This is a genomic window from Phenylobacterium sp., from assembly GCF_041919955.1.
Lineage (GTDB): Bacteria > Pseudomonadota > Alphaproteobacteria > Caulobacterales > Caulobacteraceae > Phenylobacterium.
Map to the genome: position 1 here is coordinate 1 of NZ_JAYRSU010000027.1, position 49,597 is coordinate 49,597.

Annotated in this window: 46 protein-coding genes, 1 tRNA gene and 1 pseudogene; 27 read left to right on the forward strand and 21 right to left on the reverse strand. The window is 67.5% G+C overall.

Annotation, left to right across the window (positions count from 1 at the left end; translation table 11 throughout):
• The coding region (locus ACE3T2_RS18400; RefSeq protein WP_374660028.1) for a hypothetical protein at positions 1 to 941 on the reverse strand (941 nt) is incomplete at its 3' end.
• Positions 942 to 1,252: 311 nt separating this feature from the next.
• Between ACE3T2_RS18400 and ACE3T2_RS18405 the strand changes: the two genes are divergently transcribed.
• Positions 1,253 to 2,506: a Rid family hydrolase gene (locus ACE3T2_RS18405; RefSeq protein WP_374660030.1), complete on the forward strand. Its 1,254-nt coding sequence runs from the start codon at positions 1,253 to 1,255 to the stop codon at positions 2,504 to 2,506.
• A 43-nt stretch (positions 2,507 to 2,549) separates the two neighbouring features.
• Here ACE3T2_RS18405 and fabF read toward each other — a convergent pair whose 3' ends face one another.
• Both fabF and ACE3T2_RS18415 read right to left on the reverse strand, forming a co-directional pair.
• Positions 2,550 to 3,815, reverse strand: coding sequence for a beta-ketoacyl-ACP synthase II (fabF, locus tag ACE3T2_RS18410; protein ID WP_374660033.1), 1,266 nt, complete (start codon positions 3,813 to 3,815; stop codon positions 2,550 to 2,552).
• Between the two features lie 5 nt (positions 3,816 to 3,820).
• Entirely contained in the window at positions 3,821 to 4,252 is a 432-nt protein-coding gene (locus tag ACE3T2_RS18415; RefSeq protein ID WP_374660035.1) for a MarR family winged helix-turn-helix transcriptional regulator, read from the reverse strand.
• A gap of 121 nt (positions 4,253 to 4,373) precedes the next feature.
• On the opposite strand from ACE3T2_RS18415, the gene ACE3T2_RS18420 reads away from it, so the two are divergent.
• The gene (locus tag ACE3T2_RS18420) at positions 4,374 to 4,733 is read left to right on the forward strand and encodes an STAS/SEC14 domain-containing protein (RefSeq protein WP_374660037.1); all 360 of its coding nucleotides are present in this window, start codon (positions 4,374 to 4,376) and stop codon (positions 4,731 to 4,733) included.
• 148 nt (positions 4,734 to 4,881) lie between these two features.
• Here the strand turns inward: ACE3T2_RS18420 and ACE3T2_RS18425 are convergent, their stop codons facing one another.
• Positions 4,882 to 5,688 carry a LytTR family DNA-binding domain-containing protein gene (locus ACE3T2_RS18425; RefSeq protein ID WP_374660039.1) on the reverse strand — a complete coding sequence of 269 codons (807 nt, stop codon included), beginning with the start codon at positions 5,686 to 5,688 and terminating at the stop codon, positions 4,882 to 4,884.
• A gap of 110 nt (positions 5,689 to 5,798) precedes the next feature.
• On the opposite strand from ACE3T2_RS18425, the gene ACE3T2_RS18430 reads away from it, so the two are divergent.
• From ACE3T2_RS18430 to ACE3T2_RS18445, 4 genes are all read left to right on the forward strand, one after another.
• Positions 5,799 to 6,989, forward strand: a complete 1,191-nt coding sequence (locus ACE3T2_RS18430; protein WP_374660041.1) for an acyltransferase family protein — start codon at positions 5,799 to 5,801, stop codon at positions 6,987 to 6,989.
• Positions 6,990 to 7,092: 103 nt separating this feature from the next.
• Entirely contained in the window at positions 7,093 to 7,710 is a 618-nt protein-coding gene (locus tag ACE3T2_RS18435) for a LemA family protein (RefSeq protein ID WP_374660106.1), read from the forward strand.
• A complete protein-coding gene (locus tag ACE3T2_RS18440; protein WP_374660043.1) occupies positions 7,707 to 8,513 on the forward strand; it encodes a YgcG family protein in 807 nt (268 codons plus the stop codon). The genes ACE3T2_RS18435 and ACE3T2_RS18440 overlap by 4 nt, the downstream gene beginning before the upstream one ends.
• 1 nt (position 8,514) lies before the next feature.
• Positions 8,515 to 9,207 (forward strand): TPM domain-containing protein, encoded by a 693-nt coding sequence (locus tag ACE3T2_RS18445; RefSeq protein ID WP_374660045.1) that lies wholly within the window; start codon positions 8,515 to 8,517, stop codon positions 9,205 to 9,207.
• Here ACE3T2_RS18445 and ACE3T2_RS18450 read toward each other — a convergent pair.
• Positions 9,204 to 10,835, reverse strand: a complete 1,632-nt coding sequence (locus tag ACE3T2_RS18450; protein ID WP_374660047.1) for a Na+/H+ antiporter — start codon at positions 10,833 to 10,835, stop codon at positions 9,204 to 9,206. The genes ACE3T2_RS18445 and ACE3T2_RS18450 overlap by 4 nt on opposite strands.
• Before the next feature lie 35 nt (positions 10,836 to 10,870).
• Positions 10,871 to 11,635: a hydroxyacylglutathione hydrolase gene (gloB, locus tag ACE3T2_RS18455; protein WP_374660049.1), complete on the reverse strand. Its 765-nt coding sequence runs from the start codon at positions 11,633 to 11,635 to the stop codon at positions 10,871 to 10,873.
• A 65-nt stretch (positions 11,636 to 11,700) separates the two neighbouring features.
• On the opposite strand from gloB, the gene ACE3T2_RS18460 reads away from it, so the two are divergent.
• Both ACE3T2_RS18460 and ACE3T2_RS18465 read left to right on the forward strand, forming a co-directional pair.
• The gene (locus tag ACE3T2_RS18460; RefSeq protein WP_374660051.1) at positions 11,701 to 12,456 is read left to right on the forward strand and encodes a class I SAM-dependent methyltransferase; all 756 of its coding nucleotides are present in this window, start codon (positions 11,701 to 11,703) and stop codon (positions 12,454 to 12,456) included.
• A gap of 62 nt (positions 12,457 to 12,518) precedes the next feature.
• A complete protein-coding gene (locus ACE3T2_RS18465) occupies positions 12,519 to 12,863 on the forward strand; it encodes a P-II family nitrogen regulator (protein WP_374660053.1) in 345 nt (114 codons plus the stop codon).
• Here ACE3T2_RS18465 and ACE3T2_RS18470 read toward each other — a convergent pair.
• Together ACE3T2_RS18470 and ACE3T2_RS18475 are read right to left on the reverse strand one after the other, a co-directional pair.
• Positions 12,860 to 14,188, reverse strand: coding sequence for a hypothetical protein (locus tag ACE3T2_RS18470; protein WP_374660055.1), 1,329 nt, complete (start codon positions 14,186 to 14,188; stop codon positions 12,860 to 12,862). The two genes, ACE3T2_RS18465 and ACE3T2_RS18470, sit on opposite strands and share 4 nt — an antisense overlap.
• Positions 14,189 to 14,202: 14 nt before the next feature.
• Complete coding sequence (locus ACE3T2_RS18475; RefSeq protein ID WP_374660057.1) at positions 14,203 to 14,544, reverse strand: helix-turn-helix domain-containing protein; 342 nt, start codon at positions 14,542 to 14,544, stop codon at positions 14,203 to 14,205.
• 175 nt (positions 14,545 to 14,719) lie between these two features.
• Between ACE3T2_RS18475 and ACE3T2_RS18480 the strand changes: the two genes are divergently transcribed.
• Together ACE3T2_RS18480 and ACE3T2_RS18485 are read left to right on the forward strand one after the other, a co-directional pair.
• Positions 14,720 to 17,851: an autotransporter domain-containing protein gene (locus ACE3T2_RS18480; RefSeq protein ID WP_374660059.1), complete on the forward strand. Its 3,132-nt coding sequence runs from the start codon at positions 14,720 to 14,722 to the stop codon at positions 17,849 to 17,851.
• Between the two features lie 14 nt (positions 17,852 to 17,865).
• Positions 17,866 to 18,144: a hypothetical protein gene (locus ACE3T2_RS18485; protein ID WP_374660061.1), complete on the forward strand. Its 279-nt coding sequence runs from the start codon at positions 17,866 to 17,868 to the stop codon at positions 18,142 to 18,144.
• A gap of 44 nt (positions 18,145 to 18,188) precedes the next feature.
• Here the strand turns inward: ACE3T2_RS18485 and metW are convergent, their stop codons facing one another.
• Both metW and ACE3T2_RS18495 read right to left on the reverse strand, forming a co-directional pair.
• On the reverse strand, positions 18,189 to 18,842 hold the full coding sequence (gene metW / locus ACE3T2_RS18490; protein WP_374660063.1) for a methionine biosynthesis protein MetW: 654 nt from the start codon (positions 18,840 to 18,842) through the stop codon (positions 18,189 to 18,191).
• Positions 18,835 to 19,992: a homoserine O-acetyltransferase gene (locus ACE3T2_RS18495; RefSeq protein WP_374660065.1), complete on the reverse strand. Its 1,158-nt coding sequence runs from the start codon at positions 19,990 to 19,992 to the stop codon at positions 18,835 to 18,837. Before ACE3T2_RS18495 ends, metW begins: the two co-directional genes overlap by 8 nt.
• Positions 19,993 to 20,114: 122 nt before the next feature.
• Between ACE3T2_RS18495 and ACE3T2_RS18500 the strand changes: the two genes are divergently transcribed.
• The 4 genes from ACE3T2_RS18500 to ACE3T2_RS18515 all read left to right on the forward strand — a co-directional run bounded on the left by ACE3T2_RS18500 (position 20,115) and on the right by ACE3T2_RS18515 (position 23,560).
• A complete protein-coding gene (locus ACE3T2_RS18500) occupies positions 20,115 to 20,606 on the forward strand; it encodes a histidine phosphatase family protein (protein ID WP_374660067.1) in 492 nt (163 codons plus the stop codon).
• A 1-nt stretch (position 20,607) separates the two neighbouring features.
• Positions 20,608 to 20,949: a DUF952 domain-containing protein gene (locus tag ACE3T2_RS18505; RefSeq protein ID WP_374660069.1), complete on the forward strand. Its 342-nt coding sequence runs from the start codon at positions 20,608 to 20,610 to the stop codon at positions 20,947 to 20,949.
• Entirely contained in the window at positions 20,946 to 21,986 is a 1,041-nt protein-coding gene (locus tag ACE3T2_RS18510; RefSeq protein ID WP_374660071.1) for a quinone-dependent dihydroorotate dehydrogenase, read from the forward strand. Before ACE3T2_RS18505 ends, ACE3T2_RS18510 begins: the two co-directional genes overlap by 4 nt.
• An 80-nt stretch (positions 21,987 to 22,066) precedes the next feature.
• Positions 22,067 to 23,560, forward strand: a complete 1,494-nt coding sequence (locus tag ACE3T2_RS18515) for a sensor histidine kinase (protein WP_374660073.1) — start codon at positions 22,067 to 22,069, stop codon at positions 23,558 to 23,560.
• Here the strand turns inward: ACE3T2_RS18515 and ACE3T2_RS18520 are convergent.
• Complete coding sequence (locus tag ACE3T2_RS18520; protein ID WP_374660075.1) at positions 23,557 to 25,290, reverse strand: gamma-glutamyltransferase family protein; 1,734 nt, start codon at positions 25,288 to 25,290, stop codon at positions 23,557 to 23,559. The two genes, ACE3T2_RS18515 and ACE3T2_RS18520, sit on opposite strands and share 4 nt — an antisense overlap.
• 63 nt (positions 25,291 to 25,353) lie before the next feature.
• Between ACE3T2_RS18520 and ACE3T2_RS18525 the strand changes: the two genes are divergently transcribed.
• The 3 genes from ACE3T2_RS18525 (at position 25,354) to ACE3T2_RS18535 (ending at position 27,963) form a co-directional block, all read left to right on the forward strand.
• A complete protein-coding gene (locus tag ACE3T2_RS18525; protein ID WP_374660077.1) occupies positions 25,354 to 26,403 on the forward strand; it encodes a P1 family peptidase in 1,050 nt (349 codons plus the stop codon).
• Between the two features lie 105 nt (positions 26,404 to 26,508).
• Positions 26,509 to 27,789, forward strand: a complete 1,281-nt coding sequence (locus tag ACE3T2_RS18530) for a hypothetical protein (RefSeq protein ID WP_374660079.1) — start codon at positions 26,509 to 26,511, stop codon at positions 27,787 to 27,789.
• A 97-nt stretch (positions 27,790 to 27,886) separates the two neighbouring features.
• Positions 27,887 to 27,963: transfer RNA gene (locus ACE3T2_RS18535), tRNA-Arg, on the forward strand.
• A 27-nt stretch (positions 27,964 to 27,990) separates the two neighbouring features.
• On the opposite strand, the gene ACE3T2_RS18540 is transcribed toward ACE3T2_RS18535, so the two are convergent.
• Both ACE3T2_RS18540 and ACE3T2_RS18545 read right to left on the reverse strand, forming a co-directional pair.
• A complete protein-coding gene (locus ACE3T2_RS18540) occupies positions 27,991 to 29,109 on the reverse strand; it encodes a tyrosine-type recombinase/integrase (RefSeq protein WP_374660081.1) in 1,119 nt (372 codons plus the stop codon).
• Between the two features lie 243 nt (positions 29,110 to 29,352).
• The gene (locus ACE3T2_RS18545) at positions 29,353 to 29,997 is read right to left on the reverse strand and encodes a hypothetical protein (RefSeq protein WP_374660083.1); all 645 of its coding nucleotides are present in this window, start codon (positions 29,995 to 29,997) and stop codon (positions 29,353 to 29,355) included.
• Between the two features lie 195 nt (positions 29,998 to 30,192).
• Here ACE3T2_RS18545 and ACE3T2_RS18550 point away from each other — a divergent pair, with 195 nt between their 5' ends.
• The 6 genes and pseudogenes from ACE3T2_RS18550 (at position 30,193) to ACE3T2_RS18575 (ending at position 38,544) form a co-directional block, all read left to right on the forward strand.
• Entirely contained in the window at positions 30,193 to 30,819 is a 627-nt protein-coding gene (locus ACE3T2_RS18550; protein ID WP_374660085.1) for a hypothetical protein, read from the forward strand.
• Between the two features lie 875 nt (positions 30,820 to 31,694).
• Positions 31,695 to 33,530 carry an N-6 DNA methylase gene (locus tag ACE3T2_RS18555; protein ID WP_374660087.1) on the forward strand — a complete coding sequence of 612 codons (1,836 nt, stop codon included), beginning with the start codon at positions 31,695 to 31,697 and terminating at the stop codon, positions 33,528 to 33,530.
• On the forward strand, positions 33,527 to 34,825 hold the full coding sequence (locus tag ACE3T2_RS18560) for a restriction endonuclease subunit S (RefSeq protein WP_374660089.1): 1,299 nt from the start codon (positions 33,527 to 33,529) through the stop codon (positions 34,823 to 34,825). Before ACE3T2_RS18555 ends, ACE3T2_RS18560 begins: the two co-directional genes overlap by 4 nt.
• Entirely contained in the window at positions 34,822 to 35,865 is a 1,044-nt protein-coding gene (locus tag ACE3T2_RS18565) for a restriction endonuclease (RefSeq protein WP_374660091.1), read from the forward strand. The genes ACE3T2_RS18560 and ACE3T2_RS18565 overlap by 4 nt, the downstream gene beginning before the upstream one ends.
• 8 nt (positions 35,866 to 35,873) lie before the next feature.
• A pseudogene (locus tag ACE3T2_RS18570) lies at positions 35,874 to 38,285 on the forward strand (type I restriction endonuclease subunit R); the annotation flags it as partial.
• Positions 38,286 to 38,394: 109 nt separating this feature from the next.
• Entirely contained in the window at positions 38,395 to 38,544 is a 150-nt protein-coding gene (locus tag ACE3T2_RS18575) for a hypothetical protein (RefSeq protein ID WP_374660093.1), read from the forward strand.
• A gap of 37 nt (positions 38,545 to 38,581) precedes the next feature.
• Here the strand turns inward: ACE3T2_RS18575 and ACE3T2_RS18580 are convergent, their stop codons facing one another.
• The 8 genes from ACE3T2_RS18580 to ACE3T2_RS18615 all read right to left on the reverse strand — a co-directional run bounded on the left by ACE3T2_RS18580 (position 38,582) and on the right by ACE3T2_RS18615 (position 44,905).
• Positions 38,582 to 39,439, reverse strand: coding sequence for a hypothetical protein (locus ACE3T2_RS18580; RefSeq protein ID WP_374660095.1), 858 nt, complete (start codon positions 39,437 to 39,439; stop codon positions 38,582 to 38,584).
• Positions 39,440 to 39,452: 13 nt separating this feature from the next.
• A complete protein-coding gene (locus tag ACE3T2_RS18585) occupies positions 39,453 to 40,205 on the reverse strand; it encodes a hypothetical protein (protein ID WP_374660097.1) in 753 nt (250 codons plus the stop codon).
• The gene (locus tag ACE3T2_RS18590; RefSeq protein ID WP_374660108.1) at positions 40,202 to 41,011 is read right to left on the reverse strand and encodes a TIGR04255 family protein; all 810 of its coding nucleotides are present in this window, start codon (positions 41,009 to 41,011) and stop codon (positions 40,202 to 40,204) included. Before ACE3T2_RS18590 ends, ACE3T2_RS18585 begins: the two co-directional genes overlap by 4 nt.
• A 192-nt stretch (positions 41,012 to 41,203) precedes the next feature.
• Positions 41,204 to 42,055: a helix-turn-helix domain-containing protein gene (locus tag ACE3T2_RS18595; RefSeq protein ID WP_374660099.1), complete on the reverse strand. Its 852-nt coding sequence runs from the start codon at positions 42,053 to 42,055 to the stop codon at positions 41,204 to 41,206.
• Positions 42,056 to 42,190: 135 nt separating this feature from the next.
• Positions 42,191 to 43,891 (reverse strand): recombinase family protein, encoded by a 1,701-nt coding sequence (locus ACE3T2_RS18600; protein WP_374660101.1) that lies wholly within the window; start codon positions 43,889 to 43,891, stop codon positions 42,191 to 42,193.
• An 18-nt stretch (positions 43,892 to 43,909) separates the two neighbouring features.
• Complete coding sequence (locus ACE3T2_RS18605; RefSeq protein WP_292179642.1) at positions 43,910 to 44,155, reverse strand: hypothetical protein; 246 nt, start codon at positions 44,153 to 44,155, stop codon at positions 43,910 to 43,912.
• An 82-nt stretch (positions 44,156 to 44,237) separates the two neighbouring features.
• Positions 44,238 to 44,660 carry a type II toxin-antitoxin system VapC family toxin gene (locus tag ACE3T2_RS18610; protein WP_184723201.1) on the reverse strand — a complete coding sequence of 141 codons (423 nt, stop codon included), beginning with the start codon at positions 44,658 to 44,660 and terminating at the stop codon, positions 44,238 to 44,240.
• A complete protein-coding gene (locus ACE3T2_RS18615) occupies positions 44,657 to 44,905 on the reverse strand; it encodes a plasmid stabilization protein (RefSeq protein WP_184723198.1) in 249 nt (82 codons plus the stop codon). Before ACE3T2_RS18615 ends, ACE3T2_RS18610 begins: the two co-directional genes overlap by 4 nt.
• Positions 44,906 to 45,364: 459 nt before the next feature.
• Here ACE3T2_RS18615 and ACE3T2_RS18620 point away from each other — a divergent pair, with 459 nt between their 5' ends.
• The 4 genes from ACE3T2_RS18620 (at position 45,365) to ACE3T2_RS18635 (ending at position 49,533) form a co-directional block, all read left to right on the forward strand.
• Entirely contained in the window at positions 45,365 to 47,440 is a 2,076-nt protein-coding gene (locus ACE3T2_RS18620) for a ParB/RepB/Spo0J family partition protein (protein WP_184723196.1), read from the forward strand.
• Between the two features lie 157 nt (positions 47,441 to 47,597).
• Complete coding sequence (locus ACE3T2_RS18625; protein ID WP_184723194.1) at positions 47,598 to 47,909, forward strand: hypothetical protein; 312 nt, start codon at positions 47,598 to 47,600, stop codon at positions 47,907 to 47,909.
• Positions 47,910 to 48,101: 192 nt separating this feature from the next.
• On the forward strand, positions 48,102 to 48,401 hold the full coding sequence (locus ACE3T2_RS18630; RefSeq protein WP_184723192.1) for a DUF736 domain-containing protein: 300 nt from the start codon (positions 48,102 to 48,104) through the stop codon (positions 48,399 to 48,401).
• A gap of 289 nt (positions 48,402 to 48,690) precedes the next feature.
• Complete coding sequence (locus ACE3T2_RS18635; protein WP_312218574.1) at positions 48,691 to 49,533, forward strand: DUF932 domain-containing protein; 843 nt, start codon at positions 48,691 to 48,693, stop codon at positions 49,531 to 49,533.
• Positions 49,534 to 49,597 lie beyond the last annotated feature (64 nt).

Consider the following 49,597-nt stretch of genomic DNA (forward strand, 5'->3'; position numbering starts at 1 on the left):
TCGCGACGATCTCTTCCGGCTTGTGACGCTTCCTTGCCATCTCTCGTTCCATCCAAATGGTCCTCGGACCAACATAAGGGATGGATCACTTCCTGGGGCGCAGACCACAGCGGGCCGAGCTGGCCCAGCTTTGGCGGGGTGAAGGCGGCCAGCAGCGCGCCGACCACGCCGCAGAGGGTGGCGATGGAGAGGGTGCGGGCGATCGGGCCGGCGGCTATGCCGGCGGCGTCGCCGATCCGCTCGAAATAGGCCCAGGACGCGCCGACGGCGACATAGAAGAGAAAGAGGCCGGCCAGGCCGACGATTCCGATCGGACTGATCGCCGCGGCGGGGGCCCCGGCGACGGCTTCCGACGGATCGGGGCCGGCCGGCACGAAGACCAGCAACGGACCCATCAGGGCCATGATCCCGGCGAGCGCCAGGAAGAGGCCGCCGATGCCCACCGAGGCCAGCAGAGTCGGCATCAAGGCGACGCCGGCCGACCCGACCGCCAGCTGCAGCACCACCCACCAGGCGAAGGCGGTGGTCGGGCTCTTGCTGCGGGACATGATCGGCAGGGTGATCGAGACCGCTACGCCGCCGGCCAGTCCCGCCCCGAACAGGCTCAGGGCCAGCAAGCCGGGATCCTTGACGAAGGCGGCCAGGGCGAAGAGCCCGACCAGCACGGGCAGGGCGGCGAGCAGCAGCTTTCGCCAGATCGGCTTCCTGACCAGGAAGGTCATGGGCACGCCGGCCACGCCGATGCCGCCAAGGTGGGCCGAGATGACCAGCCCGGCCTGGGCGGGGGTGAAGCCAAGCCGCTCGACCAGGGCCCCGACCACGACGGGGGCGACCCCCAGCATGAGCGGAGCGAGCGAGCCGATGACGACGGCGCTGGCGACAGTGGCGAAGGAGGCTTCGGAGGCGCCGGGCGCGGCGCTGGCGGGGGCTGGGGCGGGCATTGTCAGGCCTCTCGTTCATGTTGCGCGCGACGCGCCCTCGCCGGGCCTGTCCGCATCTGTCAGCCTAGGCGCGCCCATGTGGGCTCACTTGACGACAGGAGGCGCGGAATTGACCTATCCGAGCGTGGCGCCGCTTTCGGGCCGGTCCCGCGAATGGCGGTTGCAACCCATCTAAAAAAGTTTGATATAAAACTATGATCGTCAAGTCGGCTCGTGGGGAGGCGACGGCGATGGGGGAGCGTCAGGACGCCGCGGCCGAGCTTGAACGGCGCGATCCGGCGAACCCGGACAGATAAGATGGGGAGATGACAATGAAACACCGCCTGATCGCCTCCGGCGCGCTCGCCGCCATGCTGCTCATGGGTTCGGCGTCTGCGCAGGCCGCGGACATCGCCCGCGTCCCCTACAAGGCCGGCGAGGGCGCCAAGGGCGTCTCCAAGCTGGTCGTCGTCGACAACTACGCCTTCCCCTCGGCGGCCTATGGCACCCAGGGCGACATCCAGGCCCAGGTCGACGAGATCGTCAAAAAGATGGATGCAACACTAAAGGCCAAGGGGCTGTCGGGGATCGGCGCGATGCTCCAGCACACCATCTACCTGAAGGACGGAGGCGCCTCGCCGTTGGAGGTGCTGGGTCGCTTCCACGCCACGGCCACCGCCCTGGCGCCCAGCCTGAAGGACCAGCCGAGCGTTGGCACCATCGTGCGGGTGCCGGCTTTCGCCGACCCGAACACCCTGGTCGCCGTGGACCTGACCGCGGGCGGGCCCAAGCCCTTCGGCCGCAAGCCCTTCACCTTCGGCCCCAAGGAGATCGTCGAGACCATCGACGACGACACCCTGATCTTCACCTCGGGCCTCGAGGCGATGGACTTCGAGAACGGCAAGCTGGTCCCGACCATCGAGGAGCAGATCCCGGTCATCGTCGCCAAGCTGCAGACCGCGCTGAAGAAGCATGGCCTCGACGTCGGCAACATGGTCTCGCACAACCTCTATGTGACCAAGGGCACGGACCCGATGACGGTCATCACCAAGTTCCACGAGGAAGCGCGCAAGTACGCGCCGGGCCTGGCCCAACATCCCAGCGTCGGCACCCTGGTGGTGGTCGACGGCATGGCGGTGCCCGGCTTTCTGCTGGAAATGGACGCCGTGGCGGTGAAGGGAAATCCGGCCGACTACAAGCGCGTGCCGTTCACCGAGATGCCGATGGACATCGCCAAGACCGTCGACACCGGCAAGCTCGTCTTCGTGGCCGGCATGGAGGGCGTGGACTTCGAGAAGAAGGGCAGCGTGTCCCCCGACGTCTACGAACAGGTCGACGTGGCGGTGAAGAAGATCGACGCTTCGCTGAAGGCCGCGGGCCTTTCGATCGGCGACGTGGTCAAGGCCAAGCTCTATGTCGTGAAGGGCGCGGACCCCGAGAAGGTGCGGGCGCGGTTCAACGAGACCGCCGCGAAGCTGGCCCCGTCGCTGAAGGGCAAGCCGCCGGCGGAGACGCTGATCGTGGTCGAGGGTCTTGCCGGGCCGGCGCTGAAGTTCGAGACCAGCGTCATCGCCGCCAAGAAGTAGGACGACAGGAGGGCCGGACCGGCAGGTTCCGGCCCTCTTCTTCTCAGCCTTCCCAGCGCTTGAACACCACGCTGGCGTTCACCCCGCCGAAGCCGAAGCCGTTGGAGAGGGCGTAGTCGAAGCTGGCCTTGCGCGCGGCCAGGGCGACGAGATCCAGGCCCGCGGCGTCCTCATCGGGGTTTTCCAGGTTGAGGGTCGGCGGGATCACCTGGTCGCGCAGCGCCAGGACCGTGAAGATCGCCTCCAGTCCGCCGGCCGCGCCCAACAGGTGCCCGGTCGCCGACTTGGTCGAACTGATCGCCGGCGAGTGACCGTGGAACACCGACTTGATGGCCGCCAGTTCGCCCTTGTCGCCCACCGGGGTCGAGGTGGCGTGGGCGTTGAGGTGGCCGATGGCCGAAGGCTCCAGTCCCGCCTGGGCCAGGGCCGCGCGCATGGCGCGGGCCGCGCCGTCGCCGTCCTCGGGCCCGGCGGTCAGGTGATAGGCGTCGGCGCTGGTGCCGTAGCCGACCAGTTCGGCGATCGGCTTTGCGCCCCGGGCCAGGGCATGGTCGAGGGCTTCGATCACCATGATCCCCGCGCCCTCGCCCATGACGAAGCCGTCGCGCGCGGCGTCGAACGGCCGCGAGGCCTTTTCGGGCTGGTCGTTGAAGGCCGCACCCAGCGCGCGGGCGGCGGCGAAGCCGCCCAGGCTGACGCGGTCGATGGTCGCCTCCGCCCCGCCGGCGACGGCGATGTCGGCCTCGCCGGCCCGGATCATGCGTGCGGCGTCGCCAATAGCCTGGACGCCGGCGGCGCAGGCGGTCACGGGCGCGCCGATCGGACCTTTATAGCCATGGCGGATCGAGACCCAGCCCGCGGCCAGGTTGGCCAGGAACGACGGCACGGTGAAGGGTGAGAGCCGCCGCACGCCCTTCTCGTCGGTGATGCGCACCGCCTCGGCGATGGCCGGGAAACCGCCGATGCCGGTGGCGATCACCGTAGCGGTGCGGTGCTTTTCCGCCTCGCTCTGCGGCGCCCAGCCCGACTGAGCGATGGCTTCGTCCGCCGCCGCCAGGGCGAACTGGATGAAGCGGTCCATCTTCTTCTGATCCTTGCCCGAGACGACGGCGTCGAGGTCGAAGCCGGCCTCGGGGTCGTCCTCCTTGGACTGGACGGTCCCGGCGACCTGAGCCGGGACGTCGGGGGCGAGGTCGGGCGGCAGGCGGCGCAGGCCCGAGCGGCCCGCGATCAGCCGCGCCCAGGCCGCTTCGGTTCCGGCTCCGAGCGGGCTGACCACGCCCTGGCCGGTGACGACGATTCTACGCATGGAACTCACCTTTCAGCTTTTTCCAGAGCGAGGGCCGCACGCTCCAAGCGCACGAGGGCCTCGCGGGTTTCGTCGGCGCGGCCGTCCAGCAGCGCCGCAAGGTCGGTCTGGCTCTGCCGCCAGGCCGGTACGGACTCCCAGATCAGGGCCACGCCGGCTTCCGTCACCGCCAACCGCCGCCCGGCGCGGCCGCGGCCCCCTTCGCCGGCGATCAGACCGCGGTCTTCCAGAAGGCGCAGATTGCGCAGCAGGGCCGAGGGCTCGACCCCGACCTCCTCGGCCATGGCCGCGACCGAGCGGTGCTCGCCGCGGGCGATGACGCCGAGCAGGACGTACTGGTTGATGTTGAGGCCGAACGGCTTCAGGCGCTGGTTGAAGGCCCGGGTGACGGCGCGCGCGGCCTTGCGGCTGCGGTGTCCGAAACACTGTCCGGCCATGTCCTGAGGCAGGTCCATAAATCCGGCATATACAGGATTGTTCTGGAGAAGGCAGCCTTGATCGCGGTCAAGGCGTTCACGTGGTCGCGAGCGCAACGTCTCGTAAGCCAGGGAGGTCGCCATGCTGGACATCAAGACCGACGCAGACGCCGGATATATCGAACTGACCGTGGACGGCATGGTCGACAGGGCGGGATACGAGGCCGCCGTCCAGGCCATCGAGACGCTGCTGAAGACCCACAAGAAGATCAATGCGGTCGAGATCGTGCGCAGCTTCGGCGGCATGGAGCCCAGCCTGTGGTGGCGCGACCTGAACTACAGCTTCTCGCGCCTGGACGCCTTCGGCCGCTGCGCGGTCGTCACCGACAACGGCTGGATCGGGCCGATGGCGCGGTTCTTCGCCGCTTTCCTGTCGGTGGAGCTGCGCACCTTCGACATCAAGGACCTGGAGGCCGCAAGGGTCTGGGCCAAGGGCGGATGAGCGTGGGCAACGGGACCCATGAACACCGGTTGGGGCAGGACGTGGCTCCGCCGCGCCTCATTCCCTACGATCAGGCGACAATGGGTCCCGGTCTTGCTTCGCAAACCGGGATGACACGCGGGGCGGCGTCGGCCCGACACAACGACAGCTACCCGCCGCGCAGCCGCGCCAGGGCCTGGGGGAAGCGACGCGAGAGCGGCGCCTCGACCTCGCCGAGCATGACGGCGTAGTCGCCCGACTTCTGCGGCCGCAGTTCGGTGACGCGGGCGGCGTTGACCAGCCAGGAGCGATGCGTGCGCACGAAGCCGAGCGCAGCCAGATCCGCCTCCAGAGCCGAGAGCGCCGAGCGCATCAGCGGCTTGCGGCCGTCGGCCAGCACGAACTCGACATAGTTGCCGGCCGAGCGGGCGGCGAGGATTTCGGCGACGGGGACGCGGATGACGCGCGCCCCGTCCCGGATGTCGAAAGTCACCGCCGGCGTCGCAGCCTGGGCGCTCGATTGCGGCGCATACGCCTTGGCCAGCGCCCAGAACCCCGCCGCGCCGATGCAGTAGCCCAGCGCGTCCTTGCGCAGTTCGTAGACGAAGCGGCACGCGAGGTCGAAGTCGAAGGGGACGTGCAGAAGGCCGAAGACGAGCCCCCGCAACAGGTAGAAGCTGGTGATATGCGCGGCTGAGAAGATCAGCAGACCCAGCCCCTGGACAGCCAGCATGCGCCAGTGCGGACGGCTGCCCGGCGGAGCGATCCGGAAGGCGACCCAGCCGATCCACATCAGGGCGATGGCGCATATGGCGCTCGTCGCCTCTTCGACGATCGGGACGATGCGGGGCTCGAGCGGGCGGTCCTGGAAGGCGGTGAACGCATTCACCGTGTTCAGCGCGACGATGCCGGCGGCGTAGAGCGGGGCCGCGCGCCAGAAGACGCCGTTCGTCCCTTTTGCGTCGCCGCTCGTCACAGTCGCTCCCCCGCTCGTCCCAGCGGCGGCGCCGCGCGGACCCGCGGACTTTTCACCGCTTCGAGGCTTCTGGCCAAGTCCGCGCATCGCTCGCAACGAGGACCGTCACCGTGTCAGCCTCTCCCGCTTCCGACCGTCGCCCCGACCTCGACTGGATCCGCGTCGGCGCCTTCTTCCTGCTGATCCTTTATCACGTCGGCATGTTCTACGTGCCGTGGGACTTCCACGTGAAGTCGCCGCATCCGGTGGCGGCGCTGGAGCCGCTGATGCTGATCACCAATCCCTGGCGGCTGACCCTGCTGTTCTTCGTCTCGGGGGCCGCGACGCGGTTCATGGCCGACAAGGCGAGCGCCGGGGCGCTGGCCAGGGCGCGCACCGCGCGGCTGCTGCCGCCGCTGGTCTTCGCGGTGCTGGTGATCGTTCCGCCGCAGACCTACTACGAGATCGTCGAGAAGCTCGGCTATTCAGGGTCGGTCGCCGACTTCTATCTGAAGTACGTCACCGCCTCGGGCCACTGGCGGGTCGATGGCGCGCCGCTGATCACGCCGACCTACAACCACATGTGGTTCGTCGCCTATCTCTTCGTCTACACCCTGCTGCTGGCCGCGCTGCTGCCGCTCCTGCGGGGGCGGCTGGGAATGATGGAGCGCGGCGTGGAGAGGGCGCTGTCCGGCTGGCGGCTTCTGCTTCTGCCCTTCGCCGTCCTGGCGGCGATCCGCATCCTGCTGCTGCCGGCCTTCCCGATCACCCACGCCCTCATCGACGACTGGTACAATCACGCCCTGTCGCTGAGCGCCTTCCTGCTGGGGTTCCTGACCGCCAAGTCGGCGGCGGTGAAGGCGGACCTGATCCGCCTGCGCTGGCCGGCTCTGGCCATCGCTGTCGCCAGTTACCTCGCCTATGTGCTGGGCGGCCGGGCGCCGGGCGGCGGGCTCCTCGGCCCGGTCGTCTATGCGGCGGACCAATGGTGCGCCATCGTCGCCATCCTCGGCTTCGGGGCCAGGCATCTGACGCGAGGCGGGCCGGTCCTGACCTACCTGACCCTCGGCGTCTTCCCCTTCTACATCATCCACCAGACCTTCATCGTCGTGGCGGGGCATCACCTGGCCCGGCTGGGCCTGCCACAGGGACTGGAGGCCGCGATCCTGGTCGCCGGGACCTTCGCGACGTGCTTCCTCACCTACGAGATCGTCCGCCGCGTCGCGATCCTGCGGCCGCTGTTCGGACTGAAGCCGCAGCGGGAGCAGACCGAGATCCGTAATCGCGCGGAGATTGCGCGGGGCCACGCCTCAGGCCAATGATGGCGACGGCCAGGCTCGGACTGGCGGCCTTCGGGAGCACCCTGACGTGACCACCACTCTTCGCAATCGTTTCGCGCGCGCGGCCCTGATCGTGCTGGCGCCCATGCTGATCGCCGGCTGCGGGATCAACACGATCCCGACCAAGGACGAGAAGGCCAAGGCCGCCTGGGCCGAGGTGCAGAACCAGTACCAGCGCCGTTCGGACCTGATTCCGAACCTGGTCGAGACGGTGAAGGGCTATGCGGCCCAGGAGCGGCAGGTGCTGACCGAGGTCACCCAGGCGCGGGCCTCGGCGACCCAGGTCAAGGTCGACGCCTCGACCATCACCGACCCGGCCGCGTTCGAGAAGTACGCCGCCGCCCAGGACCAGTTGTCGGGCGTGCTCGGCCGGCTGATGGTAATCCAGGAGCGCTACCCCGAACTGAAGTCGAACGAGAACTTCATGGCCTTGCAAAGCCAGCTCGAGGGGACCGAGAACCGCATCTCCATCGCCCGGCGCGACTACAACGCCGCCGTCCAGGACTACAACACCGAGATCCGCACCTTCCCAGGCGCCCTGTGGGCCGGGACCGTGCACCGCTGGGCCAAGCCGATGCAGACCTTCCAGGCCAGCGCCGCCGCCCAGAGCGCCCCCAGCGTGAACTTCGGGGCGCCGGCCGCGCCGTCGGTATCGATGGCCCCGGCCGCAGCGCCGGCGCCGAAGGCGGCCAACGCCCAATGATCAAGCGCGCAGGACCGCGGGGCGTCCTCGCGGTCCTGATCCTTCTCTGCAGTTTCGGCGTGGCCATGGCCGCACCGAAATTCCCGCCCCTGACCGGCCGGGTGGTCGACGACGCCAATATCCTGTCGCCGCAGACCGAGGCCGAGCTGACGCAGGAACTGGCGACGCTGGAGACCCAGACCGGACGCCAATTGGTGGTGGCGACCCTGCCCGACCTGCAGGGCTACGAGATCGAGGATTACGGCTACCAGCTGCTGCGCACCTGGGGGATCGGCGACAAGGACCGCGACGACGGCGTCGTCCTGATCGTGGCGCCCAGCGAGCGGAAGGTGCGAATCGAGGTCGGCTACGGCCTGGAGCCGGTGCTGACCGACGCGCTTTCCAGCCTGATCATCAACCGGGCGATCATTCCGGCCTTCAAGCAGGGCGACATGGAGCAGGGGGTGGTCGACGGGACGCGCGCGATCATCAAGCAGCTCTCCCTGCCCGACGACGAGGCCAAGGCGGCCGCCGCGACCCAGACCCAGAAGGCGCGCAGCAGCGGCGGCGAGATCGGCCCCGCCACGATCCTGGTCATCTTCATCGTATTCTGGCTGCTCAGCGGCGTGCTGGGCGGTTTCGGCCGCCGGCGGCGCGGGGGCCTCTGGTGGCTGCTGCCGCTGATCCTGAACAGCAGCAGCCGCGGCGGAGGCGGCTGGAGCGGCGGCGGGGGCGGCGGCTTCGGAGGGGGCGGCTTCGGCGGCGGCGGGTTCAGCGGGGGCGGGGGCTCCGGCGGCGGCGGCGGGGCCTCGGGGAGCTGGTGAGATGCTGACGCAATCGGACAGGGCGCGCATCGAGGCCGCCATAAAGGCGGCCGAGGCCGGCACGACCGGCGAGATCTATTGCGTGGTGGCCGGCGAGTCGTCCGACTACCGCGAGGTGCCGCTGGCCTGGGGCGCGATCGCTGCGCTCGGCGCGCCCGCGGTGTTGCTGGCGGCGGGAATCCACGTCACCGCGCCGGACGACTTCGGCGGCGGCTGGACCGCAGCCCAGATGACCACGGCGGCCGAGGGCGCGGCGCGAGCGGCGCTGAGCGGGGCGATCCTGCTGCAGTGCCTGCTGTTCGCGGTGGTGGCGATCGTCGTGGCGATTCCGCCGATCCGCCGGTTCATGACCCCGCGCGGCCTGAAGCGCGAGCGGGTGCGCCGCCGTGCGCAGGAGCAGTTCCTGGCCAAGAACCTGCAGGCGACGCGCGATCGGACCGGGGTGCTGATCTACGTCTCGGCCAAGGAGCACATGGCCGAGCTGATCGCCGACGAGGGGATCGCGGCCAAGGTGCAGAACGCCGCCTGGGAAGGCGCCATGGCCCGCCTGGTCGACGGGGTCCGCGCCGAGCGCGCGGCCGAGGGCTTCGAGGACGCCATCAGCCTGTGCGGTGCGATCCTGGCCGAGCACTTCCCGCCGCGCGAGGGCGACAATCCGAACGAGCTGTCGGATTCGGTGGTGGTGCTGGACTAGCCCGCGTAGCGCGCTTCCATCAGGTCGATCTCGCGGATCAGCTTGCGGGCAGACTCGTCGTCGAGCTGGCGCGTGCGGGCCAGGCGGAAGACCGCGTCGCGTTCGGCGCGCAGGCCGGCGAGGCGCAGGCGGCGCTCGATCTGGTCGAGCTTCTGCCCCAGGGCCTGGGCCTCGGGCCCCTGCTCGCGGCGGTCGATGCGCAGCCGATAGAGCTCCATCACCCGGGCCGAGGCCTCGGTGTAGAGGTCGGCGTCGGAGCGGCCCTCGGCCAGATCGTGCTGGGTCTGCTCGATGGCCTGGATGGCGGCGTGGGCGGCGGCGACACGGGCCTTGTCGACGGCGTTCTGCTTCGACGGTTCGGGCGGCAGTTCCAGCCCTTTCAGCAGGCGCGGCAGGGCGATGCTGGCGACGACCAGCGAAACGATGATCACCCCCGCGGCCAGGAAGATGGCGAGGTTGCGGGCCGGGAAGGCGCTGCCGTCGGCCAGCACGAAGGGAAAGGTCAGCACCCCGGCCAGGGTGATGGCGCCGCGCACGCCGGCGAACGACATGGCCGCCACCAGCGGCCAGCTCATCGGCGGCGGGGTCTGGCCCTTGCGGCCGGCGCGGAACAGGGTCAGGCGCAGCGAGGCCAGCACCCAGAGGAAGCGCAGGAAGGCGAGGGCGGCGCTGATGGCCAGGACGTAGACGATCAGCCACCAGGGCTCCTCGTGGCCGGTCAGGCGCACGTTCTCGGCGGCCCTGGCCAGGATGCTGGGCATCTGCTCGCCCAGCAGGACGAAGATCACCCCGTTGAGGACGAACTGGATGGTGTCCCAGACGGCGGACCGACGCACCCGGGTCAGGGCCATGGCCTGGCCGGTCTGCTCGGTGAAGCTCATGGTGACGCCGGCGGCGACGGCGGCGAGGATGCCCGAGCAGTGCAGCTCTTCGGCCAGCAGGTAGGCGCCGAACGGGATCAGCACGCTGATCAGGATCTGGGCGCTGACGTCCTCGCCGAACCTGCGGCTGATCAGGGTCTTGGCCCGGTTGATCGTCCAGGTGACGCCGACCCCGATGGCGACGCCGCCGATCGCCACCCACAGGAACGCGCCGACCGCGTCCTTCAGCGAAAAGGCGCCGGTCACGGCGGCCGCCACAGCGAAGCGCATGCAGACGAGGCCCGAAGCGTCATTCAGCAGCGATTCCCCCTCCAGGATGTGCATCATCCGCTTGGGGATCGGCGCGCGCGAGGCGATGGCCGAGACCGCGATCGGGTCGGTCGGCGAGAGCACGGCCGCCAGCGCGAAGGCGACCGCCAACGGCATGGCCGGGATCAGCCAGTGAATCAGCAGCCCAACACCGACCACGGTGAACACCACCAGGCCCAGGGCCAGCTCCAGCACGATGGCGCGGTCGCGGAAGAGGTCGTCCTTGGGAATGCGCCAGCCGTCGAGGAACAGCAGCGGCGGCAGGAACAGCAGGAAGAAGATCGACGGCTTGAGGTCGACCGTCGGGACGACCGATAGGGCGATGATCGCCCCTAGTCCGATCTGCACGAGCGGCAGCGGCAGGCGGATCGCCTTGGCCAGCGTGCCGCTCAGAACGACCGCGAGCAGCAGGAAGAGGACGGTGGTTATGGTGGTCAAGGACGTCCCCTACTCACGACTGCAGTCCGCGGGCCCTAGCCCTTGAAGCTGTCCTTGGCGGCGCGGACCGCGGCGAAGGCCTCATGATCGGCGGGGGCGGACAGGCCAAGCCGTCCGGCCAGCTGCGGCGCGCGCAGGAAGGGGTTGGTCGCCTTCTCCAGGCCGATGGTGGTCGGCACCGTCCACTCGCCGCGTTCGCGCGCCGCGAAGATCGCCTCGGCCCGAGCCTTCAGCGCCGTGTCGTCGTCCACCGACAGGGCGAAGCGCGCGTTGGAGGCGGTGTATTCGTGGGCGCAGTAGACCTGGGTGTCGTCGGGAAGGTCCGCCAGGCGCTGGAGGCTGGCCCACATCTGCTGGGGCGTGCCTTCGAACAGTCGCCCGCAGCCCAGCGCGAACAAGGTGTCGCCGACGAAGGCGGCGCGGTCGGCGGCGTCGAAATAGGCGACGTGACCCAGGGTGTGGCCGCCGCTCTCGATCACCTCGAAGCGGGTCTGGCCCAGCATCACGACGTCACCGCCGGCGACCACGCGATCGGGGGCCTGGCCGATCCGCTCGACCTCCTGCGGGCCGACCACGGTCGCGCCGGTGGCGGCGGCGATGTCGGCGTTGCCGCCGGCATGGTCGGGATGCCAATGGGTGTTAAGTATCAGGTCGAGCTTCCAGCCCAGCTTGTCCAGCTCGGCCAGGATCACCTTGGCGTCGGGCGTGTCGATGCAGGCGGCGAGGCCGGTGGCGTCGTCGCGCACCAGGAAGCCGTAGTTGTCGGAAAGGCAAGGAAACTGGTGGACGGTGATCGACATGGCTATCTCCTGGCGCTCAAGGCGATTTAGGGTCGCCGACGCCGCAAGTCGAGAATAAGCCTGTTATGCGCCGCGACGTCCTCGAACTCCGCCAGTTCTACGCCACCCCGCTGGGCCGTGCGGCGCGCGAGATGGTGTCGCGAAAGGTGCTCGAGACCTGGGGCGACGCCCGCGACCTCGACGTCCTCGGCCTGGGCTACGCCACCCCGGTCCTCAGCGCGATCGCGCCGGCGGCGCGGCGTGTGGTGGCCGCCATGCCCGCCCAGCAGGGGGTCGAGCTGTGGCCGCTCGAGGGCCGCAACCTCGCATGCCTGGCCGAGGAGGACGCCCTGCCGTTCCAGAACGCCTTCTTCGACCGGATCCTGGCCGTCCACGCCCTCGAGGAGAGTCCCGATCCGGTGGCGCTGCTGCGCGAGGTCTGGCGCGTGCTTTCGCCGACCGGCCGGGTGGTCGTGGTCACCGCCGCGCGCAACGGCCTGTGGGCCAATGCGGAAAAGACGCCTTTCGGCCATGGCCGACCCTACACGCGCAGCCAGCTGGCCGACCTGCTGCGCGAGGCCGAGCTGGAGCCGACCGGCTGGACCCGCGCGCTCTACGTGCCGCCGGTAAGCTGGCTGGCCGGCTGGGCCGAGGGTTTCGAGCAGGCCGGCTCGCGCCTGTGGCCGGGTTTCGCCGGACTGGTGCTGACCGAGGCGGTGAAGGAGAGCTTCGCGATCAAGGCGCGTCCGGCGCGCGCGCGCGCGGTCGTGGCGCGTCCGGCCCTGTCGCCATTGCCGGCCAGCCGGGCGCCTGTTTCGCGGGCGCCGCGACGTCATGGCTAGGCAGACCCTTGGAGGCGGCGCCGTCAGGCCCTAGGTTCGTGGCGAGTCTTGGGAGTAGCGCCATGAAGATGATCGTCGCGGTGATCAAGCCAAGCCGGCTGGACGCGGTGCTGGAAGCCGTGACGGAAGCGGGCGCTTCGGGCCTGACCGTCACCGAAGTGCGCGGCTACGGCCGCCAGCGCGGCAAGACCGAGGTCTATCGCGGCGCCGAGTACGAGGTGAAGCTGCTGCCCAAGGTGAAGCTGGAAATCGCCGTGCCGTCCGACATCGCCGAAGCGGTGATCGAGGCGGTGACGCGCACCGCCAACACCGGAAAGATCGGCGACGGCAAGGTGTTCGTGCTCGACCTCGAACAGGCGCTGCGCATCCGCACCGGCGACCGCGACGCCGCGGCCATCGCCGGCTAGGACAGCAGGAATTCCCCGCTCGCCCCGGCGTGGGCGAGGTTGGTGTCGATGACCGCCGGATCGACGTCCGAAGCCGCATGAGCGGTGTGCTCGGGCGTGGCCCGGCCGTAGCCCTGGCCGCCGAACAGCAGGTAGCCGTCCTCCTTGCCGTCTCCGTCGAGGTCGACGCCGACCCGCTCGCCCGGCGTGGGCGTCGCCGTCAGGGTGGAGTTTTCGTTGTAGCCGTGCGTTCCGCCGAAGATGTTCGCCTCGTCGGTGCGGGACGTGACGACGACCTCCTTGTTGCGGAAGATCACCTTGTCGCCGTCGGCCATGGAGAAATCCATGACCACGCCGAGCAGGCCGTCGGGCGCCGGCGATCCCTTGATCACGAAGGTGTCCGCGCCCTTGCCGCCAATGGCGATGGTCGAACCCGACAGCATCAGCTGGTCGTTCCCGTCGCCGCCGTCCAGCACGTCGAAGGCGCCCTGGGGGGCGGTCCCGCCATCCAGGGTGTCGTCGCCCGCTCCGCCATAGAGATGATCGGCGCCGCCGCCGCCTTGAATGCTGTCGTTCCCCGCACCGCCGTGGATGGTGTCGTCGCCATCGCCGCCGTGCAGGGTTTCGTTCTGCTGGACGCCATGAGCGACCGCGCGCTCGACTTCCGGGGCGACCGAAGCGGCCGGCGCTTCCTGTGTCGGCGTCTCGGTCTCGGACCGGATCTCGACGGCCTTTTCCTCCGGCGCGGTCTCAGGCGCGCTCACGGGCTCGGAATGGTCGGCCGCAGTCACGGCCGTGTTGCGCTCCTCGGCGCGCGCCTCGGGGGCGGCGATGTCCGAACGCTGATCCTCGCTGGTCGAGGCGGCGACCGCCGCCACCGCCACCACCATCTCGCCGCCCGCCATCGGGGTCGCATGCGGCGGCTCGACCGCCGCGTCGGCGTCGTTGACGTCGTAGATGAAGCTCGCGGCGACCACGAGGGCGATGAAGGTCTGCACCTGGCGGGCGCTGAGCGAGACCACCACATCGTCGCGATGTTCACGCCAGTCGCCGCCCAGCAGGCGATCGCACGCCGACCAGAGGGTCTCGCCCTCCTGGATCGCGTCGGCCGAGGCGTCGTGGATCACGAACTGGCCGTTGATGCGGGCGACGTGGATCAGGACTTCCTCCTGGTCGTCCTTGATCACGCACCAGGGGTCGCCCTCGTCGGTCATGCCGTACACGACCTCGACCTTCGCCCCGTCCGCGCCCAGGCGGTCGGCGAGTTCGGACAGCCGCGCGCGCTCGGCGGCGGTCCATCCTCCCCCGGCGTTCGGCCGCGGCTCAAACGCGATGACGTTCGACATTGCGACTGTGGTCCTCAGCCCCTGCCGGCCAGCCGCGCCTTAGGCGCGTCCTCGGCGGCGTCCCCGAACAGCAGCCTGTACAACTCAGGCTCGTAGTAGCGAAGCAAGGTACGCGCAAATTCGGCAGGATCGAGGCCGATCGCCTGCGCCCAGGCGCCTTGCGTCTCGATCGGAACCCGGCCGAGGCCGCTCTCCACCTGCGAGACGAAGGTGTAATAGCGCAAGCCGACCTTCTCGGCCAGTTCGGCCTGGGTCAGGCCCGCAGCTTCGCGGCCGGCCTTCAGCCAGCGTCCGGCTTCCTGGCGCAGACTCTTGGTCGCCGCCGCGCGCGCAGGATCAACCGCGGCTCTTGGCATGTCTCAACTCCTTCGGCTCGCGCGGCGAAACTGGCCGCGGACCCATCATTGCGCACTTGACCGGCAAATGTACAGTATTTACGAAACGTATTCATACGAGACGTGTAACGCCTCGTCGTCTTCATATCATGGGTCTGTGGCAGCCGCCACGTCGTGAGGCCCGTCTGGAGTGATCATGCGCCTTCGCCATGTCCTGCTTGCCGCCGCATCGCCCATCTGTCTGATGGCGGGCGCGGCGCAGGCCGAAACCGCCATCTCGACCGCCGTCACCAATCCGGTGGCCACCGCGACCGCCGCCAACGGCGCGCGCGACGACATCAAGATCACGTCGGCGGGCTCGGTGAAGCCGACCGGCGGCGTGGCGGTGACGCTGAACAGCAACAACAGCGTGACCAACGAAGGCGCGATCGCGATCCAGAACGCGAACGACGCGACCGGCATCCTGGCCCTGGGCGGCATGACCGGCGAGATCAAGAACGCCGGCTCGATCACGATCGACGAGAGCACCGAGATCAAGGACGCCGACGGCGATGGCGACAACGACGGTCCGTTCGCGACCGGATCGCGCCGCTTCGGCATCCGGGTCGCCGGCCCAGGCGCCTTTCACGGCTCGGTCGTGCAGTCGGCCGGCTCCATCGTGGTCGAGGGCAACGATTCGGCTGCGATTTCGGTCGAGACCGGTATCGACGGTTCGGTTCGAACCGCCGGCACGATCTCGGTTGTCGGCGACCGCTCGTACGGCGTCCATACGGCCGGCACGGTCGGCGGCGACGTGGCGATCCTGTCGTCGGTCGCGACCGTGGGCCAGGGCAGCGTCGGCGTCGCGACGGACGACAATGTCGGCGGCAAGCTGGTCATCGGCAACACGGTGACCGCCACCGGCTTCCGCTACACCACCCGCCCGTCCGACGCGGCGGTGGCCAAGCTCGACGCCGACGACCTGCTGATCGGCGGCCCTGCGGTGCGCGTGCGCGGCGACGTCTATGGCGGACTGCTGGTGGACGCTCCGCCGCCGGACCTCGACAAGAACGATCCAGACGAGGACAAGGACGGCGTTCCCGACGCCCAGGAGACCACCGGCTCGGTGTCGTCCTTCGGGTCGGCTCCGGCGATCCTGGTCGGCTCGGACAGCCGCGACGTGCGGCTCGGCGTCGGCGGGACCGGGGTCAACGCCTACGGCGCCAACATCAAGGGCACGGTCCAGGCGGCGGGGATCTATGACGGGATCAACGCGACGGCGGTCCAGTTCGGCGGATTGGGCGGCAGGGTGACGATCGACGGCGGCGTCCGCGTCGGCGGTACGGTCGCGGCGACCGCGGCCAAGGGCTCGGCCACGGCCATGAAGTTCGGCGCGGGCGCGTCGACCCCGACGATCAAGGTCGATGGCGGGGCGATCAAGGCGACGGCCGCCGCAACCGATGCGGTCGACGTGCGGGCGATCCAGATCGACGCCGGGGCGTCCGTCGGCACGTTGGGCAATTCGGGCGAGATCTCCGCGGCGATCACCGGGACCAAGGGCTCGGCGACGGCGATCCTCGACGCTGCAGGCTCTCTCAGCCTCATCGAGAACGTCAACAAGATCTCCGCGACCATCACCCCCGCCGACGCGACCCAGGCGGTCGCCGGCAAGGCTGTGGCTATGGACCTGCGGGCCAACACCTCGGGCGTGACCGTGCGCCAGGGCCCCAACAGCGCCTCGACCATCACTCCGACCATCACCGGCGATGTCCTGTTCGGCTCCGGCCCGGCGCGGCTGGAACTGCTGGCCGGCGTGCTCAACGGCGCAGTGGCCTTCGGGTCGGGGGCCGACACCCTGACGATCGACGGCGGCGCCAAGATGACCGGGGCCCTGACCGACGCGGGCGGCGGCCTGACCGTCAACATCGCCAAGGGCCGGCTGACGGCGACCAACGCCGACGTCATCAACCTGAGCTCGCTGACCCTCGGCGCGACCGGCGAGATGGTGCTGACCGCCGATCCGACGGCCGGCAAGTCTACCCAGCTCAACGTGGCGGGCGCGGCCAACCTGGCCACCGGATCGAAGCTCGGCCTGCGCTTCACCTCGAAGCTGAACGCGCCGACGACCTTCACCCTGATCAAGGCGGGAAGCCTGACGGCGGGCACGCTGGACCAGAGCCTGCTGGGCTCCACGCCCTGGCTCTACAAGGCCGAGCTGCGCGTGGACGGCGCCAACAACTCGGTGCTGGCCGACGTGCGCCGGCGGACCGCCTCGGAAGCCGGGCTGAACGCGGCCGAGACCGCCGCCTACGACGCCGTGTTCGCCAATTTCGACCGCGACGCCACGGTCCGCGACGCCCTGCTGGGGAAGACCGACCAGGCCGGCTTCGCCAAACTGTACGACCAGTTCCTGCCTGACTTCACCGGCAGCCTGTTCCACACGCTGTCGGCGGCTTCGAGCGCCACGAACCGGGCGATCGACGAGACTGACGGTCAGCTCTCGGGCGAGGGCCTGCGGGTCTGGACCCAGGAGATCGCGTTCCTGGTCAAGCGCGACGTCGATCGCACGACCAATTACGACGCCGACGGCTTCGGCATTGCGGGCGGGGTCGAGGCGCCGTTCGACGGGATCGGCACGTTGGGCCTGTCGACCAGTTTCGTGAACGTCAATGTCGACGACGCCTTCTCCTCGGCCGCCGAGTCGCTGGGCGGCCAGGTGTTCTCGGCCGGGGTCTACTGGCGCGATACGGCCGGCGGCCTGACGGCCAATCTCGGCCTGAACGGCGGCTACGCCTCGCTCAAGAGCACCCGCACGCTCTCGGATCCCGAGGCGGGGCTGAACAAGTCCGCCAAGTCCGATTGGAGCGGTGTGACCTTCGCCGCCCATGCCGGCCTTTCCTATCTTGCCCAGTTCGGCCGCTTCTTCGCCAAGCCCCAGGCGTCGGCCGACTACTTCCTGCTCAGGGAAGACGGTCGCACCGAGTCGGGCGGCGGCGCGGCCATGGATCTTTCGATCGACAAGCGTTCGAGCAATCAGCTCAGCGCCTTCGCAGGTGTCACCGTTGGAGCCCGCTTCGGCGAGGAGAGCGCCTTTGTCTGGGTTCCCGAGCTGACCGCCGGATGGCGTCAGGCAGCCGGCGACGGAGTGGACGTCACGACCGCCCGCTTCGTCGCCGGAGGTCCTGCCTTCAGCATGGCCGCGCCGGACCTGTCGGGCGGCGGGCCGGTGCTGCGCCTCGCCCTGCGGGGCCAGGGCGAATACTTCGACTTCGCCGTCGAGGGCGGCGGGGAAATCCGCGACGACTACGAGGCCTATGACGGCCGGGTGGTGGTCCGCTTCGTGTTCTGATGGAGTTTGGTGTGATGACGCTTCTGGCTGGGGCCCTTCTGACGATAGGCGCGGTGTTGGTCAGCCTGGCCCGCCGTACCTACGGACGACCGCCGCTTTGGCGCTCGTGGGCGGCCCTGGGCGGAGCGGCTCTATGCCTTTGTCTCGGCGCCGGCCTGGTCGTCGTCGAGCCGAAGGCGTTGGTGGAGACGCCGGTCATTTTCGTGGCCGGCTTCTGCCTCTTCGAGGGGAGCCTGGCGCTCCTCAGCCTGATGGCTGCGGCAGGACGCCCGCAGCCCAAATGGCTCTCCTAAAGCGGCGCTTTCCCCCGGGTGGTAAGTCCCCCCACCACCTGCCGCTATTCGAAGAGGCTGCCCGGGGGCGGAGCCGGCGTGCTTGGAGGCGCCGGCTCCGCCTTTCGGCTCAGGAGGAACAGGGCGTTCTCGGACCGCCAGTTCTCGATCGGCCGCGTTGGGTCGATCTGACGCGCCGGCTTGCCGGGGATGAGCGAGGCGCAGGCCTCGATCCGCAGCTCGAGATCGGCGCATAGCGCGATGAAGTCGCGCAGCGTGCACAAATGGATGTTCGGCGTCGACCACCAGGGTTCGGGCAGCGCCTTGGTCTCGGGCATGCGCCCGGTGGTCAGCAGCGCCCAGCGCACCCGCCAGTGGCCGAAGTTCGGCAGGGACACCACCGCCCGGTCGGCGATCCGCAACAGTTCGCTCAGCACGTGCCGCGGGTCGCGCACCTGCTGCAAGGTCTTGGACAGGATCGCGTAGTCGAACGCCTTGCCGGGGAAATGATCGAGGTCGCGGTCGGCGTCGCCCTGGACCACGGCCAAGCCGCGCGCCAGGCAGGCGGCGACGCCCGCGCCCGACAGCTCCAGCCCCTGGCCGTCGATCTGCTTCTGCTCGGTCAGCAACTCCAGCAGCTCGCCCTCGCCGCAACCGACGTCGAGCACGCGGGCCCGTGGCCGCACCAGGCGCAGGATCTCCGCGAAGTCGTCACGCATGGGCGATGCCCCGCTTCTCCGCGCCCGCCGCCAGGAAGCCGCGCAGGGCCGAATCGAGCGCCGGTTCGTCGAGGAAGAAGGCGTCGTGGCCCTTGTCGGTCTCGATCTCGGCGAAGCTGGCGCGACAGCCTGCAGCGTTGAGCGCGCGGACGATGTCACGACTTTCTGCCGTGGAGTAGAGCCAGTCGGACGAGAACGACAGCACGCAGAACCGGACGTGCCGCGCCTGCTGGAACGCTGCGGCCAGCACCCCGTCATGCCGGGCGGCGAGGTCGAAATAGTCGAGGGCGCGGGTGATGTAGAGGTAGGAATTGGCGTCGAAGCGGTCGACGAAGCTGGCGCCCTGGTGGCGCAGGTAGCTCTCGACCTGGAAGTCGGCGTCGAAGCCCCAGGACAGGCCGTCCCGCTGCAACTCGCGGCCGAACTTCCGCTGCAGGGCCTGCTCGGAGAGATAGGTGATATGGGCGGCCATCCGCGCCACGGCCAGCCCCTTTTCCGGCCGCACGCCCTGGCGCTCGTAGTCGCCGCCGCGCCAGTCGGGGTCGGCCATGATCGCCTGACGGCCCACCTCGTGGAAGGCGATGTTCTGGGCCGAGTGGCGGGCGGCCGCGGCGATGCAGATCGCGGAGAACAGCTTCTGCGGATAGTCGGCCGCCCATTGCAGCACCTGCATCCCGCCCATGGAGCCGCCGACCACGGCGAACAGGGTCTCGATCCCCAGGGCCTCGACCAGCATGGCCTGGGCCCGCACCATGTCGGCGATGGTGATCACCGGGAAGGAGAGGGCGTAAGGCGCGCCCGTCGCCGGATCGAGCGCCGCCGGGCCCGTCGAGCCCATGCAGCCGCCGATGACGTTGGTGCAGATGATGAAGTGCCGCGCCGGATCGAGCGGCAGGCCTGGTCCGATGACCCGGTTCCACCATCCCGGCTTGCCGGTCACCGGATGTATCGACGCCGCATGCTGGTCGCCCGTAAGGGCGTGACAGACCAGGACAGCGTTCGACCGGTCGGCGTTCAGCACGCCATAGGTCTTGTACGCAATCTCCAGGGGCGCGAGCAGCGCGCCGGAGTCCAGACGCAGCGGCTGGTCGGCGGGGAAGCGATGGACGCCGCCGCCCGTTTCGGCGGCCTCGCGCGCGAATGCGGTCATGCTTTCGCTTGGACCGCCAAGCTCAATCTCTGTCAACAGCTTCGCGGATGGCGTCTGGCCCGCTATGAGGGTCTGGCGCTTGGGGGCGCGGCGAGTGACATGAGGAGCGCGGCGGAGCGTCGATGGACCGGCTTATTCTTTTGCGGCACGGCAAGGCGGAACGGGATTCCGCGAGCGGCGAGGACTTCGACCGCAAACTGACGGACCGCGGCGTGCGCGAAGCCGGCGCCATGGCGGCGAATCTGGCCGATCTGGGCCTGACGCCGGATGTCGCCCTGGTGTCCTCTGCGGTGCGCACGCGTGAGACCTGGGCCGCGGCGAGCGCCGCGTTTCCCGATTGCGCGGCGCGGTTCGAACGCTCGCTCTATCTGGCCGAGGAGCGGGTGATCCGCGACCTGGCCGAATCGGCGGGCGAGACCTCGCGCACCGTAATGGTGGTCGGCCACAATCCTGGCTTGCAGGAGCTGGCGATCCGGCTGCTGGCGGAAGGCTCGGCCCCCTCGACCCTGATCGCCCGCGCGCATGCGGCTTTTCCCACCGCCGCCGCCGCGGTCTTCCTCTTCGACGCCGCCGGCCGTCCTGCCTATGACGGCCTCTTCTTCCCGCGGGGCTGAGGTGGGGCGCATCTACAAGATCCTGTCGCGGGCCGAATGGGACGCGGCCCGCGGCGCCGGCGTCTTCGCCGGGGCGGCGGTCGACCTCGCCGACGGCTTCATCCATTTCTCGACCGCGGCCCAGGCCGCCGAGACGGCGCGCCGCCACTTCGCCGGCCAGGCCGATCTGGTGGTGCTGGAGATCGAGGCCGACGACCTCGGCGAGGCGCTGAAGTGGGAGCCCTCGCGCGGCGGCGACCTCTTCCCGCATCTCTACGGGGCGTTGGCGACCGACAAGGTGCGCGCGGTGACCGAGGCGCCGCTCGGCGACGACGGCGTTCCGCAACTGGGGAACCTGGCATGAGCCTGCACGACATCGCCGCCCGCGCCCTGCATGTCCTCGATCCCGAGGACGCGCACCGATTCACCATCCGCGCCCTGGCCGCCGGACTGGGACCGCACGGCGGGGCGGACGATCCGATCCTGGCGACCACGGTGGCGGGCCTCGCCTTGCCCAACTGCGTGGGCCTGGCGCCGGGCTTCGACAAGAACGCGGAGGTGTTCGGCCCCATGCTGCGCGCCGGCTTCGGGTTCGTCGAATGCGGCACGGTCACGCCGCTGCCCCAGGCCGGCAATCCGCGACCGCGCCTGTTTCGGCTGCCGGAAGACCGCGCAGTGATCAACCGCATGGGATTCAACAACGAGGGGCTGGAGGCGTTCGCCGCGCGGCTCGCGCGGCGCGGCCCCGGCGTGGTCGGGGCCAATATCGGCGCCAACAAGGACGCCGAAGACCGCATCGCCGACTATGTCACCGGCCTGAAGCGGCTGTGGGGCCTGGCCTCCTACTTCACGGTCAACATCTCCTCGCCCAACACGCCGGGCCTGCGCGCATTGCAGACCAAGGCCGCGCTGGAGGAGCTGCTGGGCCGCGTGGCCGAGGCGCGGGACGCGCTGCCGCGCGAGGGCCTGGTCCCGATCTTCCTGAAGGTCGCGCCCGACCTGGAGGACGGCGAGGTCGAGGCCATCGTCGAAACCGTGGTGGGGGCGGGCCTTTCAGGGATCATCGTCTCGAACACCACGGTCTCGCGCGAGGGGCTCGCCTCGGCGAACGCGAGCGAGACCGGCGGCCTCTCCGGCCCGCCGCTGATGGCGCTCTCGACGCGGATGCTGGCCGCCTTCGCGCAGGCTGCGGCCGGTCGGGTGGCGCTGCTCGGTGCTGGCGGGATCGCCTCGGGGGCTGACGCCTACGCCAAGATCCGGGCCGGCGCCGAGGCCGTCCAACTCTATTCGGCGATGGTCTACGAGGGGCCAGGCGTGGTCACCCGCGTCAAGCGCGACCTGGCCGCTCGGCTGCGTGCGGACGGCTTCGCCAGCGTCGCCCAGGCCGTGGGCGCCCGTTGACGGTCAGCCCGTCCATTGTCGAGCTTGCGGCCAAACCCCGCGTTGCCGAACCGTTCCCGGTGAAGTAACGGGGAGTTGTGATGGCGGACGCCCCCTCTCCCCCGGCGCCCAAGCCGCCCGCGCGCCGCTTCTTCTGGCCGGGCGGTCTGTCCGCGCGTCTGCTGATTCTGACCATCCTGTTCGTCGCCGGCGCCAGCGCCTTCGCCTTGCCGGCCGCCCTGGCCTCGTTCGAGGAGCAGTGGCTGCTCGACCGCGTGCGCGCGGCCGAACTCGCCTCCATGGCCACCGAGGTCGCCCCTGACCAGGTGCTGAGCGAGAACCTGGCCTCGCAGCTGCGCGACACCGCCGGCGTGCAGACGGTCGCCATCCTCGACAACGACGGCAACCGCTTCCTGAAGGTGCCTGGCCCGCGGCTGGAAGAGCCGCCCTATCTGGTCGACCTGCGTGACCAGGCGCCGGCCTCCTGGCTGTCGGCGCCTTTCCAGACCCTGTTCGGGGGCGACGGCCGCATGGTGCGGGTGGTGGCCGAGCCGCGCTTCTACAAGGCCCAGTTTATCGAGGTGGTGGCGCCGGACACCGAACTGAAGGCCGAACTGCGCGACTATCTCTGGCGGCTGCTGGCGATCATGGGCTTCGTCTCGGTGCTGGCCGGCGGCCTGGTCTATCTGTCGCTCAACTACTTCCTGGTCCGGCCGATGCAGCGGATCACCCGCTCGATGGAGCGGTTCGCGGCCGATCCCGAGGATCTGGACGCGCATATCGACCCCTCCGGCCGTCGCGACGAGATCGGCCGCGCCGAGGTGCAGCTCGACCGAATGCAGGAGGAGCTGCGCGCCGCCCTGAACTCGCGGGCCCGCCTGGCAGCACTGGGCGAGGCGGTGGCCAAGATCAATCACGACCTGCGCAACATGCTGACCAGCGCCCAGATCGCGTCCGAGCGGCTGGCGGCGCTGAAGGACCCCAAGGTGACCCAGGCCCTGCCACGCCTGGAACGAGCGCTGGACCGGGCGGTGAAGCTGGCCACCGACGTGCTGACCTACGGCAAGACCGAGGAGGCCGCGCCCGATGCGCGCGCGACCCCGCTGTCGCCTGCACTGGAGGCGGCCTCGGAAGAAGCGCGGCTGTCCCCCGATGGCATGCAGCTGGTCTCGCTGGTGGCCGAGGATGAGCAGGTGAACGCCGACCCCGACCAGCTGCACCGTATCCTCGTCAACCTGATGCGCAACGCGCGCGAGGCGGTGGAGCTGCAGGCCGACCGCGATCGGCCGGGAAGGATCGAGGTGACGCTGTCCCAGGCCGACGGCGTCAGCATTATCCGCTTGGCCGACAACGGACCGGGCGTTTCGGAGCGCGCGCGCGAGCGGCTGTTCCAGCCCTTCGCCGGATCGACCCGGCCGGGCGGCGCGGGCCTTGGCCTGGCTATCGCCCGCGAGCTGGCCCAGGGCCATGGCGGGGATTTGCTGCTGGCGGAGACGGGGCCGCAGGGCTCGGTCTTCGAGCTGCGTCTGCCAGGAACCCCGCCGCCGCTGGCGCCGCCGCCGAAGCGGCGGCGCACCAAGACCTCGGAAGCCTAGAACCCTTTCGCGACGCCCTCGCGGCGGTCGTCGGCGCCGCCTTGCAGGCCTTGCGGCGTCACCTTGACCCCGTGCAGGCCGGAACCCTCGCCGCCGCTGCCCCTGAAGACCACGCCCTTGGCGGCCAGGGCGTCGACGACGCCCGGCGCATAGCGGGCCGGCTCGGAGGCGAAGCTGTCGCCGCGCGCCACCAGGTTGGGCAGCCTGAAGGCGTCGTCGACGCTCATCTTCCAGTCCAGGATCGCGACCAGGGCCTTGAGGTTATAGGCTAGGATCGAGTTGCCGCCCGGCGAGCCGACGGCGGCGACGAACCGGCCCTGGCGGTCCAGCACGATGGCCGGGGCCATGGACGAGCGCGGCCGCTTGCCGGGAGCCACCGCGTTGGCCGCCTGCGTCCCGTCGGCGTTCTTCGGCGACCACGAGAAGTCGGTCAGCTGGTTGTTCAGGAAGAAGCCGCCGACCATGCGGCCGGTGCCGAAGATGCTCTCGACGGTGGTGGTCATCGAGACCACGTCGCCCGCCGCATCGACCACCACGAAGTGCGAGGTGCCGCCGGGCTCGTTGGTCGCGTCGGGCGCCAGGGCGCCGGCCCCGCGTGGCTTGCCGGGCGCCGGGGCGGGGCCGGCGACCTCGCCGATCAGCTTGGCGCGTTCGGCGACATAGGCCGGATCCAGCAGGCCCTCGATCGGCACCGGGGTGAAGTCGGGGTCGCCGAAATAGCGGTCGCGGTCGGCGTACATCAGGCGGCTGGCCTGAGTGAACAGGAACCAGGACTGGGCGTCGGCCGGGCCGCGTTCGGCGATGTCGGTGTTGGCGAGGATGCCCAGCGCTTCCAGCAGCGCCGCCCCGCTGGACGGCGCATTGGGCACGCAGACCACATAGATGCGATAGGGCCGGCAGACCGCGTCGCCGACCTTGGGCTTGTAGGCCTTCAGATCGGTCAGGGTCATGGTCCCGGGGCGCGGGCCCTCGGCGATCTTGGCGACGATGGCCTGCGCCAGCGAGCCTTCCAGGATCGCCTTGGGGCCCTCGGCCGCGATCTTGCGCACGGTGGCGGCGTAGGCCGGGTTTTTCAGCACGTCGCCGGCCTGATAGCGCTGGCCGTCGGGCTTGGTGAAATAGGCCTTGGCGTCGTCGGTCTGGCCCTGCGGGAACGGGCCGGCGATCATCCCGGCGAGGCGAGGGCTGACCACAAAGCCGTCGGCGGCCAGACGCTCGGCGTCGCCGAACAGGTCCTTCCAGGCGATCTTGCCGTGCTGGGCCTGGGCCATGGCCAGCATCGCCACCGCGCCGGGCACGCCCGTCGCCTTGCCGCTGGTCACCGCGGCGGGATAGCCGAGCGGCTTGCCGTTCTCGAGGAACATGTCAGGGGTCGCCCCGGCCGGTGCGGTCTCGCGGCCGTTATAGGCGATCACCTTCTTGGTCTTCGCGTCGTAGTAGGTGAGGAAGGCGCCGCCGCCGAGGCCAGAGCTCTGGGGCTCGACCAGGCCGAGCACCGCCTGGACCGCCACCGCCGCATCGACCGCCGAGCCGCCCTTGCGCAGCACGGCCAGGCCCGCCTCGACCGCCAGCGGGTTGGCGGCTGCGACCATCACCTGGCCGGAGGCCGCCGTACCGGACGGGGCGGCGGAGGATGCGGAGGAGGTGGAGGGGGGCTGCGTCTGGGGCGTGGCGCAGGCGGCGAGGGTCAAGGCGAGCGGAACGGCGACAAAACGCTTGAAATGAAACACGGGCGACCACGCGAGCGGCAGGGGAGGAAAACGCCACCATAGCGATCCGCGCGTGGACAACAAATGCGCAGGCTGCTTTCGATGCCGCCCATGACCCAGAACGCCGCCCCCGGACCGCGAAACCTGATCACCGACGTACCCGGCCTGCAGGTCGGCCAGGCCCATGACGAGGCCGCCCGTACCGGCGTCACGGTGATCTTGCCGGACGACAGGGCCGTAGCCGGCTGCGACGTGCGCGGTGGGGGGCCGGGCACGCGCGAGACCGACGCCCTGGCGCCCGAGAACCTGGTCGATGCGGTGGACGCCGTCGTGCTGTCTGGCGGATCGGTCTACGGCCTGGCCGCCGCCGACGGCGTGGTGGCCTGGCTGGGCGCGCGCGGCCGCGGCTATGGTCTGGTGACCAGCGACGGCGTTCCGCGCTCGCCGGTCGTGCCGGGCGCGATCCTCTACGACCTGGCCAATGGCGGCGACAAGCGCTGGGGCGAGGAGCCGCCCTACCGGCGGCTGGGACGAGAGGCGGTGGAGGCGGCCTCGACCGACTTCGCGCTCGGCACGGCGGGCGGCGGCTACGGCGCCATGGCCGGGAAGCTGAAGGGCGGCGCCGGCTCGGCCTCGGCGGTCACCGCCGACGGGATCACGGTCGGGGCGCTGGTGCTGGTCAATTCGTTCGGGTCGGTGGTCGCGCCGAACAGCGGAACGTTCTGGTCCGCCCCCTACGAGATGGGCGCCGAGTTCGGCGGCCGGGGCGCGGGCGGCCTGGCCGCGGCGGGGGACGACTGGGGCCTGGCCAAGTCCGATCCCAAGGCGCGGATGAACACCACCATCGCCTGCGTCGCCACCGACATCGCCCTGACGCCCGCCCAGGCCCGCCGCGTGGCCATCATGGCCCAGGACGGCCTGGCCCGCGCCATCCGGCCCGTGCATGCGCCGTTCGACGGCGACGTCGTCTTCGCCCTCTCGACCGCGCGCCGGCCGCTGCCGGAGGCGGCCGATTTCGCCGTGGCGCGGATCGGGGCCCTGGCGGCCGACGTTCTGGCGCGGGCGGTCGCGCGCGGGGTGTATGAGGCGCGGGCCTGGGTCGGCGCCGAGGACTGGCGTTCGACCTTCGGCTGACCGGTTTGGTCGCGCCTTCGGAGCATTTCGGCGATTTGCCGGACCTTCGCCTTCGCCTAGGGTCTAGGGACCCGCGCGAACGACGATCTCTGAAGGGAGAAACCCATGCAATGGGTTCGAGCGGCTGCGCTTGCGGCCGGCGCGGGTCTGATGGCCCATGGCGCGGATGCGCAGACCAAGCAGCAGGTGACCGGCCCGGTCGCGACCTACTGGATGAGCGCCCAGACCGCGACCGGCTTCGGCGCGATGGGCGGCGGGGGCGAGCCCAGCGCCGGCGCCATGATGGGCATGATGATGGGAGGCGGTGGGCAAAACCTGTCGAAGAGCCTCACCCTTCAGCTCGGGTCGACGCGAAAGGCGAACGGCGAGCCCGCCGCCGAGCACCTCCCGCCGGCGGCCCTGCGCGCGGGCCAGAGCCTGCCGCTGCTGACACCCAGGAAGGTGGAGGGCGGCGAGCGCCCGACCGACTACTCGGCCGTGCCCGGCGCCTACAAGCCCAAGGGCAAGATGCTGATCTACTGGGGCTGCGGCGAACACGCCAAGGCCGGCCAGCCGGTGGTGATCGACTTCGCAAAGGTGGCGGCGGGCCAGGTCCCGCCGGGCATGGCGGCGCTGGCCGGCCAGTTCGGAACCCCGATGCAGCCGCCTTCCGCCGGCCGAAGCGCGACCTACGGCGAATGGCCCAACGAGAAGACCAGGACCAGCGTGCCCGCCGCCGGCTCGCTGGTCGGCGATCACCTGATCCGCGGCAACTACAGCCCCGACATCAGGTTCGCCCTGGCCGCCGAGCAGGATTTCCTGGGGCCGCTGAACCTGACGAAGAACCAGGTCTCGCCGGGCGGCTCCGGCCTGATCGGCTGGAACCCGGTCGCCAACGCCAAGGGCTATCTCGCCACCGCCGTCGGTGCGGCCGAGGACGGAACCGTGGTGCTCTGGTCATCGAGCGAGGTGCAGGCCTCCGCCTTCGCCCTGCCGGATTATCTCAGCAACGCCGACCTGACGCGGCTGGTCGCCTCGCGGGCGCTCATGGCTCCTGCGACCACCAGCTGCACGATCCCGCAGGAAGTGGTGAAGGTCGCGCCGAACGCCATGGTCCAGCTCGCCGCCTACGGCGCGGAGACAAACATCTCCTATCCGCCGCGACCTGCCGACCCGAAGGTGGCCTGGAACATCGATTGGACGTTGAAGGTCCGCTACCGGTCCCAGACCGGCGGGATTCTTGGCATGGACGCACGGTCTATGGGCATGGGGGCGATGGGCGAGGCGGACGAGGCCCCCCGTGGGGCGCCGGGCCAGCGCGGCCCGCAGCCCAGGTCTCCACTGGGCGTTCCGGGCCTCGGCGGGGCTATTCTCAAGGGTCTGGGAGGCCGGCTTCCGGGCCTCTGAAAAAGAAAATCGGCCGGGGCGAAATTTTTGTCTCGCCCCGGCTTGCCAACCTGCGCGGCCCCGACTAGGTTCCGCGCCCTCGCCGTAAGGCAACAGCGCGCCCGTAGCTCAGCTGGATAGAGCATCAGACTACGAATCTGAGGGTCGGACGTTCGAATCGTTCCGGGCGCGCCACTTTTTCCCCTTGTATACATTGGGGTTTCAGCCTTTTTGGTTGGTGCGGACCTGCGCCTTTTGAGCGCCGGTTTGCAGCTGGTTTGCAAATTCTGTTGCCTTGGCGTTCTCGAACTGAGCGATCGCTTGGTTCGCCAGATGCCGAGTCGGCGACAGGTAGACCTCCAGGATCCGAGTCGCCGTCGCCAGTGAGTGCTGGGTGATCGCCACGATCTGAGCCACGCTGCAGCCCGCCTCTGCGAGCATGGTCACCGCGGTGCCTCGCAGATCATGAAAATGGAGCGGCGAGCCCTCAAGGCCGGCGAGCGTCATGGCGCCGTCCCACTGGTGGCCGAAATAGCGGGCCGTGAACGGCCTTCCTTCCTTCGTGGTCAAGATGACCGCCGAATGCCGCTCCATGCCGTCCAGCATCGCGCGGAGGGCCTTCGTGCAGGGGATGGTGACCAGCGGAGCCTTCTGGCCGCCGCGTTGGTTCTTGCCGATGCGCAGGGTGAGGTTAGCGCCGTCGTAGTTGCTCCAGCAGAGCTTCCGGATGTCGCCCTGCCGTAGGCCAGTATGAAGAGCCAGGATCAGCGCGCGCTGCATCGCCAGCGGCGCTGCGCCCATGAACGCCTCGATGTCGGCCGGTAGCCAGATGATATCTGATCTGTCCGATCGATAGAGACGCTTGAAGCCCTTCAGGTGGTTGGTGTCGATCCGGCCATTGTCCACCGCCCAGCTGAGCATCGCGGAGATCACCGACAGCCTATAGTCGGCCTCACGGGCGCCGGAAGCCGTGGCCACGGCGGCGCGCCAGGCCAGCAGCGGGGCCTTCACCTTCGGATTGTTCAACGCCGCGATCGGAAGGTCGCCGAACTCGATCTCGGCGAAGGTGAGTTTGCGCAGGTACTCCTTGCGTGTGCTGTCGGCGAGCTGAGTCTTGAACTCGGGCGACATCGTGTAGTCGCGGATAAGGCTGGCAAACACCCCGGTGGAGTGACGCTCTCGGACGAGCTGCTCGGCGCGGGCATAGGACGCGACGAACTCCGGCGAGCCAGGTTCGCCCTCGAGGCGCGCGCCGGTTTCGCGGTGATAGTAGTAGCGAGCGACGCGGCCGTTGCTGAGCCGCTTCTTGACGGTATTGATACCCCTAAGCGCGACGCGCATTGCGCTTGCTCTCCCACATAGTCAGCGGGTCGTTGACTTCCCGTTCGGTGAGCAGCCCGCTAAGGCGATCCATGGCCTGTTCCAAGAGTACGCGGTCAATGCGACCGCCCGGCAGTGTTGGATTGGGGTAGTCTCCGCGCGCCCGTGCTGTGGCGAACGTACCCTCGCTTAGGCCTGCAAGCGCCGCGGCCTGTGACACTGTAAGGCCTCTGGGGGTGAGGCCCTGTGGGAGTGGCGATCTCTTCAATCCACGGGCCTCGGAAACGCGTACACGGGGCTCGGTTCGTCGCGCAGGCAGCGAACAACAGCTTCAAAGATCGGGGGCAGAAGGGTAACCGAGGATCGCTTCCATCTAAGCTCGGTCGTCGTGTGCCGCAGGGCTTGCTGCGTCTCGGCGAACACGAAACGAACCAGCCGTCCATCGGAGGTGGTGACCTCTAGGTCCGCCGACCAGCCACGCTGATCGAAGGTGGTCTCAAGTTGAATCGACTGCGGAAGCCAGATCTCGGCCCCGTCTTCGTTTTGAACTCGAGGCTTCGGGCGAATTCTCCGAAGCCCGGTGGCGCCAATTTTGGGTAGCTCAAATTCGTTGAGCAGCCTGGCGATGACGTGGATCAGTTCATCGCCCGCGTTGATGTTGAGGTTGCTCGGGACTGTGGCGGCCTTCTGGCGCCCATCGGGGGCGCCTCGCTTCCAAGTAAGCGACTTCTCCAGGGCGGCGGCTGACAAGCGAGCTACGGTCGCTGCAGCCTTGGTGTTGTCGCCTGGGGCGCCCACGCCAAGAAGGAGACTGGCGGCATCGAAATTCGTCATCGATGCCGCGCTGCGGCCGCGGCCACCTGTTGTAATAAATCCGCCCTCGCGAAGGCTGCGAGCGATCACCGTCACGCTTGCCTCCGGTTCGCCGGAGGTCTCTGCGACGGTCCTAATCAGGGTGGAGAGCCAAGCCATTTCCATTCGTAACAAGTGCAAATGGATCGCGCAACGCCATCCGCAAATATTCCAAATGGGAGCCCGGCGGCGGAGGCCTGCTTCTTTGCAGGGGCGGCCTGCGGAGATAGCCTTGAGGGGAGAGAGTTGACCGTGGATCTTTACGTAGTCGTCGACCAGGTGAGCGGGTTGGTAAAGATTGGAACGAGCCAAGATACGAGATCTCGCAGGCCTGGTATCGGGTTCATTCGAGATTTTTCGAAGAGTTACATCGTGAAAGGCCTCGACAAATTCGAGGCGAGAAAGGTCGAGGCCTCCATCAAGAGGAGATTCTCTGCTCACAGATTGCAGAGGGGGCCGGAGTGGACAGAGACGTTCCGACCTGAGACCTACGAAGACATTGGTCGCCATATTGACTCGTTGAGGCCCTTTGTGGGGCTCGGAGCTGTCGTCAGCCTAAGTGGCGTAGTTCGTGACATTCCTGGAGTGTTGGTGTCCCGGCCGGCCGCGGCGATCGTTGACTATCCCGCGGCCGCGCTCATCACATCGACCGAGATCGTGCGTGCGGCGGGTTATGCTGGGATCCAGGGTACCGTCTACAGCAATGTGGCCCGGAGACTGAGGATGTTCTGCGAGGAGAATTTAGACCTCGGCGATCCCGTACGCGCTGACGTCTGGCGTTTTCCCGCTCGCGCTGTTTCAGCCTGGTGGCTGGGCGAAGGAAGATCCTACGTCGCGCGCGAGATAGAGAAGCGAGAAAAGCCCCGTCGCACTCGGTGAACGAGCCCAGGTTCGCACGGACGCCTCCCAGGTTGGAAGTGTGTGGCTCCAGCCAGTCCGCTTAGGCGAAAGGCATCGTTGTGGGGGCAGGTGGCGGAGCTGAGCGTGCATCGCTACTGGGAAGGCGGGGAAGGGGCCCGCGTTCGCGCTGCTCGTCGTTCCTCATCTCGCCGAGCAAATTCTGACAGCCCATAGTACAGGGCGATGGGAACTGACGCGACGCTCAGGACGAGGGCGAAGTTCTTTGCAAGCTCAATCATGGTCATTGGGATGCCTTCAAGCTCGATCCCTCCACTATACGCGGTCTCGCGCTTTGTGTGCGGCTGCCCTGAACGAGGTGGCGACGGGAAGCGGATGATCGCGCGCTCCCGAGGGCTCGCCCGGCGCCAGGCGGAGGGTGATGCGTTGGCCGAGTACGGCAACGCTGTCCGCCATCTATGAAGCCTAGTGCAACGTCGGACGGGGGATTGATTTGCGGCGGAAGCCGCCGTGCGCCTCGCAGAGGACATGGCCGTAGAGCGCCCGCAGGGGGCGAGTAAGGGCTGTAATGTGGGACCACTTGTGGGCCTACATTACATATCTTGCCTCTCGTTTTGTGATTTTAAGTGAAATTGAGCGGAAATCGAAGCGGCTGCCGAGGTGTTTCCGCTTATTTCCGCTTATTTCCGCTTATTCTCACTCGTGCTCACTTATTTTCACTTGTCTCACCCGTCTTCTGGAGACGTGGCTGGATGCTCATCGCCTCGCCACTTCTCCGGCAGCCCTGGGTGGTGGATGAAAGCGCCCGCGCCCAATCGTGGGCGCTAGCGCGTACGATCGGCTTGCCTGTGCGGGCACGCTGATGTGCTATCCCGCCTAGTTCGGGGGACGTGCGTATGAACCATCAATCGTTGTCGGCTTTCATCTGGTCGGTCGCGGACCTGCTTCGCGGGGACTACAAGCAGTCGGACTATGGCAAGGTCATCCTGCCGTTCACGGTGCTGCGGCGGCTGGACTGCGTGCTGGAAGCCACCAAACCGGCGGTCCTGGAAGAGCTGGCCAAGCGCGAGGCGGCGGGTGTCAATCCCGAGCCGTTCCTGCTGCGGGCCGCCAAGCAAAGCTTCTACAACACGTCTAAACTGGACATGGGCCGGCTGGTTGGCGACCCCGACCACATCGCCGCCAACCTCTACGCCTACATCCAGGCTTTCTCTCCAGCCGTGCGCGACATCTTCGAGCGCTTCGAGTTCTTCACTCAGGTCGACAAGCTGGCCAAGGCGGGCCTGCTCTACCAGGTCACCGAGAAGTTCGCCCGCATCGACCTGCACCCGGAGGCGGTCGACAATCACCAGATGGGTTTGGCCTTCGAGGAGCTGATCCGCAAGTTCGCCGAGCTGTCCAACGAGACCGCCGGGGAGCACTTCACGCCCCGCGAGGTCATCGGGCTGATGGTCAGCCTGCTGTTCGTCGAGGACGACGACGCCCTGTCCAAGCCCGGCGTGGTCCGCACCATCTACGACCCGACGGCGGGCACCGGCGGCATGCTGTCGGTCGCCGAAGAGCGCCTGTCCGGGCACAATCCCGGCGCGCGTCTGACCATGTTCGGCCAGGAGCTGAACGACGAGTCCTACGCCATCTGTAAGGCCGACATGTTGATCAAGGGTCAGGACGTCGGAAACATCGTTGCCGGCAACACCCTGTCCGAAGACGGCCACATGGGTCGGAAGTTCGACTACATGCTGTCCAACCCACCGTTCGGCGTGGAGTGGAAGAAGGTCGAGAAGATCGTCCGCGCCGAGCATGAGCAGCAGGGCTTCGCAGGCCGCTTCGGCCCCGGCCTGCCGCGCGTCTCGGATGGCTCGCTGCTTTTTCTGCTGCACCTGTTGTCCAAGATGCGGCCGGCCCAGGACGGCGGCAGCCGGTTCGGCATCGTGCTCAACGGTTCGCCTCTGTTCACGGGCGGGGCTGGCAGCGGCGAGAGCGAGATCCGCCGCTATCTGCTAGAGAACGACCTGGTCGAGGCGATCGTCGCCCTGCCGACCGACATGTTCTACAACACCGGCATCGCCACCTATGTCTGGATCGTCTCCAACCGCAAACCGGCGGCGCGCAGGGGCCAGCTGCAGCTGATCGACGCCAGCGGCTTCTGGCAGAAGATGCGCAAGTCCCTGGGCTCCAAGCGCAAGGAGATGGGCGAGGACGACATCGCTCTGATCACTAAGCTGTTCGGCGATTTCGTTGAGGCCCAGATCGCCACGGTGTTCGACGCGGGCGGCAAGGAGACCGGTAAGGTTGTGGTGCGGGCCGGCGAGGCCCCGCCCCCCGCGCCCGAAGGCGGCAAGGTCAAGCTCGCGCCCCTGTCGCGGATCTTCCGCAACGAGATCTTCGGCTACCGCACCATCACCGTCGAGCGCCCCCTGCTCGACCAGGCCGGCGCGCCGATGGTCGGCCAGAAGGGCAAGAACAAGGGCAAGCCCGTCGCCGACAGCGCCCGCCGCGACACCGAGAACGTGCCGCTGACCGAGGACGTCGACGCCTACTTCGCCCGTGAGGTGCTGCCGCACGCCCCCGACGCCTGGATCGACGAGGACAAGACCAAGACTGGCTACGAGATCCCCTTCAATCGCCACTTCTACGTTTTCGAGCCGCCGCGTGATCTCGCGGAAATCGACGCCGACCTGCGCGAGGTGACCGACCGGATCAAGGCGATGATCGAAGGGCTGGCGGCGTGAGCTTTCCGGCTTACGAGCTCTGCGAGGCGGGCGGAGAGGACTGGGTCGGGCAGACCCCGGCCGGTTGGGCGATGACACCGCTCAAGTACATAGCGGATTTCGTCAATGGAGCCGCGTTCAAGCCTGACGAGTGGGATGAAGTCGGAACGCCAATTATCCGCATCCAAAACCTAAACGGTGGCAATGATTTCAACTTTTACGCTGGAGAGGTGGATCCGCGACACCATGTGGTGGCTGGCGATCTCCTTTTCGGATGGTCCGGAAATCGAGGCACTTCCTTCGGGCCCTTTCGATGGAGCGGAGCGGGCCTGCACTATCTCAATCAGCACATCTTCAAGGTGGAGAGCATCCGCTGCGACAAGCAGTGGCTCTACTGGTGTCTGAAGGGAGTAACCGAATACGTTGAGCAAGAGGCGCATGGCATCATTGGCATGGTGCATGTGACCAAAGGCCGTTTGACCAGCATCAAAGTGCCGTTGCCGAGCCGTCACGAGCAGCGTGCCATCGCCGCCTTCCTCGACCGGGAGACCGCCAAGATCGACGCGCTGGTGGAGGCGCAGCGGCGACTGATCGAACTGCTGAAGGAGAAGCGGCAGGCTGTCATCTCCCACGCTGTGACCAAGGGCCTCGATCCCTCCGCCCCGATGAAGGATTCGAGCGTCGAGTGGCTCGGCCAAGTGCCGGCGCATTGGGACCTTGAACGGGCGAAGTTCATTTTCTCCAGGTCGGATCTTCCTCCGCCAGAAGACGCAGAAGTCGTTACCTGTTTCAGGGATGGACAGGTCACGCTCAGACGCAACCGGCGGGAAGACGGTTTCACTTTCGCCGTGCTTGAAGTTGGCTATCAAGGCATCCAGCCGGGGCAGCTAGTGTTGCACTCGATGGATGCGTTTGCAGGTGCGATCGGGGTCTCCGACTCGGCTGGAAAGTGCTCACCTGAATATCTCGTCTGTGATCCCCTCAACGAGCAAACGAGTGCTGCTTATTATGGCCTTCTGCTTCGCTTGATGGCCTTGCGAGGCTTCATCTTGGCGGTCTGTCCGTCAGTGCGAGAGCGTGCTCCGCGTATCCGATTCCCGGATTTTGGCGATCTATTGCTACCGCGCCCGCCAGAGGCTGAGCAGTCAGCCATCGCCGCCCACATTGCCCGAGAGACGGCAAAACTCGACACTCTTTGCGAAGTAGCTGAGGCAGCTTCCGCAGTCCTCCAAGAACGCCGCGCTGCCCTGATCTCGGCCGCTGTCACGGGTAAGATCGACGTGCGCGGCCTAGTCCAGATGACGGAGGCGGCATGACGAGGCTCTGGATCGTCCGCGCCGGCCGTCATGGCGAGCGGGAGCTTGACGCCATCACCCAGGGACGGTTGCTGCCCGGCTTCAACGAGCTGGGCGACCTGTCGGGCCTGAAGGACAGGGACGCCATCAGCGGCGCCCTGGCGGCTGCCGATCCACAGGGCGGCAAGAACACCCAGCGAAATTTCGCCGCTCAGCTAAATCAATTCGTGAACACCATTGCGGTCGGCGACCTGGTGGTGCTTCCCCGCAAGGTTACCAGCGGCGTCGCCATCGGCCGTGTAACCGGGCCCTACGCCTACCAGTCGGGCGGCGTCTGCCCGCACACCCGCGCCGTCGATTGGCTGAACGAGGCCGTGCCACGTGAGGCCTTCGCCCAGGACCTGCGTCACTCCTTCGGGGCCTTCATGACCATTTGCGAGGTCAAGCGGAACGAGGCCCTGGCCCGCGTCGAGGCCGTAATCAAGACCGGCAAGGACCCCGGCCCACTACTGGGCAAGCAGGGCGTGGTTTCGGTCAAGGCGCCGGTCGAGGACGCCGAGGCCGAAGATGTTGAGCTGGACGTCGAAGACATCGCCCGCCAGCAGATCATCGCCCTGATCAAGTCGGCGTTTGCCGGCCATGACCTGGCCAATCTGGTGGCCGAGATCCTGCGCATTGAAGGCTATGTCACAAAGGTCTCGCCGCCCGGCCCTGACGGTGGGGTAGACATTCTGGCGGCCGGCGGCCGGCTGGGCCTGGGCGAGGATCGCATCTGCGTCCAGGTGAAGTCGGGCGATGCTCCGGCCAATCAGGAGGTGGTGTTGAAGTTGATGGGCTCGGTTCAGGCGGCCAAGGCGCGCACCGGTCTCTTGGTCAGTATCGCCGGCGTCAACGGCGCAGCCCAAAAGCTGATCGACAACGAGTTCTTCTCGGTGCGCCTGTGGCAGATGCCCGAACTGCTGACCGCCCTGTTCGCCAGCTACAGTCAGCTGTCCGACGAGACCCGCGCCGAGATCCCCCTCAAGCAGATCTGGGCCCCGGTGGCCGGCGTCGACGCCTAGGAGCGCCCATGTCCCTGCACAAGGAAATCCGCCTCGAGGACGACGTTGTCGATCACCTCGGTGCGCACGGCTGGATCTACGAGCCCGGCGCGGGGGGGCGGCATGACCGCTCGCGGGCGCTGTTCGTGGAGGATCTGGTCGCCTGGGTGCAGGACAGCCAGCCCGATGCCTGGGAGGCCCTGAGCAAGACTCACGGTGCGGCCGCCGCTGAGGTGCTGGCTGACCGGGTGCGCAAGTCGCTCGACGATCGGGGCGTGCTGGACGTGCTTCGCGGCGGGCTCGACATGGTGGGACTGCGCCGACGCCTGGACCTGGCGCAATTCAAGCCGGCCATGGGCATGAATCCCGAGATCACCCGTCGCTATCAGGCCAACCGTCTGCGCGTGGCGCGGCAGGTGCGATACTCGACCACCAACGAGAACTGTTTTGACCTGGTGCTCTATCTGAACGGCGTGCCGGTCGCGACCGTAGAGCTGAAGACCGACTTCACCCAGAGCCTGCAGGACGCCATCGACCAATACCGCTTCGACCGAAACCCCCGGCCCAAGGGACAGATGACGGAGCCGCTGCTTAGCTTCCCCGGCGGGGCGCTGGTGCACTTCGCCGTCAGCAACGGCGAGGTGGCCATGACCACCAGGCTGCAGGGGCGGGGCACCTTCTTCCTGCCGTTCAACAAGGGCGACCACGGCGGCAAGGGCAACCCCGTCAACCCGGACGGCCACCGCACGGCCTACCTCTGGGAAGAGGTCTGGCAGCGCGATAGCTGGCTGGAGATCCTGGGCCGCTACATGGTGACGCGACGCGATGCCAAGAAGCAGATCACCGGCGTAATCTTCCCGCGCTACCACCAACTGGCCGCCACCCGTGAGCTGGCCGCCAAGGTGTTGGAAGAGGGGCCGGGCGGGCGCTTCCTGATCCAGCACTCGGCCGGATCGGGCAAGACCAACTCCATCGCCTGGGCCGCGCACCTGCTGTCGGAGTTGCACGACGCTAACGACGACAAGTTGTTCTCCAGCGTGATCGTGGTGTCGGACCGCAACGTCATCGACACGCAGCTGCAGGAGGCGTTGTTCGACTTCCAGCGCATCGCTGGCGTGGTGGCGACGATCAAGAACGAGGGCGGTTCCAAGAGCGGTCAGCTGGCCGAGGCCCTAGCGGCCGGCAAGAAGGTGATCGTCTGCACGATCCAGACCTTCCCCTTCGCTCTGGACGCCGTGCGCGAACTGGCGGCCACCGAGGGCAAGGCCTTCGCCGTCATCGCCGACGAGGCCCACTCCAGCCAGACCGGCGAGGCCGCCGCGAAGCTCAAGCAGATGCTCTCGGCCGAGGAAGCGGCGGAGCTGGCCGATGGCGGCGAGGTCAGCAACGAGGACGTCCTCGCCTCCCAGATGGCCGGCCGGGCCGCCAACGACAAGGGCATCACCTATGTCGCCTTCACCGCCACACCCAAGGGCAAGACGATGGAGCTGTTTGGCCGCCCGCCGCATCCCGACCGGCCCGTCGGCGATGGCAACCTGCCCGGCCCGTTCCACGTCTATTCGATGCGCCAGGCCATCGAGGAAGGCTTCATCCTCGACGTGCTGCGTAACTACACGCCGTACAAGCTAGCGTTCCGACTGGCTCACGAGGGGCGCGACCTCGACGACAAGGAGGTTGAGCGCAGCAAGGCTCAGAAGGAGATCATGCGCTGGGTGCGCCTGCACCCGCACAACATCAGCCAGAAGGTCCAGATCGTCGTCGAGCACTACCGCGAGAACGTGATGCCGCTGCTGGACGGCAAGGCAAAGGCCATGGTGGTGCTGGGCAGCCGCGCCGAGGCGGTGCGCTGGCAGGTGGCGATCCAGCGCTACATCAAGGAGCAGGGCTATCCGCTTGGCACTCTGGTGGCGTTTTCCGGCGAGGTGAACGACAAGGACCTGGGCGAGGTCAGCGAGACCAGCCCCGTACTCAATCCGGGCCTGAACGGCCGCGACATCCGCGACGCCTTCAAGGGCGAGTCCTTCCACCTGCTGCTGGTGGCCAACAAGTTCCAGACTGGGTTCGACCAGCCGCTGCTTTGCGGGATGTATGTCGACCGGCGGCTGGCGGGCATCCAGGCGGTGCAGACCCTCTCTCGCCTGAACCGAGCCCATCCGGGCAAAGACACCACCTACGTCCTCGACTTCGTCAACAGCTCGGATGAGATCTTGGCGGCGTTCCGCACATACTACGAGACGGCGGAGCTGGAGAGCGCCACTGATCCGAACCTGATCTACGACCTGCGCGCCAAGCTGGACGGCAGCGGCCACTACGACGACTTCGAGGTCGAGAGGGTGGTGAAGGTCGAGTTGAACCCGATGGCGCGCCAGTCCGACCTGATCGCCGCCATCGAGCCGGTCGCCAGCCGCATCGTCCACGCCTTCAAGGCCGCCAAGCAGGCCTCAGGGCCACATGCTGGCTTCCGAGGAGCTGCAGGAGCAGGCCATGGCCAACACGCGGGCGCAGTTCAGCAACTCGCCAACGCTGCAGAGCCAGCTGCTCGACGCCGCCATGGACAGCGATGACGCCTTCACGTCGATGAGCCGGCAGGTTCTTGCGTCGGAACGCATCCGGGAAGAGCTGCTGAAGATCCTTCTTGGACCGGGGGATCTTTACGGGGCCCTGCGGCGAAAGGCTGGAGCGAGCGAGGAAGAGGCGTAGCTCGCCGTCGCGCGGGCCAACTACTTGCGACGGCCCGTCAGTTGTCCTCGGCGCGGGAGAGGTTGTCGAGATCTAAAACGTCGCTCGCGCGGTACGTCGCCGCTGAAAGTCGGTCGAGGCCGACAGCACGACCCTCGACGTTAGGATAGGCACCGCTCTTATCAATCCGGCGGACCAGGCTCTCAACGTGCGCGTCATGGTCGAGCGGAATCTCTCCGTCCCACTCGAACACGAAGAGAAGCTCGACCTCCTCCGCCGTGGTCCAGTCGGGCTTGGCGCGCACCCTTATTTCCAGCGCGCCCTGCAAGAAGGCGCCCAGCGGTGAGGCCTTGTCGTGCTTCCGAACGATCTCCTTACGCATCTTCGAAATCGCGGCCACGAAGTCGTCCGGGAAGGCGGTTCGGCCGAATTTGTTGGCGATCGCCCGGCCGACCATACGCACCTCGGCATCGCCGTTGGCGCCCGGACGGTGATCGGTCGCCAGCTCCGCGAGCACGGTTTTCTCCAACGTGAAGATCTGGTCGAGATCGGCGACGAGCGGCTCGCTTTTCAAGCCAGAGACGCGAACGAACCGTGGGCGTTCGCCCTTCTCGACTGCATTAATCAGGTCCGAGTCGGCCGTCACCAAAGGACAGACTAGGACGTGTGGCCGGTCCTTGCATTCCCTGACGAGGTCGCAGGTCTGGGACACGATCATCACGCCCGAGAACTGCTCGGGCACCACCGAAAGCGTCGCGGTCGGATCTTCCGCGAACAACTCCTTGGAGGCGACAGTGAGGGCCAGGGCGGCGCTGGCTAGTCGGATGGCCGGAACTGTGGGTGACAGTAGAATGTCGCCCTGTCGCCAATCAGCGAGGGCGGCGTCTACTTCGCTCGGATCCGTCCCCTTGTCCAACCGATCGGTCCCATCACCGAATACGCCTTGCCATGTCCGACCGCAGGGGGCCTGCGGGCACGGATACGGCATCATCGCCTCGGTTCAGTTGAGTCGCCACAGAATCCTGTTCTGGGCGGACGGGTGCGGCGATTTGGGTCCTGTGGCCGCTGACCGCGTCGATGGCGGCTTGGTTATGACCGTCTGCGATCAGATCGTAGGGCCGCAGTCCTTCGGGCGTCGCATCCAGCAGTGCGCTACGAACGGGACGTCCCTGCGCGAGCGCGATACTATGCAACGCCTTCACCACCTCGGTCACTTTGCGTAGCCGCGTTTCGCGGCGCGCACTGATGGGGTTGCCGCTATTCCAGCTGTGCAAGGTGCGGCGGCTGACGCCGAGCAGCGGAGCGATCTCCTCATAGGTCAACTGCGACCATGCCTTGAGGTCGAGGAGCAGGCGGCACCCGCTCTCCTCCTCGTGTACCTCCGCATACGGGAAGAGGGTGTGCATCACGGCGCTCGCCGCCGTAGGCACCATGTAGTGCACGCACCTCGGACCCGGCGCGACGGTTCCCGTCACAGTGAAGGTCTGGAGCAGCGCAGCGCGTACCAAGCTGCCGCCTGTGAAGGCGCGCAGATGCGCGTCGACGGGAATGGTAAGTATCCCCGGTCTCAGGGGCCAAGCCACGGCCTCCCGCGAGGTTACGTCCTGTAGAGAGGAGGCCGCCGCCCAGGGATCGAAGGCCGCCTCAACGGCCTCCAGATGATCGGTGTCTTTGTCGCTCATGTGGCAGATCCAAAGTAGCTGAGCGCGGAGTCATTCATCGCATAACGAAATAGAGCGTAGGCCCGCGTGGCCAACCCCTCGAAGGTCTCCGCGAGCCGGGCGACGTCGAACGCCGTTTGCTCCTGGGCGAAGACATCGATGTCGAGGATCCAGCTGGGGACGGAGATCTGCTCTAGGAGGTTGGGATCGATAGTGCTTCCGGCTTCAAGTATGCCCCACCTCAGCATCGCATGACCTTCGTCGACTTTGAGCGCCGCCTCGCTAAGGGCGTGTGAGACGTGCTCGCGTAGCTCCGGCTGGGCGACGCCCACGAAATTGGGCTTCACGAGCTCTGTCAATTGCGCGAGCGCTTCGCCGTGGAACCGATTGATGTAGCGCGCACCGGTCCGCACCGAGAGACCTGGACTGTAGATCGCCTGCAGTCGCGCCAGGATCTCAATCCAGCGAGCGAGGAAATCGCTTCGACCCTCGTACTTGAGCGCCTCGAATGTGGCTGACTCCGCGCCGAGCGTCAGTCGGAGGGTCCGGCCGGCGTCCTCGAACTGCCAAGCCGTGGTGGTGATGACCTGCGGTACGCCGGGCGGGCCTCCCGCAAGATCAATCCTCAACTGCTGCGCTGTGATCTGTTCAAAGAGGGGATAGTTCGCACGCACCTGATCCTGAAAGACCGCGATGCCGTCGCGTTGCTCAATGCGCAGTACGCTTGAAAAGCGGACCTGCATGACGACGCGCTCAAGAGGCGCGCGGCTCAGCGGAGCCTCGTCCGGTGCGTCCCCCCCCAAGGGAGATGGAAGATTGTGCGGCATGATCACCCTGGCGTCTTGTGAAGTATATGGTGAAGTCGGTTCCTTGCAATCTGTTTCCACAGCGATGAATTTTGAGTTCGCTGGAGTGCGGTACGCGGTGACGCGCTAGTCCGTCAGACGCTTTGTGCGTTCGGCGCTCATCGACCTCCTGCACGTCGAGCGGCCGTACAACCTTGTCACTGCAGTCCGCATTCAGGCCGCGTGCCGGACGATCGGCCCGTCTACAGATTGAGAGCTGCGGTCGACCAGTACACGTACTCCCAGCGCTCGCAGTTCCCCCGGTATCCGGGTTCTCAGGGTGTCAGCGGCGATGCCGAGCCGGCAAATGATGGTCCGATCCGTCTCACACCAAACGGCGGGATCGAGATAGCTTTTCGCCGCGCTCTCTCCCATCGCGCATACCACAGCAGCTCTCACTTCAGCGTTTGGGAACTGTGGGGTGACACGGGCCGGTGTCGCTGAAGCCGGCCGGGACGATGCTGACGGGTACTGGAGAAGCTTGGGACTCTTCCCGCGGTTGCTGGGCGCGGGGCATGCTGGGCTTCTGCGCCGCGAAATCGGGGGGACTAGGGGGGATTCGGATTCAGGTAGGATTGGGCGGGCAGTGCTGTCCGGTTTTCGTGCTCGATTTGTCCGGTTTTGTGCCTGATCACCGGACGATCTTGTCCGGTGATCCGCCATATACTCGTGACCTGAAATTTCCTGCGGCGTCGTGGCCGCTGGGACGGTGCTGGCACCCGTCGCGCCTTTCAGAAGCGCCCGGCAGACGTTCGCGTTTCCGCGTCCGCGCGAGACCTCCAGCGCGATGTGTCCCTTCGCCACAAGCTCGCGGGTTGCGCGGCGGATGGTGCGAATATCGACGCCAAGGTGTGTCGCGAGGAATTGCTGCGAAGCCCAGCTGCCGCCCTTCTGCGGGTCGAGATAATGGGTCAGGAAGGCTCCGAGCACTTTCGAGAAGGCGCTTAGCTCAGGGTCGGTGAGGACCTGGTGTTGCCAGGCGAACTTTTCGGCGTTGAAGCGTCGGGGGTTGAGGAGCCTGCTCACGCTGGAAGGGCTCCTGCGTGGGCACTCGCGCAGCTCAGGCGGTTTGCAGACGTTCCAAAAAGGCGTGGACTTTCAATGGGGCCCGCAACCCCCGGTTTGCCGGAAAGTTCAACAAGATCAAACGTCCGCGAGAGCCTACGAATCTGAGGGTCGGACGTTCGAATCGTTCCGGGCGCGCCATTTCGGTTCAAAACCACGAACGCCTAGCACCGCCGCCTCTACGCCAGAGGCGGCGGTTAGCGTTCGCAGCAGTTCGCTGCGCAGGCCGCGGATGCGAACCTCTTTCGGGCTAACCACTTCAACGCGCTGGGCCACAGCCCGGACCTGATCGCGGGCGAACGTCCCGTCGCCGTTCCGCAGCTTCTTGCGCAGGGCGGCCGCGAACGCACGCAGACTTTCCGGCGTGATCGCCGGGCCAATCTTCACGATATGCGCCAAGGCGCGCTCAGAGTCGCCCTTGGCCTGGTCCCGAGTCGCGGTCAGCTCGGCGATGCGATCTTTCAGCGATGGGTCACTTACGTCGATCACCCCGTTCTCGATCGCGTCATAGAGGCGCTTGAGCTTCGCTTCCGCCTCCGTCGCACGCCGCTCAAGATCGGCAACATGCTCACGGCGCTGATTCACCCACTCGTCGCGGCGTTCGAGGATCTGATCCATCAGAGCTTCGAGTCGCGCCGGGTCGAGCAGACGGTCTTCGAGATGATCGACCACGGCCTCATTGAGCCGATCCATCGGCACGGTGATGCCCGGACAGCCAGTCGTGCCCTGCCGCGCCTTCGTCGAGCAGGTGTAGTAGCGATATTCCCGCCCGACGCTGCTGGTGCCCGTGCGCAGCGTCATCGCACCGCCGCAGCACGCGCAGAAGCAGATGCCGGTGAGCAGCGTAGGGCCGCCCACCGCCATCGGCGGCATCATCTTCGGGTTGCGCGCCTTGAGCGAACGCTGGACCGCCTCGAACTCTGCATCCGAGACGATCGCCGGCACTTCCATGACGGCGTGCTCGCTCTCCGGCTTGCGCGTCTTCGTCTTGTGGTCGCGGGTGTTGAAGCGGTGCTGGCCGATATATGTCGTGCGGGTGAGCACCTGATGCACCGCGCCCAAGCCCCAGCGCCCGCCGTCGCGGGTGCGGATGTTGTTCTCATTGAGCCAGGTTGCGATCGACTTGAGGCCCATCGGCCCTTTGTTATCGACGCCGTTGAGCGCCATCCGGTAGATGCGCCGCACTGTTTCGGCCTGGATCGCGTCGATCTCCAGCTTCTTCTTGATCTTCGCGCCCCGCTCCTCCGCCGCAACGACGCGATAGCCGATCGGCGCCCGCGCGCCGTTCCAGAAGCCTTGCCGGGCGTTCTCCTTCATGGCGCGGAGCGTGTGCTTGCCATTCTCTTTCGACTGATATTCGTCGAACAGCGTCATGATCTGGCGCATCATGACGCTCATCGGATCGTCGCCCAGGTCTTGCGTGATCGAGACGAGCTTCACCCCGTTCTTCGCCAGCTTGCGGACGTAGAACTCGAACTGGAACTGGTCGCGGAAGAACCGCGAGAAGCTGTGGACGAGAATGACATTGAACGTCGGCGGCTTGACCATCGCCGCTTCGATCATCGCCTGGAACGAGGGCCGACGATCATCGGTGGCGGTGTTGCCCGGCTCGACGAACTCGGCCGCGACCGCCCAACCCTTGCCGACACAGTAATTCTCCATCTGGCGGCGCTGGTCGGGGATCGACAGATCATGTTCCGCCTGGCGCGGCGTCGAAACTCGCAGATAGAGTGCGGCGCGAGCGGTCGCCACGACCGGCGCCTCATCCTCATCTCGTCGCAGGGCGGCGCTGGTCATGACGCTTCACTCTTCACTTCACGGCAGCGGTCCGAACAGCTTGTCCAGCTCTTGCCGCATATGGCCTTCGATCGCGCACAGCTCGGCGTCACCGATCGGAACTTGCTCCGGCCAGTCGTCGGTGACGACGATCGGCCCATCATCCTCGCGCACCGGACGCGAAGCCCGGCGCGGCGCGACGCGGTTGATGTAGTCGTGCAGGTCATCCGGGCTTTCGGCCCAGCGACGAGGCGTGCGGCGGCGGAGCTTGCGAGGAAGAGCCATTCCGACACGCTGCGTCGCGGCCGCGCCGTGTGCAAAGCCTCTGTCGCGGCGTAGCGCAGATAGGGGTGTGCTGCGGCGGGCGTCATGCTTCGCCCCACGGATCGACAACCGTAATCCCGCAATCGACGAAATCGCGGACGTTACGAGTCGCCAGCCGCGCGCCGCGCGAACGCACGATGGCGGCGATTTGCGCATCGATCTGACTGATTGGCTTGCCGCCCTGTTTCCGTCCGGCGGCGATCTCGGGATAGACAAGCGCCGCGTCGGTGTCGAACGACAGCACGCGACCCGTCAGATCGACATCGAACATCGGACGCGCCGCCGCCAGCAGATCATCGCGGCGGCGTCCCTCGGGGAGCAGTGCCAGACCATAGAAGATTTCCGCCTGCGTCAGCGTCGTCGTGAACACCCCCGCCATCGGTTGCTCGGCAATCCACGCCATGACTCTCGGGTCAGGCTCGCGCCGCATCAGCTCGGAAATGACGTTGGTGTCGAGGATGATCATTCGCCGAAGTCCACCGGCGGCCGAATCGCATCGCGCGGCATGGGAGGCAGATCGACGCCGCCCAGCTCGCCGAAGCGTTCGTTGATGGCCTGGCCCAGATTGCGAGGGCGCGGGATTTCGGTCGATAGCGCTGAGCGCAGGATGTCGCGCGCTTCGTCTTCCATCGAGCGACCGTGCATTGCCGCCCGCAGGCGAAGGCGATTTTTGATCGCATCATCGATGTTTCGGATTGTCATGACCGCCATGCTGACCTCCATAAGTCAATGACTTCATGTTAGTCGATGATGATGAAAATTGCAAGATGGGGTTGGCGCCTCCCTGCGGGACCGCCGCTCTATCTCCGCTGCGCTCCGACCGAGCCCCTGACGGGTCTCGGCCCTCCGGGTGACGATCAGCATGGCGGGGCGGCGCGATCTCGCGCCGATCGGCCAATCCGCTGCGCGGATTCATATCCTTTGAGCTGCGGAGATCGGGCCAGGGCTGCGCCGGCCCGATCGCGTTGACGGTCGTTGCACTCCCCGAGATGGGGTGGGCGTCGCTTCCCTTTAGGCCCGCCGCGCCGGGCCGCAACGCGCGTGCCGCGCTTACCTCCTCTACGTTCCGGTCCTTACGGATGCTGCCCGGCTCCGCCGGCGGGCCTGCCGGTCGCTCTTTCGCCGCCCACCCCATTCCGGGGTGTGTGTGGTTTTGAAGGAGTAAGGAAGATGAACGCCGTTACCGAAACCGTTGCCGCCGAGCCTGTGTCGGGCGTCGAGATTTTCGTGCCGCTCGCCAAGCTCAAGAAGTCCCCGCGCAACGCCCGCAAGGTGCCGCACGGGGAAGCCGCTATCGAGGCGCTGGCCGCGTCGATCCAGCACAAAGGGCTGATCCAGAACCTTGTGATCGAGCCGGAGGTCAAGGAGGACGGGACACCTACTGGCTATTATCTCGTGACCGCTGGCGAGGGCCGCAGGCTGGCGATGCTGCTACGCGCCAAGCGCAAGCAGATCAAGAAATCCGAGCCGGTGCGCTGCTGGCTGGATACGGCGAACGACCCGTCCGAAATCAGTCTGGACGAGAACGTGACCCGGACCCCGATGCACCCCGCCGACCAGTTCGAGCGGCTCGCGGAGCTTTCCAACGAGAAGGGTTGGGGCGCGCAAGAAATCGGTGCGCGGTTCGGCGTGTCGGCTTCCGTGGTGAAGCAGCGGCTTCGCTTGGGCGCTGTCAGCCCGAAGCTGTTGCAGGTCTATCGCGAAGACGGCTTGACCTTGGACCAGTTGATGGCCTTCGCCATCACCGAGGATCACGCGCGGCAGGAGCAGGTGTTCGAGAACCTGCATCACAACCGGGAGCCGTGGATCATCCGGCGCGACATGACCGCTGGCAACGTGCCCGCCGATGATCGCCGTGCGGTGTTCGTCGGAGCCGACGCCTATATTGAGGCGGGCGGCGCCATCATCCGCGACCTGTTCACCGAGGACCGGGGCGGCTTCTTTGAGGATGCGGGCTTGCTCGACATGCTCGCCACCGAGAAATTGCGCGAGATTGCGGGCGAGGTGCAGGCCGACGGCTGGAAATGGGCCGAGGCGCATATCGACTATCCCCACGCGCATGGGATGCGGCGCTTCTATCCGCAGGCCGTGGACCTGTCCGACGAGGACGAGGCCCGGCTGGAGGCGCTGTCCACCGAGCATGACGAGCTTGCCGAAGGCTATTCGTCCTATGACGAAATGCCGGAGGACGTGGCGGCGAAGCTGGAAGCGGTGTCCGACGAGATCGACGCCATTTCGGCCAAGCGCCATGCCTACGATCCCAACATCGTCGCGCACGGCGGGGTGTTCGTGGTGCTGCACTATGACGGCACAGTGAGGATCGAACGGGGTTTCGTCCGTCCCGAGGACGAGGCGCTTGCCGATCCGCAGCCCGAGGACGAGGCCGACGCCATCGACCCGGAGGCCGGAGACGTCGCGCAGGCCGAGGACGGCGACGAGGACGTGCAGGATTTCGAGGAGGAGGACGAGGAACCGGGCAAGCCCATTTCCGACAGCCTCACCCGCGACCTGTCCGCTCACCGGACGCTGGCCCTTCGCGTGGCGTTGGCCGAGCAGCCCGACGTGGCGTTGATCACGCTGACCCACACGCTGACCGCGCAACTGTTCTACAGCTACGCCGAGGCCGGTTGCCTTGAAATCCGTTCGACCGTGACGCCGCTTGGCAGTCATGCGGCGGGGATCGAGGACACGCCCTTGGCGGCGCGGGCGAGCGAAGCGCACGAGGCGTGGGCCGAGCGGATGCCGCGTGACGTGGCCGACCTGTGGGGCTTCATCGTCGCACTGGAAGACGCGCAGCGGGTGGCGCTGCTGGCGCATTGCGCGTCCCGCACCGTCAACGCGCTGCGCCTGCCGTGGGACCGCAAACCCCGGACGCTGCAATCGGCGGACAGGCTGGCGACCGCGCTGGCGCTGGACATGGCGAAGGACTGGACGCCCACCGTGGACAGCTACCTTGGCCGCGTCACCAAGGCGCATATCCTTGAAGCCGTCGCCGAAGGCGTTTCCGAGGATGCCGCGCGCCATATCGCGGACAAGAAGAAGCTGGAAATGGCCGAGGCCGCCGAGCAGCGTCTGGCCGGGAGCGGCTGGCTTCCCGCCGCGCTGCGGACGCCGAAGGCGGAAGCGGAGCAGCCCGCGCCCGTCGAGGTCGAGGACGTGGGAAGCATGGAGCAGTCGTCCGAAGCGGAGGCTCCCGATAGCGAAGCGGAGGACGGCGAAGCGTCCTTTGCCGTCGCCGCCGAATAGCGGCATCGGGCCGGGGCCGCGCGAGCGGTCCCGGCCTTTCATTTCGACCGACGAAAAATCGCGGCCGCGCCCGTTGGGGCGCGGCCGCTTTCGTTCTGCGAACGCACGACCCTACCAAGGGAGGCGCAGTGCTGGTGGCGAATTGACGAGCAGCATCTTGGCGATCGGTTCGCCGATTGTCCTTGTCAGGCCGTGGAAGCGTGGTCGCGTCGCGAGGACGAAATTGGCGTTCGGTGGCTGCAAATCCCGCGTCGCACTCGACGTATGTCTGCCGAGATTGCGGGACATCGGTTACGCCCATCATCCCATGATCGCCTTTGTTGCCGGGTCGTTTGCTGATCGCGCGGTTCAACACAGCACCATTTTCCGCCTGTCAGGTCGCGAGGTGCGCCAAGCGTCTCGCTTCGGCTTCGGCATGACCGCGCGGCCTCTCGATTGGCCTGATATAACCGGGGCCGGCTTCGCCTAGCTCGGCCTGGCGCAACGCCGCCGCGCGGCTTTTTTCCGCCGCCTTCGGCTTTGCATCGCGAAACAAAAAAGCCGCGCGTCGCCATCCTCCGCTGCGCTCCGGCCGCAAACGGTGCGCGTCCGATCATCCCCGCTTCACCGATCGCCATCGAGGCCGCGGCGGTCGTGGCCCGAGATCGAAAGGAACTTTGAAATGGCGACCATCGGCACCTTCACTCAGGCGGGCAACGGCTCCTTCGCCGGAACCATCAAGACGCTCACCCTCAACGCCAAGGCCACCCTCCGGCCGATCGACAAGGAGAGCGAGAAGGCCCCCGACTACCGCCTCGCTGTCGGCTCCGTCGAGTGCGGCGCCGGGTGGAAGAAAACCAGCCGCGAGAACCGCGACTACATCTCGGTCAAAATCGACGATCCGACCTTCCCGGCACCGATCTACGCCACCCTGTCCGAGACGGACACCGCCGGCGAGTATGCGCTGATCTGGTCACGCTGAGCCCGACACGGCGCCCCGCTCCATTGGAGCGGGGTGCCTTCGTGCGTTTGTTACGCTGGTTGTCAGAACGGACGAGCCAGTAGGCCCGGCATGTTGTTGAGGTGCTTGGGGCGCTGCCCCCGGCGCACTTCAAGCGGCTTCCGCCCAGCTTCCTCCACGCGCGAGCGCGTTCCGTGCAGCCGGTTCCCCGCGAAGGCGCTTTCCGTTTGCACCCCCGGTCTCGCCGACGGGCAGGGTTTCAGCGCGGCGCTCCGCTGCGCGGAAACCCAAGCCCAAGGAAGGACAGACCATGTATCACCAACTCGCCACCCGGTTCGGCCGCAACGCCCACCAGATCAGAGGCTATGAGGCGCTCGACAACGAGGCGCTCTATCGGCACGTCCCGTCCATCTTCGCTCGCGAGGCGCACGACAGCCGGTCGGAGCGCTATGTCTATGTCCCGACCATCGACATCGTGGAGGGGCTGCGCCGGGAAGGATGGTTCCCGTTCTTCGCCGTCCAGTCGGTTCCCCGCGACGGCAGCCGCCACGGCCACGCCAAGCATATGCTCCGCCTGCGCCGGGACGACGGCATCGGCAAGCCGGAGGCCGCCGAAGTCATCATCGTGAACAGCCATGATGGGTCCAGCGCCTATCAGATGTTCGCGGGAATGCTGCGCTTCGTCTGCACCAACAGCATGATCGCGGGTGAGCGGTTCGAGGAGGTCCGCGTGCCGCACAAAGGGAATATCGAGCATGACATCATCGAGGGCGTGTTCACCGTCGCCGAGGACTTCCCCCGGCTGATCGACGCCAGCGAGTCGATGAAGGCGATCCAGCTTTCGCCGGATGAGCAGCGCTTGCTCGGCGAGGTTAGCCTTGTTACGCGCTATGGCGACGACGAAAGCCCGGTTCGGCCCGAGCAGATCATCGAGCCGCGCCGCCGCGAGGATTTGGACCGCAGCCTGTGGACCACGTTCAATGTCATTCAGGAGAATGTGGTTCGTGGCGGGTTGCAGGGCCGTAAGCGCAATGCCGAGGGCCGTATCCGCCGCGCGCAGACCCGCGCGATCAACGGCATCGACCAGAATGTGACGCTCAACCGCGCGCTCTGGACGCTGGCCGAGGGGATGCAGCGCCTCAAAGCGGCCTGACCATAACTACCGCAGGGCCGGAGTTTCCGGCCCTGCGGCTTTGCCATTTTCGCGCCGATCCGCT

Excerpts from the sequence above, each read along its gene's own strand:
- ACE3T2_RS18405 (WP_374660030.1), top strand. The coding sequence starts at position 1,253 with ATGAAACACCGCCTGATCGCCTCCGGCGCGCTCGCCGCCATGCTGCTC.
- fabF (WP_374660033.1), bottom strand. The coding sequence starts at position 3,815 with ATGCGTAGAATCGTCGTCACCGGCCAGGGCGTGGTCAGCCCGCTCGGA.
- ACE3T2_RS18415 (WP_374660035.1), bottom strand. The coding sequence starts at position 4,252 with ATGGCCGGACAGTGTTTCGGACACCGCAGCCGCAAGGCCGCGCGCGCC.
- ACE3T2_RS18420 (WP_374660037.1), top strand. The coding sequence starts at position 4,374 with ATGCTGGACATCAAGACCGACGCAGACGCCGGATATATCGAACTGACC.
- ACE3T2_RS18435 (WP_374660106.1), top strand. The coding sequence starts at position 7,093 with ATGCTGATCGCCGGCTGCGGGATCAACACGATCCCGACCAAGGACGAG.
- ACE3T2_RS18440 (WP_374660043.1), top strand. The coding sequence starts at position 7,707 with ATGATCAAGCGCGCAGGACCGCGGGGCGTCCTCGCGGTCCTGATCCTT.
- ACE3T2_RS18445 (WP_374660045.1), top strand. The coding sequence starts at position 8,515 with ATGCTGACGCAATCGGACAGGGCGCGCATCGAGGCCGCCATAAAGGCG.
- gloB (WP_374660049.1), bottom strand. The coding sequence starts at position 11,635 with ATGTCGATCACCGTCCACCAGTTTCCTTGCCTTTCCGACAACTACGGC.
- ACE3T2_RS18460 (WP_374660051.1), top strand. The coding sequence starts at position 11,701 with ATGCGCCGCGACGTCCTCGAACTCCGCCAGTTCTACGCCACCCCGCTG.
- ACE3T2_RS18465 (WP_374660053.1), top strand. The coding sequence starts at position 12,519 with ATGAAGATGATCGTCGCGGTGATCAAGCCAAGCCGGCTGGACGCGGTG.
- ACE3T2_RS18470 (WP_374660055.1), bottom strand. The coding sequence starts at position 14,188 with ATGTCGAACGTCATCGCGTTTGAGCCGCGGCCGAACGCCGGGGGAGGA.
- ACE3T2_RS18475 (WP_374660057.1), bottom strand. The coding sequence starts at position 14,544 with ATGCCAAGAGCCGCGGTTGATCCTGCGCGCGCGGCGGCGACCAAGAGT.
- ACE3T2_RS18480 (WP_374660059.1), top strand. The coding sequence starts at position 14,720 with ATGCGCCTTCGCCATGTCCTGCTTGCCGCCGCATCGCCCATCTGTCTG.
- ACE3T2_RS18485 (WP_374660061.1), top strand. The coding sequence starts at position 17,866 with ATGACGCTTCTGGCTGGGGCCCTTCTGACGATAGGCGCGGTGTTGGTC.
- metW (WP_374660063.1), bottom strand. The coding sequence starts at position 18,842 with ATGCGTGACGACTTCGCGGAGATCCTGCGCCTGGTGCGGCCACGGGCC.
- ACE3T2_RS18495 (WP_374660065.1), bottom strand. The coding sequence starts at position 19,992 with ATGACCGCATTCGCGCGCGAGGCCGCCGAAACGGGCGGCGGCGTCCAT.
- ACE3T2_RS18500 (WP_374660067.1), top strand. The coding sequence starts at position 20,115 with ATGGACCGGCTTATTCTTTTGCGGCACGGCAAGGCGGAACGGGATTCC.
- ACE3T2_RS18510 (WP_374660071.1), top strand. The coding sequence starts at position 20,946 with ATGAGCCTGCACGACATCGCCGCCCGCGCCCTGCATGTCCTCGATCCC.
- ACE3T2_RS18515 (WP_374660073.1), top strand. The coding sequence starts at position 22,067 with ATGGCGGACGCCCCCTCTCCCCCGGCGCCCAAGCCGCCCGCGCGCCGC.
- ACE3T2_RS18525 (WP_374660077.1), top strand. The coding sequence starts at position 25,354 with ATGCGCAGGCTGCTTTCGATGCCGCCCATGACCCAGAACGCCGCCCCC.
- ACE3T2_RS18530 (WP_374660079.1), top strand. The coding sequence starts at position 26,509 with ATGCAATGGGTTCGAGCGGCTGCGCTTGCGGCCGGCGCGGGTCTGATG.
- ACE3T2_RS18540 (WP_374660081.1), bottom strand. The coding sequence starts at position 29,109 with ATGCGCGTCGCGCTTAGGGGTATCAATACCGTCAAGAAGCGGCTCAGC.
- ACE3T2_RS18555 (WP_374660087.1), top strand. The coding sequence starts at position 31,695 with ATGAACCATCAATCGTTGTCGGCTTTCATCTGGTCGGTCGCGGACCTG.
- ACE3T2_RS18565 (WP_374660091.1), top strand. The coding sequence starts at position 34,822 with ATGACGAGGCTCTGGATCGTCCGCGCCGGCCGTCATGGCGAGCGGGAG.
- ACE3T2_RS18575 (WP_374660093.1), top strand. The coding sequence starts at position 38,395 with ATGGACAGCGATGACGCCTTCACGTCGATGAGCCGGCAGGTTCTTGCG.
- ACE3T2_RS18585 (WP_374660097.1), bottom strand. The coding sequence starts at position 40,205 with ATGAGCGACAAAGACACCGATCATCTGGAGGCCGTTGAGGCGGCCTTC.
- ACE3T2_RS18590 (WP_374660108.1), bottom strand. The coding sequence starts at position 41,011 with ATGCCGCACAATCTTCCATCTCCCTTGGGGGGGGACGCACCGGACGAG.
- ACE3T2_RS18600 (WP_374660101.1), bottom strand. The coding sequence starts at position 43,891 with ATGACCAGCGCCGCCCTGCGACGAGATGAGGATGAGGCGCCGGTCGTG.
- ACE3T2_RS18605 (WP_292179642.1), bottom strand. The coding sequence starts at position 44,155 with ATGGCTCTTCCTCGCAAGCTCCGCCGCCGCACGCCTCGTCGCTGGGCC.
- ACE3T2_RS18610 (WP_184723201.1), bottom strand. The coding sequence starts at position 44,660 with ATGATCATCCTCGACACCAACGTCATTTCCGAGCTGATGCGGCGCGAG.
- ACE3T2_RS18615 (WP_184723198.1), bottom strand. The coding sequence starts at position 44,905 with ATGGCGGTCATGACAATCCGAAACATCGATGATGCGATCAAAAATCGC.
- ACE3T2_RS18620 (WP_184723196.1), top strand. The coding sequence starts at position 45,365 with ATGAACGCCGTTACCGAAACCGTTGCCGCCGAGCCTGTGTCGGGCGTC.
- ACE3T2_RS18630 (WP_184723192.1), top strand. The coding sequence starts at position 48,102 with ATGGCGACCATCGGCACCTTCACTCAGGCGGGCAACGGCTCCTTCGCC.
- ACE3T2_RS18635 (WP_312218574.1), top strand. The coding sequence starts at position 48,691 with ATGTATCACCAACTCGCCACCCGGTTCGGCCGCAACGCCCACCAGATC.